This is a genomic window from Streptomyces sp. NBC_00576 (assembly GCF_036345175.1).
GTDB lineage: Bacteria > Actinomycetota > Actinomycetes > Streptomycetales > Streptomycetaceae > Streptomyces.
Genome location: NZ_CP107780.1, coordinates 5,634,684 through 5,691,696, shown reverse-complemented (window position 1 = coordinate 5,691,696; position 57,013 = coordinate 5,634,684). Strand labels below are relative to the sequence as shown.

Sequence of the window (57,013 nt, the reverse complement as noted above, 5' to 3'; positions counted from 1 at the left end):
TCGGCGATGCCGCAGAAACGCAACCCGGCCCTCGCCACCCTCATCGTGTCGGCCGCCCGCCAAGTCCCCGCGTACGCACTGGTGTTGGCCCAGTGCCTGCTGGCCGAGGACGAACGCCCCGCCGGGGCCTGGCACGCCGAGTGGCAGCCGTTGCGGGAGGCACTGCGGCTGACGGGCGGCGCGGCGCACACGGCGGTGGAGCTGGCGGAGGGCCTGATCGTCCACCCGGAACGCATGCTGGCCAACCTCGAACTGACCGGTGGAGCCATCGTCACCGAGCGCCTGGCGGTCGTACTCGCCCCGGTACTCGGCAAGGCACACGCGAAGAAACTGCTGTCGGCAGCCTCGGCCGAGGCTGCCGACACGGGGCGGACGATCGGCGAGGTGCTGTCCGGTCACCCCGAACTGTCGACCCGTTTCACCCCCGCCGAGCTGTCGGAACTACTCGACCCGGCCCGCTACACGGGCGCGGCCGACGCGCTGGTCGACCGGGCGCTGCGCGTCCACAAGACACGACAAGGCATGACAAGGCACGACAGGAAAGGAAAGGAAGGAAGGGCACGATGACTCAGGCAACGCCCCGCTCGGTCCTGGTGACCGGGGGAAACAGGGGGATCGGGCTGGCCATAGCCCGCCGCTTCGTGGCGGCCGGGGACCTGGTCACGGCGACCTACCGCAGTGAGGCACCACCCAGCGACGAGGGCTTTCTCTCCGTACGGTGTGATGTGACGGACAGTCAGCAGGTGGACCTGGCCTTCAAGGAGGCCGAGTCGGCCCACGGTCCGGTCACCGTCCTGGTCGCCAACGCGGGCACCACCCAGGACCGGCTGCTGGTACGGATGAGCGAGGCGGACTTCACCTCCGTCATCGACACCAACCTCACCGGGGCCTTCCGCGTCGCCCAGCGCGCGGTGCGCGGAATGCTCCGGGCACGCCACGGCCGTATCGTGCTGATCTCCTCCACATCGGCACTGCACGGCGCCGCCGGGCAGACCAACTACGCGGCGGCGAAGGCGGGTCTGGTCGGCTTCGCACGGTCACTGACCCACGAACTCGGCCCCCGGGACATCACCTGCAATGTGGTGGCTCCCGGCCTGACCGAGACGGACATGACCCTTGCGCTCACCGAGGACCAGCGCCAGGAGCTGCTGCGGCAGACCCCGGCCGGACGGCCGGCCCACCCCGACGAGATCGCCGACGCGGTGGCGTTCCTGGCCGGTGCCGGTTGTGTACGCGGCGCCGTGATCCCGGTCGACGGAGGCGCCGGACTGGGGCACTAAGGGCCGTCTCGACGGAATAAAACAAAATAAAAGTGCACAATTTTATCCTATGGGAAGTGAAAATTGTGAACCCGATCACCACGTTGCGCCCATCCGCCACCACCGTGGAGCAGTACTACAAGGAGGGCGTCTGGCGCGCCGACAGCATCCTGGACGACCTGGCGCGGTGGCGTGCCGAGACTCCCGACGCCCCCGCCCTTCTCGCGTCGGAGGCCGGCCGGGGCCTCCTACAGCTGAGCTACGCGCAGTACGCCGAGTATGTGGACCGCTTCGCCGGCGCGTTGCACGCGCTGGGGGTGCGCAGCGGTCAGGTCGTCGCGATGCAGTTGCCGAACCGCTGGCAGGTCGGACCGCTGGTACTGGCCTGTGCCCGGCTCGGGGCCGTCGCCGCGCCGATCATGTGCGCGTTCCGCCCCCGTGAGCTGGAGCGGATGCTCCGCCGGCTGGATGCCGTCGTCTGCGTGACCATCGATCGGTGGGACAACTTCGGGCACGCCGCGGCGCTGGCCGAGATGGCACCCCGGCTGCCCGCACTACGCCACCGTGTGGTGCTCGGCGAGCGGCCCACAGACGGGCACGGGCACGACGGGGACGACGGGGACGACGGGGAACTCGACTTCCGCGAGTACTTCGAGCACACAGAGCACGGCACCCTGCCGGATCTGTCCGTCGTGGACCCGGACCGGGTCTCCTTGGTGCTGTTCACCTCCGGTACCTCCGGCGAGCCGAAGGCCGTGCTGCACACCCTCAACACCTCGTACGCCTGGTACGCCCCCCTCGCAGCCGCCGACGGCATCGGCCCCGACAGCCGCGTCTACTCACCGAACGCGGCGACGCACATCGTCGGCCTCACCATGGGGCTCCTCATGCCGCTGCACCGCGGGGCCTGCGCGGTCATGACGGACCTCTGGGAGCCGGAGGCCGTCATCCCCTTCCTGGCCCAGGCCCACGTCAGCTGGATAGTCATCGTCCCGTTCTTCCTCTCCACCCTGATCGACGCGATGGAACGCACATCACTGCGACTGCCCACCGTGCGGGTCATCCGCGCAGGAGGCACCATCGTCCCGCAGCCGCTGTTCAGGCGGGTGACCGAGACCTTCGGAATCCCGCTGGATGTGGGCTGGGGGATGACTGAGGGCGCCAACATCTTCACCCGCTCCGGAGAACACGCGGACCTGGCCGGCCGCACCATCGGGCGCTGCGCCCCGGGCCAGGAGATCGACCTGCGGGCCGACCACCCGATCAGCGACGACAGGCCCGGGCGTCTCTTCGCCCGCGGCCCTTCACTGTGCCTGGCCACCTGGGGGCGGGACGACGGTCGATTGACCGTGCTCGCCGAGCACAACGACGGCTGGTACGACACCGGTGACCTCGCAGCACCGGACGGCCACGGCGGCATCCGGCTGCACGGCCGTGCCGAAGACCGGATCGGCGACATCATGATCCCGGTCAGTGACGTCGAGTCGGCACTGCTGGACCACCCCGACGTACGGGATGTCGCCCTGGTCGGCTACCCGGGCAGCCACGGCGGCGAGCTCGCCTGCGCGGTCGTCGTCCCGGGGGAGCGGACGCCCACCCTCGAGGGCCTGCGCGACTGGCTCGGCGGGCTCGGCATGAGCGAATGGTGCCAGCCGTCCCGCCTGGAAATCCTGCCCGAACTGTCGCGCAACGTGATCGGCAAGGTGCAGAAGAATTTGCTCCGGGAACGGCTTCAGCTCGGCTCAGCCGACTGAGAGGTTCGGGTCGCCCGGGAGAATTATCAGAATCATCCCCGGGCGACCCGACTCCTTGGTGAGCAGCTCCGACTCCCTGTCCACCGCGTGTACCAGACCTTGTACCAGACCCTAGGAAGCCAGGCGGGCCGTGGTGACGAAGAAGGTCGCCGTCGCGGTGAAGGCGTTCCGGCGAGAGAGATCGCTCAGGTCGTCCTTCCACCGCGCCGCCGCCTCCTCGCTGACGGCGCCTTTGGCGAGAGCCGCCGTCAGGGCCGGCTCCAGTACCACGTCGAACGCGGACGCGTGGTCGGTCAGGGCCGCCATGACGGGGACGACCTCGATGTCGGTGAAGCCCGCGTCGGCGAGGTGGTAGGCGCTGTGGGTGCCGGCGTGGGGATTCGGGACGGCCGAGCAGAACGCGTCCTTGACCGCGGCGGTCGTCTCCGAGAACCGCGAACTCACCGCCATCGACCCGAGATCGGGGTCCGCGAGAACGATCGTCCCGCCCGGCCTCAGCACCCTGCGGGCCTCGGACAGCGCCTCGGCGGGAGCACCGAAGTGGAGGAAGGTCCGCTCGGACCGGTACCACGACAGTTCACCGTCCTCGAACGGCAGCTCGAAGGCACTGCCCCTGACGACGCGACAGTGCGGGAATCTGGCCATGGCCGCGTCGACCATGGCCTGGCTGCTGTCGACCCCCACGGCGTCCTTTCCGAGCCGTACGAGATCCGCGACGGCGCGGCCGGCGCCGCACCCGATGTCCGCTCCCTTGCCCTCGGCGGCCTCCACGGCGCGGTAGGTGACCTCCCGCACGGCGCGGCCGCTCTCGCTCTCCTCCATCTTCCGCAGATAGGCGATGAAGTCGTCGGGGACGCCGGACGAGTCGACGTCGTGGAAGCGTGCGGCAAGGCTTTCGGCGGTGCGTGGTCCGGTGGTGTCCACGTGCAGCTGTCTCCCGTCAGGGGGCCTGATGCTTCAGTGCGGGTGGCGCATGTCGGTGAGCCAACTCAGCTTATCAGTACGGGAGTTGACGGAGCGTCTGGACCGGCTGACCCCATCCGGCTGACCGCTGTCATGGGCGGTGAAGACGAAGGCCGAGTGGTCACCGTCGAGGTCGATGGTCAGCGACGCGTCCATGGCCTTCGCCAGGCGGGCGAGCAACGGCAAGGTGGGCAAGGAGTCTCCGCCCTCGATGACCCAGCGCCGTACGGCGGTCATGGACGGCTTGGGCGAGAGCGAACGCGTAGCCGGCCTCCACGTACGCAGAACTCTCCGCAACCTGCTCCCCCAGGAGCTTCCGCGTCCGGCGGGTCTTCCACTCGGAGTGGTTCACTGCTCCTCCTCGCAAGCAGCGCTCAGCGCCTCGCAGAATATAGAAGTACACTTTATGAAAACGTACTTCTACATTCTGGGAAGCCAGTGGACAAGCCCCCCGAGATGTTCGACCGGGACTACGAGTGGTCGGCGCTGAGTCGGTTCATCGCCGACCCCCAGCCCGGCGCGACCCTTGGCGTGGTCTCCGGACGGCGCCGCCAAGGCAAGACCTTCCTTCTGGACGCCGCCTGCCGGGCCACCGGAGGGTTCTACTTCGGTGCCACCGAAGCCACCGACGCCGAGTCGCTGCGCCGGATCGGCACCGCGTTGACCGCCCACGTGCGCCCGGCCAGCCCTTTCCACTTCGCCGACTGGTCGGAGGCCGTCGACGCGCTGCTTGCGCTCGGCTCCGAGCGGCCCGTCCCCGTGGTGATCGACGAGTTTCCCTACCTCGCGAAGGCCAACCCCGAACTGCCGTCGATCATCCAGGAGGCGCTGCGGACCCTGCGTGACCAGCGCACCGCCTCCCGTACCCGGCTCCTCCTGTGCGGTTCGGCGCTGTCCTTCATGGGTCGGCTGCTGTCGGGCAACGCACCCCTGCGTGGGCGCGCCGGCCTGGAACTGATCGTCCGCCCCCTCGACCACCGCCTCGCCGCGGAATTCTGGGGCATCACCGATCCTCACCTGGCAATGAAGGTGAACGCGATCGTCGGCGGCACCCCGGCCTACCGGCGCGAGTTCGCGCGCGGCGACACCCCCGAGGGACCGGACGACTTCGACGACTGGGTGGTCCGTACCGTCCTCAACCCCGAAACCCCCCTCTTCCGCGAGGCCCGCTACCTGCTCTCCGAGGAACCCGACCTCCGCGACACCGCCCTGTACCTGTCCGTCCTGGCCGCCGTCGCCGACGGCAACGCCACCCGCGGTGGCATGGCCGGCTACCTGGAACGTAAGGCCGTCGACATCGCGCACCCCATCAACGTCCTGGAAGACGCCGGACTGCTGCACCGGGACGCCGACGCCTTCCGCGAGAACCGGCCCACCTACCGCATCGCGGAACCGCTGATCGCCTTCCACCACGCGATCATGCGCCCGGTCTGGGACCAGCTCGAACGCCCCGGCAGCGCGGCCCGCGTCTGGGCAGCCAGCCGCCGACGCTTCGTCAGCAACGTACTCGGCCCCCACTTCGAGCAGGTCTGCCGCGAGTGGGCTCTGCACCATGCCGACCCCGAACTGCTGGGCGGCCTGCCCGCCCGCGTCGGTCACGGCATAGTGAACGACCCGAAAACCCGCACCAGCCACGAGGTCGACGTGGCGGTCATCGGCATCGCCGACGGTCACGCCAAGCCACCGCTCCTGGCGATCGGCGAGGCAAAATGGAACGACACCATGGGCGTGGCCCACATCGACCGTCTCCGCCACATCCGCGACCTCATCACCCGGGCCAACCGCTACGACACGAGCGGCACCCGGCTCATCTGCTTCAGCGGAGCGGACTTCAACAACAAGGCCCAGGCGTCGTCGGAGGCGAATCCCGACGTCCAGCTGATCGACCTCGCGGCCCTCTACAGCTCCGCCTGACACAGGCTGCCCCTCGGCGACCGTGCTGGTGACTGGCCGGCCAGGGCGACGATGGAGGAGGTGATGGAGGAGGCCACGTTCATCTGCGGCACGCTTCCCAAGCCCTTCAGCCCTTTCAGCCACTCCGCCGATACGCGCCTGGTGCTGCCCCGTGGGTGCGCTTGAAGGCGTGGACGAAGGCGAACTCGGAGGTGTATCCGACCTGGGCGGCGATGGATCTCAACGGCGCGTCGGACATCCGCAGCAGGCGCGCTGCCGTGGCCATCCGCCACCAGGTCAGGTAGCCGAGGGGTGGTTGGCCGACCAGCATGGCGAAGCGCCTGGCGAACGGTGCCCGAGAAAGACCTGCTTCCGCAGCAAGTCCGGCCACTGTCCATGGTGCTGCTGGATCCCGATGGATGGCGTGAAGGGCGGCGGTGACCGGCGGGTCGTTGAGTGCCGCGGCCCAACCGGTGACGTTGCCCGGGCCGGGCTGTTCGTTGAACCACGCGCGCAGGATGTACAACAGCAGCGTGTCCAGGAGAGCGGGGACAGCCGCGTCCGTGCCCAGGCGCGGGTTCTCCACCTCGGCGGCCAACAGCTCCACAGCTGAGCGCAGCTCAGGGCGGTGACTCCCGTGGACCGGCAAGTGGATCAGGTCCGGCAAGGTCAGCAATAGCGGGTGAGTGCGGGACAGTTCGAGTTGGTACGCGCCGCAGAGCACCACGGTGACCGGACCGCCGTCTCCGCTCCGGTCGACGCTGTCCGACACGTACGACCGGGACAGCCGGGGATCGTCCGGGCCGCAGGCGGGTGCCGTCACCGTTTTCGGGCTGTCTGCCAGAGCGAGCCCCGTGCCATGAGGCAGGAACACCACGTCGCCCGCGCCCAGCCGGACGGGTTCCGCGCCCGGAGGCAGTAGCCAGCAGGAACCCTGCAGGATCACCTGGAAGCCCGCCGACCCTGGCACGGAGGCGAACTCCTGTCCCCAAGGGGCATGCCACCGCACGTGCGCCGACCGGGGTCGGCCAGTCCGCGTCACCGCGATCACGTCACTCAGTACATCCATGCGGTGAGAGTACGTTCGCGAGACGTACGCGCATGAACGGGTCACTGTGACGTATGGATCGTCTTCGCGTGCGGTCGTAGGTTCGCGGCATGAAGACGATGAAGGCCGCACGTGTCCACGAGTACGGCGACGCGTCCGAGATCCGCTACGACGACGTCCCGCGCCCTCGACCCGCCTTCGGCGAAGTCCTTGTTCGGGTGGCCGCGACTTCGTTCAATCCCACCGAGGCGGCGTTGCGTGCCGGACTGCTGCAGGCGTTCCTCCCGTTGGACCTGCCCTACACACTCGGGTGGGATGTCGCCGGCACAGTCGCCGAGATCGGCACGGGGGCACAGGGGTTCACCGTCGGCGACAGGGTCATCGGGCGACTGGACAGCGCGGGTGCCGCTGCCGAGTACGTACGGGCGCCTGTTGCCATGCTGGTCGCGGCGCCGGTCTCCGTCCCTCTCGTGAATGCCGCGGCCCTGCCGCTGGCCGGTCTGACCGCGTGGCAGGCGGTGTTCGACCACGGAAAGGTGGCCGCCGGTCAGCGGGTACTGATCAACGGTGCGGGCGGAGGCGTCGGCGGCTTCGTGACACAGATCGCCAAGTACGCCGGAGCCGAGGTGATCGCCACAGCCGGTGTTCGAAGCGCCGAAGCCGTACGGCGCCAAGGGGCGGACCAAGTGGTCGACTACACCTCGATGCCGGTGCACGCCGCGCTCGACGGCCCGGTGGACGTTCTGCTCAATCTGGTACCGCTGAACCCGCCGGACGCCGCAGCTCTGGCGCCTCTGGTGCGACCGGGCGGGCGGATCGTCTCGATCGCCACCCCGATCGAGCCACCTGCCGACGCAGGGGTGACGGCGATGCACATGGTCGCCCGCAACGATGTGGCGCATCTGGCGGCACTTGTGGAACTCGTCGACGCGGGCGCGGTCACCATCGACATCAGCGAATCACACCCACTGGCCGCCCTTCCGGACGTCCACCGCCTCAGCGAGGCCGGCTGGACCCGAGGCAAGGTCATCATCATTCCCCCAGGTCCAGGCGGCCACCTGTCGAACGCTCTTTCAACGACCTAGCATCGGCGCATGCGTTTATGGCGGAGTCATGACACGGTCGCGTCCCTCCCCCGCGACCCCCGGGCCGACGAGTACCCGATGCCATTCGTTCCGTACGGCTGGTACGCAGTACTCCGCAGCACCGAACTGCGGCCTGGCAAGGTCGTCAGCCTCCACTACTTCGGACGGGCGCTCATCGCCTTCCGAGGCACCGACGGGCAGGCGACCGTCCGGGACGCGCACTGCCCGCACTACGGCGCGCACCTGGGCGCCGGCGGCAAGGTCGTGGACGGCACCGTGGTGTGCCCGTTCCACGGCTGGCGGTTCGGCGCGGACGGCAAGTGCGTCGAGGCACCGTTCGCCACCCGCACCCCCAAGGTGTCCCTCGGCGGCTTCCCCGTCCGCGAACACAGCGGACTCGTCCTCGTCTACGCCGGGCCGGGCGAGCCTACGTGGGAGGTACCGGAAATCCCCGAGACGGAGTCCAAGGACTACGCCGCCCCGATCGACGACACCTGCCGGGCGCGCATCCACGTCCAGGAGATGCGCGAGAACATCGTCGACGAGTCCCACTTCCACTTCATCCACGGACAGAGCGAACCCCCCGTCCAGGACTGGAGCCAGGACGGCCCGTACGCCGAGGCCCGCGGCCGGATCGCCCGACGCGTTCTGCGCTGGGACATCAACAACACCTTCGACGCGTTCATGTACGGCCCGGGCATCATGGTGGTCCGCGTCCACGGCCCCGTCCTGTCGGTGACAGCGGTCGCCCTCACCACCCCGGTCGACGACCGCACGAGCGAACTCCGGATGCTGTACTACCTGCGCAAACCGGCCCGGCTCCCGCTCCGGTTCCTGACGCCCGCACTCAAGCTCGTCTTCCGCGCGGAGGCCCTGGGCGAGGTACGGGAGGAGGTCGAGATCTGGGACCACAAGATCCACCAGGCGCGCCCGGTGCTGCTTCCGCACGAGAAGGGGATCAGGGCGCTGCGGCGGTGGTACGGGCAGTTCTATCCGTCGGAGGTGACGATCCCGGGGGCGCGCCAGCCGACGCTGTCGGCCGAGACGGTGGCCGGGACCGGGACCGGGACCGTCGGGCGGACGGGTAGCGACGAGTCGGTCCGGACGGGGACGTAAGGGGGGCGGTGCTTGATCGCCCCGGCCCCAGCCATGTGCACCTCTGCCGGGACACCCGTTACTGAACCGCCGGGCCGCCTCCCCGTCGCTGGCCCCGGCCGTCCATCCACGCCGGCGCCGACAGCGCTGCCGCGTTCCTGCGACGGGGAGGCGGCACCGCCAAGTGTTCGAACAGTGAAGGGATTTCAGCGGTCGACCCGGCGGTCGCCGCCGAAAGCGCACACCGCTCAGGCCCGGTGTGCCCAGTGTAGAAATTCCGTGAAACCGGATGGAACTCAAGGCTTCAAGATTCTCTTACCGAACGGTATCGGGTGAGATGAGCTACAGGGGGACGGCCTGGCACCATCGACCATCACAGAGGCCTTGTTGATCCAGCATCGAAGAAGCGCCCGGAGCCTCGGACTCCTCCGGGCCCTTCCTCTCACCCGCGTTTTGGCTCCGACCGCCACGGCCAAGGCATCCCCGAACGCCCCGCTGCCCGACAGCGGCTTCGACCCGCACCACCCGATGTCCGCGCCGCTGCCGAAGCCGCGTCCCGACGCCGTCGTCATCGATGCTCGCGGCCATCGTGCCGGACACCCGTGGACGGCCGGGCGGTTACGACCTGGTCTCCGGTACGTCCTGTGAGCGATACCTGGGAGCCGTGGCGTACGGCGACGGGTCCACGACCGCAGGGCCGCACGATGCTGACGCCGACCCCGTAGCCCAGACGGGCACTGCCCCGCCCGGGACAACCGTTCCGGGCGTACGCCGCACCGCGGTCACTCCCGCACCCCCCGCCGCCGACCATCGGCGCCGGGGCGCCTTTTCATGCTCCTGAAAAAGGATTCACCTTTATCTCGCCGCTGAATTAGCGTAATGCGAGGCGATGTTGAAAGGTGCTAGCTTTATGGCGCAGCCGACGGTCTGTCATGTCGGCCAAGTTTTCTCCCCTTTGAGGTTCCCTGAACTTCCGTGGATCCAAAAATCCACAACCCCCCACCACCCCCCACAACTCCCCGAGGAGTTCCTTCCGTGTTCAAGCACAAGCGCAGGGCGTCCGGTAAGAAGAAGGCGACGATAATCGGTGTTGCGGCGACCGGAGTCGCGATCGCCGCGGTCGTCGCCGCAACGTCTTCGCAGGCCATCGTCGGTGGCCAGCCCACCGAGGTCAAGAAGAACTCGTTCCTGGTGGTGATCCAGTACGGAGACACGCTCTGCGCCGGTACGGCCGTATCATCAACGAAGATCGTCACCAGCACCGCGTGCCTCCGAAACGCAGAGCAATTGTCGGACATCCAGGTGGTCGCCGGCCGCGACAATGCACTTGACGAGAAGCAGGGCGTAAAGCGGACGCCCGACGGCGTGTGGATCCCCGCGAAGTACAGCGACGCCGGCTGGAGCGACAACAAGGGCCAGTTCACCAACGTGCCCACCAACGACATCGCCGTTCTCCACCTCTCCAAGCCCCTGCCCAGCGACTACAAGACGGTCGACTGGATCCCGTCCGGCTTCAAGTACAAGGCCGGTACCCAGGCCCGCATCATCGGCTGGGGCACCACGTCCGAAGAGCAGGAGGAAACAACGGGCGAGTTGAGGGAAGGGAACATCGAGATCCTGCCCAACTCCGGCTGCCAGAGCGTCTACAAGGACGACTACAAGTCCGGCAAGATGGTCTGTGCCGGAAAGCCGGACGGCGGCGTCGACGCGTGCAGTCACGACGGGGGCGGACCGCTGCTCATCTCGGACGGGAAGGAAGAGCGCCTGGCGGGCGTCGTCTCCTGGGGCGACGGATGCGCTCGGGCGGACGGCCCCGGCGTCTACACCAAGGTGTCCACCTTCGCGAAGAAGCTGGCGGAACTGCCCAACTAGCGGGCGAGGCACGGCCGATGCGCCCCCGGTCGTCGCCTAGTAGTGCTTCGTTAGGTTGTGGGCGGTGCCCCCCGTTCACCCAGACCGGACTACGCGGTTACGCGGTGATCCGCCGGGCGTACACCTCGATCTCGATCTTCATGCGGGGATCGGCGAGGCCGCACATGAGCATGATGGCGGCCGGCCGGACCTCTCCGAAGGCGCGACGCAGCACCGGCCAGCAGGGCTCGAAGTCGGCCCGGTCGGGCAGCAGATAGCGCACCCGCACCACGTCAGCGAAGGTGCACTCCGCTTCGGTCAAGGCGGCCTCGATGTTGCGCAGGCACTGCTCGGCCTGCTCCACCACGTTGTCCGAGATCGTCATGGTGGTGTAGTCGAACCCGGTCGTCCCGGACACATGAACCCAGTCACCGTCGACCACGGCGCGGGCGTAGCCGATCTGCTCCTCGAACGTCGAGCCGCTGAGGATGGAACGTCGCTCTGTCATGCGCCGAACGCTAAGTGACCAGCACCGATACGTCTAATACACTTTTGAGCATGGAGTGATATCTCTATGCGTATGAAGCGCCCTGAACTTCCCCTCCCGCAGCTGCACGCCTTCGTCGTGCTCGCCGAGGAACTCCACTTCGGCCGCGCCGCCACCCGCTTGGGCATCGCCCAGCCGCCGCTGAGCCAGCAGATCCGCCGCCTGGAAGACAAGGTCGGGTACGCGCTCTTCAGCCGCGAACCCGGGAATATCGGCCTCACCCCGGCCGGCCGGGAACTCCTGCCCGCTGCCCGGCATGCCCTCACGGACCTGGCAGAGGGCCTGACCGCAGCCAGAGAAGTCGGCAGCGGCAGAGCTGGCCGCGTGCGGATCGGCTTCGCCGCCTCCCTCGCCCTCACTGTCCTCCCCGGCCTGCTGCGTACCTTCCGGGAACGGTTTCCCGCCGTGGACCTGGACATCCAGGAGATGACCACCACACCGCAACTGGCCGCTCTGCGCGAAAGGACGATCGACATCGGCCTGTTGCGCGAACCGCCCGCCCATGACGCGGACCTCGGATTCAAGACCGTGTTGACCGAACCGTTCGTGGCCGTTCTGCCCTCCTCACACCCACTCACGGCACAACGGACCGTCAGAGTCGAGCAGTTGGCAGGATGCCCCTTCGTGCTCCTGCCCCGCGCCGTCGGCCCGCCGCTGTACGACCAGATCACCAACCTGTGCATCGCTGCGGGCTTCACCCCCCAAGTGACCCAGCACGCCGTGGAATGGCAGACCGTCTGCGCCCTGGTGGAAACCGGCCTGGGCGTATCACTGGCCCCGGAGAGCATCCGCCGCATCCGCCTCAAGGGCGTCGCCTTCCGCGGGATCGAGCCCGGTACCGCGCGCACACGAGTCGCCGTCGCGTGGCGCAAGAACGATGCAAACCCCCTGGTCCTACGCCTATTGGCAGCTCTCCATCAAGATCCGCCGGACAGGCCCTAATCACGTTCGGTCGAGATACGGCTTCTCAATCGGTCGACCCAGCGGCCAAGCCCCCGCCGTGATCGATGAGGACGCGGCCGAAGCAGTCGACGTCCCCCCTGCCGCCGGGTTCGACGCCACCCATCCCGACCCAAGCCGATCTCACTGGCGAGTCGTACCAGGTCGACTCCAGGAACGGGCCGACCTGGTGCTCCAGTCACGGGCAAGCGCCGCGGACGGACGGGCGGGACACCCGTGACAGTCATCGGACTCGGACGGATGGGCCAGGCACTCGCCGGCGCGTTACTGAAGGCCGGACACCCCACAACCGTGTGGAACCGTACGGCTTCCAAGGCGGACCAGTTGGTGGCCGAGGGCGCACTGCCGGCACCGGCGGTCGGCGACGCGCTCAAGTCAAGTCCCCTGACGATCGTCTGTGTCACCGACTACCAGGCCATGTACGAGCTGCTCGGCACGAGCGATGTCGAGCTGGGCGGCACGACGCTGGTCAATCTGACCTCGGGCACCTCGGCCCAGGCCCGGGAAGCCGCCCAATGGGCCGAGCAGCACGACGCCCACTACCTGGACGGCGCCATCATGGCCGTCCCATCGGCGATCGGGACCGCCGATGCGGTGATTCTGCACAGCGGGCCTCAGGCGGACTTCGAGGCGCACAAGTCAACGCTCGACGCGCTCGGCACCGTCACCCACCTCGGCGCGGACCATGGGCTGACCTCCCTGTACGACGTGGCCGGTCTGGCCATGATGTGGAGCGTCCTGAACGCCTGGCTCCAGGGCACCGCCCTGCTCAGGACGGCCGGTGTCGACGCAGCGACGTATGCGCCGTTCGCGCAGCAGATCGCTGCCGGTGTGGCCGAATGGCTGCCTGCGTGCGCCGAGCAGATCGACAGCGGCTCATTCCCCGCGGAGGTGTCGGCCCTGGAGACCGACGCGCGTGCGATGGCGCACTTGATCGAGGAGAGCGAGGCGGCGGGCGTCAACGCCGAACTGCCAAGGCTGCTCAAGGCGATGGCCGACCGCTCGATCGCCTCGGGACACGGTGGGGAGCAGTATCCGGTGCTGATCGAAGAATTTGGCAAACCGCGCGGTGACTGACCGTCCTGGAGCGGCCGTCGGTTCCACTCCACGGCGATCGGACGCGTTCCCACTGCGCGCTCCGTCGGCGCCTCGAGGTACGCATCACTCGGGGTTCAGGATGCCGGAGCTGCCTCAGCCGTGATGAGTTCGACCTGGATGGCCAGCGCTCCGAGCATCTCCTTCTCCAGTGAGTAAATGGCGCGGATGTTGGTGAGCTGCTGTTCGCGGGTGGCGGTCGGGTTGATGTCGGCCGGTCCCTCGCCGTCGAGCAGGGCTTCGAAACCCTCATACTCGGTGACCCGTTTGACCTCCACGTCGCAGGTCTCGTCGGTGCCCTTGATGCGGAAGCGGATGATGTCGCCTGCGGCGAGGTCGGCGAGGTGCGGGTATTTCACCCGTACCTCAATGGTCTTGGTGCCCGCAGCAACGAGATCGAAATACTGGCGGTAGAGGTTGAGTTCGCGGACGCGGGCGCGCGCGGTGGCATCGGTCATGGGGACGGGAAACCTCCTGGAGGCGGGTGCGGTCATCGTGCGACCGATCCCCATGGCCGAGTACGAGCGGAAGAGTGGCGGGGATCGGGACAGCAAGGTATCGGTCATGGCCCAGGCGCTGATCGAGGTACTCAGTGACGGTGCCAGGCCATAGCCGGGTGTCGAGCAACCAGTTGGACGCGACCACTCAAGCGGCGTCCTCATTCCGGACCCGCGCCGCGCCCTGCTCCGCCAGGACGTGGTGGTCAGCCCGCCCTGCCCGGCTCCGCCGGGTTGGCGGCGGCGGTGCTCGGACCGGCTGGATTCGGTGTGGGAACAAATTCGAGCGGCGGCGGAGCAGATCAAACTAGGCTCTCAGCATGTCTGGTCCGACATTGGTGATCGAGTTGGCGGAGCCGCTCTCCCCGTCTGCGCTGCGGGAGTTCCGCGCGTTGATGGTGGGGCTCTCCTCCCCCTTCGCCGAGAAGCGGCCCGGGTTCTTCGACGTCAACGTGCCCGCAGAGCGACTGGGTGTCGAGGACCGGCGAGAGGAGGACTGGCGAAAGCCGTTCCCGCTTCCGCTCCTCGGCAACACCTCCGCGGACGAGGAGCTCACGGCCCTGGTGGGATTCAATCCGCAGCGCGAGGACTGGCGCCGGCCCTTCCTGGTCTACTTGATGGGGCCGGGTGTGGGCGATGAGAGCACCTTCGAGGCTGAGCACGCGGACGAGCCCGAGGTGGAGGCCATCCTCGGCTTCAGGCCGACCCATGCTGTCAATGTCAGCGCCTGCTGCAATCGCGAGATCGACCACGTGGCCACGGCCCTGCTGACCGCCGCTGTCATGGACGTCATCGGGGGCGTGGCCAGCGCCGAACTGCTGGACGGACAGGCGTCGGTCGTCGCCGGCCTTCCGGGGGTGGTGGGGATCACGGACGACGACTGGACGGCGCTGGGAACAGCGGAGTTCCTGCGGGCCTGGGTTGGGGACCCCGCCTTCCGGCTGGTCAAGTAGCCCAGACAGATCCACGGCGGAGGTGGTGCTGTGACCGGAACGGTTCGCTATGTTGCCGGTGTTAAGCATGGAAGAGGGAAATCGTGAGCCGACCACTCCTGTTCCTCGACGTGGACGGGCCCCTCAACCCTTATGCGGCCAAGCCTGAGAAGCGTCCCGACGGCTACACCACGCTCAGAGTGCCCCGAGACAGCGGGACTCCGGAGGACCATCGAGGACTCTCGCTCCGTCGGGGACCTCTGCGGGTCTGGCTCAACCCGGAGCACGGGCGAGCCCTGCTCCGGCTCGGCTACGAGCTGTGCTGGGCGACCACATGGATGGGGGAGGCCAACCGGTGGATCGGCCCGGTGCTCGGCCTTCCTCAACTACCGTTCGTCGACTTCGGCGACGTCTTGTTCAAAGAGCGGCCCGACGGAGTTCACTGGAAGACTGCCCCTCTGGTGGAATACGCCAACGGCCGTTGCTTCGCCTGGGTGGACGACGAACAGGGGGACATGGACCAGGCGTACGTGACCGCCCACCATCGCGCACGTGGACTTCTGCACCACGTCAACCCACGGATCGGCCTGCGCGAGGACGACTTCCGGGCTCTTGCCGACTTCGAGCGATCTCTGGGTACTTCACAAGCCCCCGGCTGAACCTGTCCTCAGCGTCTGACTGTTCTGCCAGCCGCACCCGGTGCTGCTTCCGCACGAGAAGGGGACCAGGGCGCTGCGGCGGTGGTACGGGCAGATCTATCCATCGGACGTGACGATGCCGGCGCCGCCTCGACCGACGCTGTCGGCCGAGGCCCGGACCGGCGAGCGGACGGGGAGCGACGAGCCGGTCCGGATGGGAGCAGGCCGGGGATCAGCTCGCTCCCGTACCAGTCGACGTCGCAAGCGGCCTCTTCCAGACCGATGAAGAGATCGAATCCGTCGGGGTTCACATCGCCGTACGCGTGCCACCAGCCGCGCGCCTTGGTCTCCTTGGCGAGTCCCATGAGTGCGTCGCGCAGATCGTCGGGCGCTCCGTAGACCTTGCACATGGCCTCGACGTCCAGACTCCGCAAGGACGTCTGGCCGGTCTCGATCCGCCACATCTTCGCCTCGGACCACTCCAGTTTTCGCGGCGGCACGAACCGTGAGGCGTGCCGCCGCGCCCTACTCCTCGGCCCGGGGTACGTCCGCAACGAACGAGCCCTGCCCCAGCACCGTACGGAGCCTGCCCTCCGCCCGGAGTGCGGCCACGGCCTTCTGAATCGTTGACGCCGCGACGTCGAACTCCGCGGCGAGGTCCACCACGGCAGGGAAGCGCGCACCGGGAACGTAGGTACCCGCATCGATCCTGCGCCGCAGCTCATCGCCGATCTGGGTCCATACAGGCTTGCCCCGGTCGAGATCCATGCCTCGAACGTATGCGTCTTCGCGAAACCGAGCGACCGCGAATGCGCGAATACGCGTATTCTCTCTTTATGGCAGACCCCCGCGACGCGGCGAACGTCCGGGGGCGTGGCCCACCAACTGTTAGGAGTTGATGAACATGGCCGAGCGTAGCGCTGCTGCGCTGCACTGGCTTGTGGTGACCCTGGTTCTCTGGAGCCTCACCCGCCTGATCCCACCGACCGGCACCCGCCGGAAGACTGCGTCGACGACGCACACTGCCCTGACCAGGAAAAACTCACGAGAACTTGCCGATCGGACAGTACGGGCACCTGCTGTGCGCCGGTCGCCGTACAGCACCGACCAGGGCCCGCTGGACGGTTCCGCATCTCGACTCTCACGGCCCTACTTGCCCGCCGCGCTCGCGGACTCGCCGCCAGAGACGGACGCCGTCACGACAACCCGTACGGCCACGGTTCACGTACGTCCCAACTGCGCAGCGCGTGAACGGGCGGTGCGGTTGCGCCGCCGAGCGATCACAGTGCTGGCCGTGGACTTCGGCATCGACGCCGACACCCGGGACATCCACGCCGAACTGAACGCGGTGAGGGCTCGATGACCGGCGCTAGGGGCACGAGGGTCCAGGCTGCCGTAAAGCAGGCCGAGTTGCCCATGCTGCGCGCCTACCGGCTCTGGTTCGAGCACGCCCGCAAGTGCGACGACTGCAAGCGCGTGAACAAGGCACAGGACGGGTGCGCGAACGGGCAAGGGCTCTGGGACGGCTACCGCCGTGTGTACGACGGAGGCGCCGGATGACCACCAACCCGACCGTCACGTGCGGGACTGTCCGCGCCTCGCTGTTCTACGGGGCGCCGATCTTCAGCGAGAGCGGCGCCTGCATCCTGCCCAAGGGCCACGAGGGAGACCACATGGATGCCAAGGGCGCACGCTGGTACGTGATTCCGCTGGTCGGCGGCGCGGACCTCGACGGCCAGAGGGGCCGGCGATGACCCACGCACACGAACCGGCCTGGACGCCGGAACCCCCCTTCCGCTCCCCCCGCTGCGTCCTGAGCCGGCACCCCCAGTGCCAGGACTTCGAACCCCGCGACACCGGCGTACCCGGAGTCCACTACCTCGTATGCACCTGCACCTGCCACCACCCGCCCCCAGCGACGGGAGCGCAGGCGTGAACTTCCCCGACAGACGATGACCGTCCACGAAAGCGAGGAACCCCAGCCGACGCACGGCTGGGGTTCCTTGAGGCGGTGATCGCGATCACCGTGGATCAGGCGGGTCAGCGCTGCAGGGTGAGCAGACCCGGCCGGTACGGCAGTTTCAGGTAGTCGGTGCCCTCCGGTGTGTTGGTGGAGAAGCCCTGGTAGAGGAACTGCAGGTTGCAGGGATCGATGGTCATGGTCTGGTCGGGGTTGTTGCGGACCAGGTCACCGTGGCTGACGCCCTTGGCCCAGGTGGAACCGCTGTTGGCCTGGCCCGCGAAGGGGCTGCTCTCGCTGCCGGCCTGGACGGTCCACGGACCGTTCAGGCTGGAGGCCGTGAACGAGCGGAAGTAGCGCCCGCTCGCACCCATTGCCTCAACGATCATGAGGTACTGGTTCTGGCCCTGGACCTTGTAGACCTGCGGCGCCTCGAACAGAAGGTCCCTTGTGTCGCTCATGACCGTCGTGTACGAGGAGCCGAAGTTGCCCGGGAAGTTCCCGAGCGGCATGCTCGCCCGGTAGATCTTGCCGTTGTCAGCGGCGAAGAACAGGTACATGTTCTGGTCGTCGGCGATCATGGTCGGGTCGATCGGGGCATTCTTCTGGTTCGGCCCGGGGCCGTCGGGGAGGCTGCCGGTGAACAGCGGCTGCTTGGCGGACCAGCCGTTGGGGTTGGTGGGGTCGCTGGACGTGCGGTAGTAGAGCGGCCACTGACTCCACTGGGACACCAGCACCCAGACGTTCTTGGGCGCGAAGTAGAACACTTGGGGCGCCACCGCGGACTCGTTCATCTGGGTCTGGCCGGCCGTCGCCATGTCCGACCAGTTCGTGAAGGCACTGAACCCCATCGAGCCCCACGACGTTCCGTTGGAGGTGGTCCCGTAGACCAGGTGCTTGCCGTTGTACGTCACGGTGGTGAAGTCCTTCAGCGCGACCTGCCCGTTCGCCGGCTGCGCCAACGGACCCGACGACGACCACCGGTACGTCGACGGCAGGGCACACGTGCTGCCCGTCGACGCGGGCGTTGTCGAGGACGGGGTCGGGGTCGAGGACGGGGTCGGGGACGGGGTCGCCGTCCCGGTCACGCCGGTCCACTTCTGGTTGCTGCCGGACCAGCAGGAGTACAGCTGGATCTTGGTGCTGTTGGCGGTGCCCGCGCCGACGGCGTCGAGGCACAGTCCGGACTGGACGCCGGCGATCGTACCGTCGGTCTTGATGTTCCACTGCTGGCCGGCGCCGCCGTTGCAGTCCCAGATGACCACCGCGGTGCTGTTGCTGGTGCCCTTCGCGTCCAGGCACTTGTTGCCGTAGATCATCAGCTGCTTGCCGGCGGTGTACGTCCAGCGCTGGTTGGTCTGTCCGTTGCAGTCCCACAGCTGCGCCTGGGTGCCGTTGACGGTGGCGAAGTTGTTGATGTCGATGCAGCGACCGGAGGGGACGCCCTTGATCGCTCCGATACCGGTCCCGGTCCCGGTCCCGGCGGTCGTCCCGCCCGTGGTCGTGGCCGTGCCCTCGGTCGGGGTCGCGCTGGTCGCGGTACTGGGGGTGGCCTTGAGGGCGTTCATGACGGCGGAGTAGGCGGGCTTGGGGTTGCCGTTGCTGTCGAACAGCAGGGGGTTCTCGCTGCTGCGCCAGGAGTCCTTGTCACGGATGCCCCATACCGTGATGCCGGTGCACCGGGCCACGGACAGGCAGGCGTTGACCGTGTTGGCGTAGTTGGTGGCCGACGCCTGGGCGATGTCCAGCTCGGTGATCTGGACGTCAACGCCCAGAGCGGCGAAGTTGGCCAGGGTGGTCCGGAAGTTGGACGGCTGGCCGCCGGTGCCGAAGTGGCTCTGGAAGCCGACACAGTCGATGGGCACGCCGCGGGACTTGAAGTCCTTGACCATCGCGTAGACGCCCTGGGTCTTGGCGTCGGTCCAGTTCTCGATGTTGTAGTCGTTGTAGCAGAGCTTGGCCGAGGAGTCGGCGGCCCGGGCGGTGCGGAACGCCTCCTCGATGAAGCCGTTGCCCAGGATGTTCTGGAACACCGAGCTGCGGTGCTGGCCACTGCCGCCGTCGGCGAACGCCTCGTTGACCACGTCCCAGGCGTAGATCTTGCCCTTGAAGTGGGTCATCTCGGTGGTGATGTGGTTCTTCATCACGCTGCGCAGCGTGGCCGCGTCGGTGATGGAGCTGACCCAGGTCGGGAGCTGCGAGTGCCAGACCGTGGTGTGGCCGCGCATGCGCTGGCCGTGTGCCAGGGCATGGTTGACGATCTGGTCGGCGGGGCCGAAGTTGAAATTGCCGCGGGACGGCTCGATGGCGTCCCACTTCATCTCGTTCTCCGGGGTGATCATGTTGAATTCCCGGTCCGAGATCGCGGCGTACGTCGAGTCGCCGAGCCTTCCGGCGGCCACAGCGGTGCCGAAGTACCTGCCCGAGGGGGCCGCCTCGGTACCCAGGGTCGCGGCTCCGGCGGAGCTGGGAAGGAGCGTCACGACACCGGCCAGTACCGCCGCGGCCGACACTCCTATCGCCAGTGTCCGGGGACGCCGGCCGAGCCGGTGCAGGCCCTTCATGATTCTCCTCGGGTGCGTCCGTGGGTGTGTCGCGTCATGGGAGGGGCTTTCTTCAGGGGATACGTCAACGGAGGAAGTCGGGGAGCCTGCCGCGCCGGCACGTCATGGTGAGCGGCGGGAAGTGCACCCCACGAAGAGGAGGCCTCCGTACCCGCGGTCTCGTAACGGAAAAGTCGCGCCGTCCGGACGATTGCTCAGTGATGCATCTCGCAGGCAAAAAGCGTTATGCCGAGCCCCGCCGTCCGGCCGTCCCTGCTGAAAGGGTGCGCACCGCCGGGTTGGGAGCGGTTCTCAAGGAGCGGTTCTCAAGGAGCGGTTCTCAAGGAGCGGTTCTCAAGGAGCGGTTCTCAGGCCCAGGCCCCGCGCATGATGAAGGAAGCCTGGCCGGCGAAGGCCCGAGTGCCGTCGGAGCCGTCGAGCCGGATGCCGCCGTCGCGGTGGCGCAGGACCGAGCCGGGATAGTTGTGCGCGTGCAGGGTCACCGACCCGGCGACCGACCCGGGGCGCGGGCAGAAGGTGGCGTCTTCACGGAACAGTTCGCTGCCGTCGTTGCTGCTCAGCCGTAGCCGCAGGTCACGATGGCGCAGATAGCGGCCGTCGGCGGCGCGGAAGGTGACACACCGGGTGTCGGCCAGCCCCCGGACGACCGTGAAGGTGGCCCGCTGCCGGCTCTGCGCGCTGCTGGACGCGAAGACCCGGCCGAGCGCCGCGAAGTCGCCGGCGTACGTGAGGTACAGGGCGGGCTCGTCCACGGACTCCAGTGACCGCGCGCCCAGCGGAACAAGGTCCGCGACGGCGGACGGACTCACCGGGGCCGGTGCGGCCGGCGTGCTGTTTCGCGACGGGATCGGCGTGGTGTTTCGGTCGGCCGTGGGAGCGGCGGTGACGCCGGGCACCCGATGCGCCGGTTCGGGCCAGGCCGCGTAGGTGGCGGTCCCGGCGATGAGCACCGCACCGGTGGTGAGGCCGACCAGCGGATGAGCGCCCATCGCGGAGAGTTTCCCGATCAGCGAGCCGTGCAGACCGCCAGCCCCAGCCCCAGCCCCTGCTCCGGCCCCCGCTCCCGCCCCCGAAGCCGCCGCCGCTGTGCCGACGCCGACGCCGACACCGACGTGTGCCGTGGCCAGCCCGGCGGCGCTCATGGCCGTACCCGACACCAGACCCTTGGCGGCCAGCGCGGCGACGAGAGCGGCCGGGACGGCCAGCGGCGCGAGGCTGAGCAGCAACAGGTCGGCCGACACCCGTTGCGTCGTCGTCGCCGTGCAGACCGGGCAGCCCCGGGTGTGCCGCGCGATCCGCTTGCGCCACACCGACGTACGAAGACCGTCCCAGCCGACGACGGTCTCGGCCAACCCCGGACAGCGCGGGTCGGCCGCCAGCGCGGCGACGATCGTCCGGCTCAGTTCCAGCTGCTCACGCATGCGCTGCAGGCTCACTCCGGCGTGGGCGACCGTGAGCCCCGTCGCGGCGGCGATGTCGTCACGGCTCACCGATCCGGCGCATTCCTGCCACCACAGCGACAGCAGCACCTGGTGGTCCGGGTCGAGCCACCGGCCCGCTTCGACGACCTGACGGCGCTCGTCCGACACATGCAGACGCAGGATCGTCAGGTCCTCGGGTACGGCGCCGGCGTCCGGTACATGGTGTGCCTCGTCGATGACCGTGGTCCGGCCGACGAAGGCGCGTTGCCGCTGCCGGTGGTTACTGATCTGGCGGAGCGTGATCGACACCAGCCAGGACCGGAAGCTGTCCGGGGCACGCAGGGCAGGCAGGTCGCGCACCACGCGCAGCAGGGTCTCCTGGACGACGTCGTCGACGTCGGCATGTCCGCTCAGCGCTCGCCCGACGACGTTGTAGAGCAACGGCAGGTACGCGCCGATCAGCTCCTCGCGCGCTCGGTCGTCCCCGGCCTGCGCCGCGACGACCAGCTCCGCGTGGTCCGCATCCATGAGCCTCATTCCCACCTCCCCCTCCCCCAGGGGACCGATCCGCCGGGTACGGCGCCACACCATAACCTCGGCACCTGCACACGGCCAGATCCCGTGTGCTGGGTCACGTCGGTGGGGTCGGTGACGCCGAGGACGTGGGGCGGCAACCGAAGAGCCTCGCAGACGCGGCGGCGCGAGCCGATGTCATCGAGGGCGCGCTTCCCCAGCTCCAGGGCGGAAATGTAGGTCTTGTCGTAGCCGAGAAGGTCCCCGAGCGCGGTCTGGTTCCGGCGCGGCGGCCGACGGCCCGGCGCGCACGCCACGGGTGGGTGGCGTTGCTGCCGGGCCGTCAGTCACTCACGCGGTCTCACTTCCCGTGCAAAGCCCTGCGGCGACGTCCGCGAAGCACCAGCATGCCGCCGGCAGCGATGACCACCAGGCCACCGTAGGCGCTGTACGTGACAGCGCTGCTCGCCCCGGTGGAAGCCAGGGGGCCGGACGCGCCGTTAGGGGTCGGCTGGCCGACGGGTGCGGCGCTGATCTTCGCCTCCGCCTGCGCCCGGGTGCCGGTCGTGCCGAGGGCCGAGACAACCGGCGCGGGGGCGGCCGGCGTGGCGGCGGTCTGCGTGGGGAGGGGTGACGGCTTGTCAGCGGCAGCAGTCCCCGACGCGGGCTTCAGCTGAAGAGTCGTGATCGAGTACGGCGGCAGCGTCTGTGCGACCGCCGTGCCCCGCTTCGCCGTCGTCAGGGCGGTGTCTCCCTTGCCGTACGAAACGGTCGTGACCGCCCCTGCGGCCGGGGTGAATCCGGCGTACGAGAGCGACACCTCCGCCGCGTTCTCCGGGCTCTTGTTGGTCAGCATGACGTTCAGACCGCCGTTGCCGCTCCGCACCGCGTGCACAGTGACCGACGAGTTGCCCGAGGACGACTTGACGATGGTGTCGCCAGGCTGCGCCAGTGCGGTCAGCGAGCGGATGCCCCAGTAGGTGGGGAAGGTTGTGTCGCGCGCCGGTTGGCACTTTCCCCCGGCGCAGGTGCCGGCGGAGAGAATGCCCCCGTCCTGGTAGTCGGTCTGGCCGTGGACGGTGGTGGGTGCTTGGTCCGTGCCGTTGTGCAGGTTCCACCAGTCCACGTGGGTGGCACCCTGCTCGAACCAGGTCATGTAGGTGTCCGGCGCGAACAGGGCCGCGGCCTGGCTGGTCAAGGCGGGCGAGCCGACGCCGTCGGTCTCGGTGACCGCGATCTCCACCGAAGCGGCGCGCGAGCCCGTGTACTTGGCGACCAGCGAGCGCAGCTCGGACGTGGTAGCGGCGATCTTGGAGGGGGTGTTCAGCAGGTCGTCCGTGGTTTTGCCGCCCGGATACCAGTGGACGATGACGAAGTCGATCGAGCTTCCCGCGATGGAGAGCACCGTGTTGTTCCAGTCGGCGGTGTCACCGGGAGCCTTCTCCTTGTCCGGCCAGCCGCCGGGGGTGGTGAGCACCGCTCCGATCTTCACCGTCGGGTCCACGGCCTTCATCGCCTTCGAGTAGGCGACCAGGTTCTTCCCGTACTCCCTCGGGCTCTTGTCGGCGTGATCGTCTCTTTCCCAGCCCTTGCCGTTGCCGTAGTGCCCGTTGCCGTAGACCTCGTTGCCGATCTCCCAGTACTTAACGCCGTAACCCTTGTCGACGTTGGAGTACTTGACCCAGTCGGCGGCCTCCTGGACGGTGCCGGAACCGTAGTTCGCGGTCAGGATGGGCTGGGCGCCGACCTTCTTCGCGATGGTCATGAAGCTGTCGAAGTTGGTGTTGGAGGGGATCCAGCCCTTGCCGTCGCCGGAGGTGTGGGTCTTCCAGTGGTATTCGTCCGCGCCGGAGCCGCCGGGATAGCGCAGCTGCCGAACTCCCGCGGCCTTCATCAGCGAGGTCACATTGGCGTCCCCCATGTGCTCGTCGCCGAAGCCCAAGTTGAGGCCGACACCGCTGCTGGGCACCGTGCCCAGGGAGGTACCGGCGTCCACCTTGATGCCGACGGTCTCCGCGGCGTCCGCGCTGGGCGCCAGGGCGCCGACACCGGCCGAGGCGGCGAGCACCGCCACCGCCCCCGCGACAAAGCGCCGGCGCATCCGGCTACGGCGGGGCGTGCGCTCCCGAGGCATCTGCTGTTCGGCGGATCTCGGGTTGTCTGGTGACACGTGGGGCTCCGATCGGGGGGTGCTGACACAGAGGGCGTAGCGCCGCTGACCACGGCTCGCCCTCGTCGGTACACCCCTGAGTGGCCAGTCAGAGCGAAAAGGTTGCCGTCTCAATCACTTTTTTCGCTGCCACCATCCACAAACGGCGGTGATCAGTCCTCTGACCTGGTGGGTTGGGGCAGTTCCGGCGTGCTCGTCGCCTCAGTGAGTGCGAGGCGACCACCCTTGAGTTCGGGCACGTAGTTGCAGATGGTGTTGCGGGAGACTCCGAGAAGCTTGGCGATCGAGGTGACGGTGTTCTCCGGACAGGCGAGCAGGTCGCGGGCGTGACGTACCTGTTCGTCGGTCATGGCCGACGGGCGGCCGAGTCGGGCGCCGCGGGCGCGGGCAGCGTCCAGGCCCTCGTTGGTGCCCTGCACGATGAGTACGCGGATGAACTCAGCGAGGCCGGCGAACACGTGGAAGACCAGGCGTCCACCGGGTGTGGTCGTGTCGAGCAGGCAGGCTGAGCACCGCACTCGTCGGGGTTCACATCGCCGTACGCGTGCCACCAGCCGCGCGCCTTGGTCTCCTTGGCGAGTCCCATGAGGGCGTTGCGCAGATCGTCGGGCGCTCCGTAGACCTTGCACATGGCCTCGGCGTCCAGACTCCGCAAGGAGGTCTGGACGGTCTCGATCCGCCACGTCTTCGCCTCGGACCACTCCAGTTTTCGCGGCGGCACGAACCGTGAGGCGTGCCGCCGCGCCCTACTCCTCGGCCCGGGGTACGTCCGCAACGAACGAGCCCTGCCCCAGCACCGTGCGGAGCCTGCCCTACGTCGGATGCCCTGAACGTCAGGGAGGTGGCGACTCGTGATGTCCCACCGAGTCCGCAGGAAACGCCTGGAGTCATGGGTGTGGACACTGGCCCTCATGGCCATGTCCGAGGCGGCGGTCCTGCTCATCCTCGACGTCCTAACTTGATCTTTAACCAGTGCGGCGTGGTCGTGGGGTAGTTGACTTCTTCGTCCGCTGTTTCGCAGGTTGTGTCCTGTGGGGTGTGTGCACGTCGTGGCGGGGAGTGGGCCGGGTGTTCTTTTGGCCCGGCGGCCGTCCGGGGCCCGGACGAGAAGGTTTCGGTGCTTGGGCTGGGCAGACCGCTTGTGGGCGGATGTGCCGGAAGTCGCGGCGGACTCGGGCGGGGGTGAGCCTGTCCGGGGAACTGGGTTTCTCCCAAGGGCGACGCCGGTCGGCTGCGAGTGGGCGGGCGAGCCGAAGTTGGGTGTAGGCAGCGAGGATCAGCCAGGTCCATCGGTCGGCTGCCTCGGGGGTGCGGATCTTCGGGGAGGTCCAGCCCAGGGTCTGCTTGAACAAGCGGAAGGTGTGCTCGATGTCGAAGCGTCGCAGGTATGCCTGCCAGAGACGGTCGGCGTCCGCCGGGGTGGCATCGGTGTCTGACCACCACAACCAGACCGGCTTCGGTGTTGCTCCGCTGGGCAGGTGGTCGATGTCCAGGCGGATCACCGTCCCCTCGACGATCGGGAGGGTGCCGTCGGTGGCTGCCCAGGAGGAGCGGTGGGTCAGCTTGGGGTGCAGCCGGTTCCAGGACCGGGCCCTGGCGGTTCCGTAGAGGCGTGTGTCGGTGACCGTTTCGGTGTCCGGAGTGCCCCAGGTGTCGGACTGCCCGAAGACGAACTCGCCGCCGTGCCGGGGCGGGCGGCCCTGGGTGTGCGGCAGTCGGGGCGGGACAGCTCTGCGCAGGACGCGGTCGGATCGCATCCTGGCCAGCACCTGGACCGGCAGGTCTTTGAGGAGAAAGCCGAGGCGGGGTGCGTCGTATCCGGCGTCCGCGACGATGAGGATGTCGGGGTCACCCGCCTGCCACTGCCCCGCTGCGATCAGTCGCTGAAGCAGATCGCGCAGTTGCCGGGCGGTGACGGTGGCGGTGTCGTCCCCAGGCGTCAGACGCAGTGCGTCCAGGGGTGCGGTCCATGAGCTGCGGCCGGGTTCGAGTGCGCAGATGATCGAGTAGGGCCAGCCGGGGACGGGGATGTGCTGATCCTTGCCTCTGCCGTACGTGTGGCACAGGATCCGCTGCGGTGAGGTGTGGGCGTCGGGCCGCAGCCAGCAGGTGACGTCGATGGCTAGGACCAGCCGCCCGTCGGCAGCCCGCGGCAGCGGTACTTCGGCCAGTGCCCGCCGCAGTCGGCCGGCATCGATGCTTCCACGGGCCACCGCGGCATAGAGCCCTCCATGGCCTCGGCGGTGCTCACCCACCAGTGACAGCTCGGCCAGCGACCTCACCGGCCCGTCGCCGCACAGAACAGCATCGGCCAGCTCGAACAACGCGTCCGAACGAGCGGTCAGGCAGGCGTAGAACTCGCCCCGGAAGCATGACAGTTGCGCCAACGGCTCTCGCCGGGCGTCGTGCTGCAGCAGACTCATCCTCACGGCCTTCGTGCTGAATGTGTGTGTTCCTTGGTCGGAGCACATGTTCAGCCGAAGGCCGCCTCCGTGTATGGCAGTTACCGAACCGGGTGATCAAGTTCGACGAACCATTCGACGTCGGACGTTAAAGATCAAGCTAAGGCCTGTTGTGAAAGTGCCGACGGGCCGGACCAAGTGATGCCCAGGTCCGGCCCGTGCTCTCGCCCCTACAGGTCGAGCTGGTACTGGAGTGTCGTGTGTGTGGGCACGTAGCCGAGGCTGTCGCTGATGTGTCTCATGTGCGTGTTGCTGTCGGCGGTGTCGGTCAGGAGGCCGCCGAGGTCTGGATAGCGCCCGTGGGCTTGTCGGATCGACTCGGCCTTCATCCATCGGCCGAGGCCGTGTCCGCGGTGTTCGGGCAGCACGCCGGTGCCGTAGTGCTGGCCATCTCCCGTGCCGTTGCCGGGGACGACGAGTTCTGTGAACCCGGCGATCGAGTCGTTGGAGGTGTCGATGGCAACGACCGTGTGCAGCTGGTCGCCGCGATCTTCAACGGCCTTCGCCGCGGCCCGGACCCGGTCCACGTCCCAGACCACAATGCCGTAGTCGGTGTCGTCCATGGGCATGTCGTCCATGGCCCGGCGTGAGGCGGCAAACGTCTGGGCGAGGTCGTCAGGGACGGTTCCCTGCCATGACGCCAGCCGGTAGCCGGGATGCGGACGCCCGATGACCTCGGCGAGGGCGGTGGCGTCCACGCCGGTCAGTGGCAGGCGGGCGAACCTCAGGGTGAGCACCTTGCGGAAGCCGCGGGCCGGCAGGAAGTGATCGCCGGGCGATCCGGCCTCGGCCTGCGCGACAACGCAGCGCCGGGCGTTGTCCCGGGCGGCGTCCACGGCAGCGTCGAGAAGCCGGGCGCCGACGCGCTTGCGCCGCTCCACGGGGTGGACTTGGAGGGTCAGTTCGGCCAGGTGCTCTTGTCCGCCATCGAACAGACGCAGAAAGGCCGTCCCGACGGGGATGGAATCGGCGTCGGACGCCAGCCATGCAAGGCGTCGGCTGTGCGCCCCGTGAGCGGGGTCGGTCAGTGGGGTGATGCGGAGCGACAAGGTGTCTCCGTCGTGAGGAGGTGGCAAAGGGCAGTACGCGGGCTCAACTGCTGGGCGCTCCTGCGCATGTGCTCCACACCTCCTCGTCGACAGTGCCGGTCCGGAACGACATGGACGGCTGGGCGAACCTAGCTGGCCCATCGGTTCCTCGGCAAAGGGTTAACTGAAGGCCGGTGCGACCAGGCCGGCCACAGCCACTCCCTCGCCGTCAAAGAGAAGGCAGAAGTCTGGGTTGATTTCGGCCATACTCCAGCCGTAGATCGTGATCTCGATGGTGAGTGGCGCCTCTCCGCCTACCCGAGTTCACCGAGACGGAGGGCGTCCCTTATCTCGCTGAGCTTCGCGGTTGTCGCCGGGGTCCGTTCCTTCGCCTGTTCGCCGAGACGGAGGGCGTCCTCAATCTCGCTGAGCTTCGCGGAGGACAGGACGCCCGCCCGCTCGATCAGGTCGTCCTGGGACACGGTGGTCAGCCACGTGCAGGGGGTAAAGCCCGGGCGCGGGAACGCGAACCGCAGCACGCCTTCAAAGGGCAGTCCTTCCATGGCACCTACTTGCACTTCGACGCCCAGACCGCTGATGTCGACGCCCGCAGGAGTGACGACCTGCATCGCCCGGATCCTGGACGCGTCGTCTGCCGCCAGCAGTACGACCAGCCGCCGCTCGTCGAACTCCACCCACCAGACTTCGCCACGTTGCACATGTCCTCCTGACTCAGGACGGCAGGCGGAACTGCGCGACCCTGACGCGTTGTGGAGACGGGTGCGGCCACCGTTGATCATCGTGAGTTGTGTGGACTGACGAAGAGACGATGGCCGCAGGTCACAGCATAGAACCCACCCGTTGGCGGGACGCGTTCGAGGGCCTGATGGGCCGGATCGCGGGGCGCTTCGCCCGGGTCGAACCCCGGCGCAGGGCGGCGCGGTTGGTGCTCGGTCTGTTGGCCGATCTGCCGCGCAAGAACTGCTGGACCATCGCCGAGTGGGCCGGCGAGACCACTCCGGACGGCATGCAGCACTTGTTGGGCAGGGCCAAGTGGGATGCCGATCAGGTCCGCGACGACGTGTGCGGCTACGTGGTGGAGCACCTGCACGACGACCGGGCAGTGCTGGTCGTCGACGAGATCGGCGATGTGAAGAAGGGCACTGGCACGGTCGGCGTCCAGCGCCAATACACCGGTACTGCCGGCCGGATCGAGAACTCCCAAGTCGCCGTCTACCTGGTTTACGCAGGTCAGCGCGGCCACGCCGCAGTGGACCGGGAACTCTACGTTCCGCGCTCCTGGACCTCCGACCCCGACCGCTGCCGCGCCGCGGGCCTTGCCGAGGACACCACCTTCGCCACCAAGCCGGAGCTGGCCACTCGTATGGTCGCCCGGTTCCTGGACGCCGGCAACCAGGCCGCATGGGTTGCCGGCGACGAGGTCTACGGCGGCAACCCGAAGCTGCGAACCGCACTGGAGGAACGCGGCACCGGCTACGTCCTCGCGGTGGCCTGCTCGCACGAAGTCACCACCGGTGCGGGGAAGTTCCGTGCGGACATCTTGGCCAAGAAGGTGCCCAAGCGGGCCTGGCAGGCAGCACTCAACCTGATCAAGGTTATTCGGCGCCGGTCTCGCCCTTGTTCAGCATCTGCGCCACCAGCAAGGCACCCCCGGCCGCCGCCCCCACCGCTCCCGCGGCCAGGAAACCGCGGGAGGAGCGCCAGGACAGCACCGACCACCGGGACTGCGCGGAGAACAACGATCCTGTGCTGAGCCACGAGCCGGTGGAGATCAGCGACAGGGCGGACCCGATCGAGCCGACCGACAGAGCGCTTCCGATCGAGCCGATCGACAAGGCCGAGCCGACGGATCCCACGGACAGGACCGATCCCACTGAGCCGATCGACAACACGGAGTCCTGTGACCACAGCGACAGCACCGAACCAGAGGAGGCACAACCGGTCGACCGCTCGGGCGTATTTGTCATGAGGCCATCCTGCCCGATGGTCGATGGTCACCCTGTCTGGCCTGTCCGGCCCGCCGTCCTCAGGTTCTGACCGTCAGGTACAGCCACCCACCCCAAGTACTCACGTTCGTCGTGTCCTTGGCGCTCCGCACATACTCCGCCCGCACCCGGAACTTCTGGTTGACCGCGTTGGTGAGGCTCAGTGAAGTCACCGCCATGCTGTTCGCCTCCAGCGAGAAGCAAGGTGACGTGGTGAGCGTGTGCCAAGCGCCGCTGTAGTACTCCTGGGCCTGGAACACCGAGCACTGGCCGGACTTGTTCGGGGTCACCGTGGCGGACACCTGGGGCTTGGCCGTGTGGTGGTAGACGCGGTACGTCGTGCCGCTGTACGTCGTCGTGCCGTAGTAGCCGCCGAGCCTCGTCGCGATACCCACCTGGTCGTGCACCGTCCGCGTCGCCGAGACCGGCGCGTACCGGTAGTCGCCCCCGAAAGATGCCGTGAACGTCGTGTTGTGGGTCAGCTTGTACGTCGTCTTCAGGTTGCCGCTGCTGTCCACGGCCGCCGACTTCACCAGCGTCTTCTTGCCGCCGGCCGGAGTCGCCCAGATCGACACCGTACGGCTGTTGTACGTCGCGCCCAGGTGAGCCGTGACCGTGGCCGTCGCCCCGTAGGTGTAAGTGGACGCGTTCGTCGCCACCGAGACCGTCGTCGCGACCCTCGACACCTGCACGATCGCCGAAGCCGTCGCCGCCTGGTGCGAGGCGTCCCCCGGATAGCTGACCGTGTACGTGTTCGCGCCGCCGATCGTCGGCGTGTCCTTGATCGTCAGCTTGCCGTCGGTACCCACAACGGCCGTCCAGCGAACCGGAGTTGACGTGTGGGCCGCGTCAGTGCGCGTCACCGTCACCGTCTCGCCGCTCGCGTACGGGGCGTCGGTCAGCGTGCCGGTGAAACTCAGCGCGGCGCCCCGCGTTGCCGTAGCCGGCGCCTTCAGGGTCAGGGCCGGGGTGTACGGCGAGACCTGGATGGTCGCGTCCGAGGATGTCGCCTCGTGGGTCGCGTCGCCCGCGTAGGAGAGGTGGTAGGTGAACCTGCCCGCAGCCGCCGGGGCGTCCGTGACCTTGAACTCCTGGGTGGCCGGGTCCACTTGGACCGCCGGGAGTTGCGCCGTTGTCTGCGTGTCCTCGTTCGTTCGCGAGACCTGGACTGTGGTGCCCTGGGGGAGGCCGCCCAGGTTCAGGGAGCTTGTCAGCGAGCCCGTGAGCGCGACCGCGCCCGGCTGCGCCGAAGTCACCTCGGGGAACGGGATCGTTGTCGACAGCTTTGCCACGTACACCGTCAGCGAGGCCGTTGCCGGGCGGTGCGTCGCGTCGCCGGGGTACGTCACCTCGTACGAGTACGCGCCCTCGTCCGGGCGGGTGTCCGTGACCGCGAAGGTGCCGTCCTTGTTCAACGTGGCCGTGGCGTCCGGGACTTCGTCGCCGTCCCTGGTCACCTTGAGGCTCGCGCCAGTTGGCAGCCAGCCCTTCGTGCTCAGGGTTCCCGTGAACCGGAACTGCTGCGTCGGGACCGCGTAGCGCGGGGCGTCCAGGGCCAGTTCGGTGTCGGTGAGTTTGGCGGTGGTCAGGACGTTCAGGGTGTACGCGCCCGTCGAGTCCTTCGTGACCGCGTACAGCGTCGTGCCGTCCGCTGCCCACTTCAGGCCGTCCGGGGACAGGGTGCCGGTCGGGAAGGTGATCTGGTTCTCGGCGAGGCCCGAACCGGCGTACATGTACAGGCCCGGGGCCGAGCCCGATGTCGAGCCCACGGCGATCGTGCCGTCCGTGTCGGCGGCGACGGAGTTCGGGGCCGAGTTCACGCCGCCCGTGTAGTACCCGGGGCGGGCTGCGGGGAGGAGGTCCGTGGTGCCGTATGCCTGGAGGGCCGGCTGCTGGGGGGCGGCCAGCAGGAGTTGGGTGCCGTCGGCCGATACCTGCAGGCCCGTTGCCGTACCGCCGTGGACGAACGTGTTGGCCTTCGTCGTCGCCGTCCCCGAGGAGACGTCGTAGGTGGCCACGTGACTGAGGCTCTGCTGCGGTTCCTCGGCGGCCAGGACGCCGCCGCCCGCGGCGAGGAGCGGGGCGACCGACCAACTGCCCATCGTGGACTGAGGAGTTGCCGCCGGGTCCGCTGCCGTCGGGTCCACCGAACCGATGGCGCCCTTACCGTCTGACGCCGGGTCCGTGTAGCCGTACCAGACCTTGCCGCCCGCCACCGCGACCGAGACCGGGGCGCTGCCCGTGCCCGTCGGGATGCGGGTGGATTCAGCCAGCGTCGTCGTGTCGATCGCGGCCAGCGCGTCGCCGTCCTTCAGGGCCGCGTACAGCGTCCCGCCGTCCGGCGACAGGGCCAGGCCCGTGGCGCCCTGTTCGTCGGTGATGGTGGTGACCGGGGTGCCGGACAGGTCGGTCACCACGATGCCGGTCGAGCCGGTGCCCTGACTGAAGAAGATGTGCTGATGAGCGGTGTCGACCAGCATGTGCGCGTACTGGGACAGCGGCAGCGCGGCCGTACTGTCCGCCCAGGCGACGGAGCCCGTGAGACCGGTGAGGCCAATGGTGACGGTCGTCAGTCCCGCGACGACCGATATCGCCGTCGTGAGGGAGAGCGAGACCTGCTGGGGACGGCGGCGCATGGAGCTCCTGGAGCAAGAAAGGTGAACGAGCAGATCGGACAATAGCTCCCCCTGCCGACCTGCCTGACGTCGGTGTCTTCCTGAATCCGGTAAGAAGCCGACGCGGCCGAGAATCGATACTGGAGGGCTCCCCTCGCGGGCGGCGCTGCCGAAGTTGTGCACCACGGTCGGTATCCGCAGCAGGGCCCCGACGAATGGTGCGGTGGCGTGCACGAATACGTCCGGCCGCCAGGCCTCGGCCAGCCGGAGCAGATCGCCGAGGGCGGACCGGCTGTGCTCGGCGTAACCGGCCATTCCTTGCTGCGCTTCTGGGCAACGCGTCGGCGTTGTTCCAGAGCTTTGACACATCGAAACGGCCCGCCGGATGAACCGACGAGCCGTCACGAAAGGTCTACGCCAAGGCGTCAGGGACCACTCTCAACAATCGCCCACCCACCATGGGGGGTTATCGCAGAAGGAGGGAGGGTCAGTTACGACTATGTCGCCCGGTGCTGGGTCCGCGTGGGCCTGCGTCGGCACGAGAACTGCTCCCAGCGCGGCGGCCAGGACGGCGGCCATCACTGTCGTCCTCCGGAACCGGTCAATGACGGTACTCATATGCATCTCCTTGAGTGCTCGATGTTCGGTGTGACACCTTCAGAACAAGGGCGTCAGGGGTACGGATCAACCGCCACATTGGACTTCCCACGGATGGTTCTGGCAGTAGGTGGGAGAACCAGGCGGGTTAACCGACGCCGCGTGGGCCTGCGTCTGCGACACGAAGACTGCTCCCAGTGCGGCAGCCAGGACGGCAGCCATCACTGTCGTCCTCCGGAACCGGTCAATGACGGTACTCATATGCATCTCCTTGAGTGCTCAATGCCGACGGTGGTCGGGACGGTGTCGCCCCGGGAGACCGGGGCGTGGAGCAGGTCGCCAAGCAGAAGGCTGCCGGTGGCTGCCGGGGCCGGGAGCGACGTCGGCGCTGCGGCCGAGGCGGCGGCGCCGGCCGGGGTGTTGCTGAGACACAGAGTGCCCCTTCCCCCTGCGCATGCGTGAGACAGGCATGCGCATGAAGTGGAGTGGTCAGTTCCCCGAGATAACAGCCATCTTGCTGCCAATAAGGCTACTTGGGAAGAGTCAAATGCTTGATAGTCGAGCAACTGCACAACTTCTCCACGGAGCTTTCGGACCACGGCCATCTGGGACGGCGAAGAACTGCCCCTGACCGGCCGAAGCAGGTGCAGGCCTGCCCTGTGGCGAACAGAAAAACGGGGGCTGTTCCACCGCGGGTGCGGCGGAACAGCCCCCAGTTCCTTTCCTTACCAGGCTGACCAGCCTGCCTACCTGACCGTCCGGTAGGCCCGGTGGATCGTCTGCTTCAGCGTGTTGCCGGCCGCGTCGGTGAGTGTCACGCGGAGCGAGACGGTGCCCACCCTGTCCGGGTGGCGCAGGTCGAGACGCTTGCCGCCGACCGCCTTCGCCGGGTGCCAGGTCCGGCCGTCGTCGTAGGAGACGGAGAAGGCCAGCTTGCGGGCGGTGCGTGCGGTGGCCGCGCCCTCGACCGTGAACGGCACCGAGAATCGCGTACCCGCCTTGGCCGTGCTCGCCGCGCTCAGCCGGGGCGTGAAGCGGACCACCGACAGCGGCAGCCGCTGCCCGACGCCGGTGACGTGCGCGGAGGTGAAGGTCCACTCGGCGGCGACCCGGGTGCTCACCGAGGACAGCGTGGTGGGTCGGGAGACGTCCGTGGTGAGACGGAACGCGCGCTTGGCGGCGGGGAGTTCGTACGAGACGCCGTTCAAGGGCTCGTCAATGGCGAAGACTCGTGTGCCGCCGTCCGCGTACAGGGTGCTCCTGGCCTTGCTGTAGCGGGAGTCGCCGATGTGGCCGGCGCCGTCGGAGAACAGGGGGAGGTAGGCCAGGAAGGTGTCGCCCATACGGACCGCGCCGGGGCGGTCCTCGCCGTCCGTCAGCGGGCCGGTGAGGTGCGGGCCGAAGACGCCGGTGTTGAACCGCTCGGTGTACTCCTTGCCCGCGCTGTACGAACGGGGCTTCGCGATCCACTGGCCGGCGTCCCACACCGGTTCGCCCTCGGCGTCCTTGCCGCCGTCCTGCGAGACGGAGTACCGCCACCGCACGCCCGGCAGGACGTACTCGGTGAAGGCGCCCGGCAGCGAGCGCGTGTCGGGGTAGAAGTCGAACGACGAGCCGCCCGGAGTCATCGGCGCGGCGACGAGCGACGCCGTCTTGCCCCTGGCGGGCGCACCGGCGGCAAGCGTGACCTTGGCGAACTGCCCGCGCTTCGGGTTCGCGGTGAAGCCCGACAGATCGCCGGTACGGTTCCAGACCGGCCGGTAGTGCGTACTGCCGTGCGTCCAGGTCCCGTTGTACTGCGCGAACGCCTCGCCCGCCGGAAGCCGGGCGCCGAACTGACCGACGCGCAGCCTGCCGAAGTCGCCCATGAGGTACGTGGAGATGCTGTGGTTCCCGCCGATGTCGAACCCGTAGTTGAGGGTGGCGTCGGTGTGCTTCGCGTGGCTGTCCGGCACGGTGATCCGGATCGGCTTGGCCTTGCGGGCGTCCATGACGAGGGTGGTGTCACGGGTGAGCGAGAACTTCGGGTTGAGGAGGAGGGCCAGCTCCCCGGAGCGGTCTTCGGGGGTCGCGCCCGTGTCGATACGGCCTTCGAGGCTGTAACGGCCCCTGGGCAGCCGTACGGTGAACTCACCGTCCGTGTCGTCGGAGAAGTCCCGCCAGATCTCGTTGTCCAGGCCCTGCACCCCGGTCTCCGAGCGGGCGGCAGGCTTGCCCTTCAGGTCGAGGTGCTTGACCGTCAGGTCGTACGACTCGACCTCGCGGTGTACGCCGATGCCGGTCCGTACGGTCGTACCCGCCCCGTCCGTCGCGGTGACCGCGCCGCCGAAGGAACCGTCGGCCGTGCCCGCGCCGCTGTCGGCGGTGACCTGGGCGGTCGCGGTGGCGCCCGCCGGGACGGTGAGCTGCTTCGGCGAGACCTCGAACATGCCCTCGGCGGCGGGCTTTCCGTCCTCGCCGTACGCCTCGGTGGTCAGGTCGAGGGTGAGGGGGCGGTCGCCGTCGTTGCGGTAGGTGATCGTTTTGGTGGTCGGCCGGTCGTCGGTGTGCGGCCACTGCTGGGCGGGGAAGCCGACGGTGGCCGGGGTCGTGGTGAGCTGCTGGTCGAGGGCGCGGACGATGTCCGTACGGCCCGTCCCCTGCGCGAACGCCGAGACACCGGCGGTCGGCTTGGCGGATGCGGTGAGCGCGGCCTTGATGCGCTCGCCGGTCCAGTCGGGGTGGCGCTGGGCGAGGATCGCGGCGGCGCCCGCGACATGCGGGGTCGCCATCGACGTACCGCTCATCGAGACGTAACCGTCGGCGGCCGGGGCGCCCTCCGTGCCCTCGGCGGCCTTCGCGGCGACGATGTCGACGCCGGGGGCGGTGAGGTCGGGCTTGAGGGAACCGTCCGCCGTCGGGCCGCGGCTGGAGAAGTCGGCCATCGCGTCGGCGCGGTCCACCGCGCCGACGGTGAGCGCGGCGGCTGCGCTGCCCGGCGAACCGATGGTGCCGGCGTCGGGGCCGTCGTTGCCGGCCGCGATCACGAAGAGGGCGCCGGAGGAGGCGGACAGCTCGTCCACCGCCTGTTCGAGGGGGTCGTCACCGGGGCTGTCGGGGCCGCCCAGGCTGAGGTTGATCACCTTGGCGCCCTGCGCGACGGCCCACTGCGCGCCGGCGATGACCCCGGACTCCTCGCCGTCGCCGCTGTCGTCGAGCACCTTGCCGCTGATCAGCCGGGCGCCCGGCGCGACCCCCTTGTACTTCCCCCCGGAGTGCGCGCCCGAGCCCGCGACCGTCGAGGCCACATGCGTGCCGTGGCCCACCCGGTCGACGGTGTCCGCCGCCTCGGAGAAGTTCTTCGCCGCGTCGACACGGCCGCGCAGATCCGGATGCGTGTCGTCGACCCCGGTGTCCAGCACGGCGACCTTGACGCCCTTGCCGTCATACCCGGCCGCCCAGGCCTCGGGGGCGCCGATCTGGGCGGTGCTCCGGTCGAGGGCCGCCTCGACCTTCCCGTCCAGCCAGATCTTCTCGACCCGGTCGGCGGCGGCCGATCTCGCCCGCGCCGTCCCCCCGCTCCCGGTGAGCGTCTGCCACAGCTCGGCGCCCTCGGACTTACGGGCCTTCAGCGCGTCCCCGTTGACGCTGGGCAGGTCCCGGCTCACCCGGGCACCGGCGGCGGACAGCGCCCTCGGCGCGAGGCTGCGGCCCTTGGCGTACGTCACGATCAGCGGGAGGTCGGGGCGGGCCGCGTCGTCGTACCCCCACTTCACGAGCTGCGTCACGTCGAACAGGCGCCGGTCGGCGGTGCCGTTCGCGAGGAGTCGCTCGGCGTCACGCGGGACGACGTAGGTGCGGTCGCCGTTCCGGGCTATGCGGAAGGTCGTGCCTTCCCGGCCCTTCGCGGGCCGCACGCCGGTGACCTGGCCGGTGGCGTCCAGGGTGACCCGGTCACCGGTGAGGAGGGTGACGGTCCTGGTCTTGCCGGGGGCGCCGGCCGTCGCTGCCGTACCGCTGACGGTCTGTGCGGCCTGGGTTCCCGGTGCGCTGAGCAGGGTGGCGGCAAGGGCGGCGGCGGTGAACAGGGCGAGAGCCGAAGCCTCACTCGCCCGCTTCTTTCGGTGATTCAAGACATGCCTTTCTCTCCGGCTTTCGGGCACGGCGAAGCAGCCCGGCGGACGGGACAGAGAAACAAGGAGGGAAAGAGGCGCCCCTTTGGAAAGGGGAAGGGGGAAAGGGGCGCGGGGCGTGCGGCCTCAGACGAGTCGCTTACGGCCCCAGAAGAAGAGGAACGCCACGACCCCGGCCGTCAGGGCGAAGAGAATCGAAGCCCCGAGCCACTGCATACCGTTCATCTGCGACATCGGGAGGTAGTCCACGGACCAGCCCACGACGCCCTCCTTCTTCAGGCACAGCTCAAGCGCCTGGTCCGTGTTCGTGTTCCTACAGGTGCTCCAGCCGAGCAGATCCCCGCCGGCGGTGAGGTACGACTCGTCGAGCTGAAGCGCCGCCTTGGGCAGGTCCGGGAACGCGTTCTCGGCAGTGACGCCCTTGTTCGACGTGACCGTGACGACCTCGCCGAGCGACAGCCGGAAGTAGCCCCAGACGAGCTGGACGGCGACGGCGAATCCGAAGGTGACCACCATGGCCATCAGCGTGCGGCGCAGCACCACGCCGATCGCCACACCGCCGACGACGGTGAAGAGGGTGAGAGCGACGGGCACGGGTCCCGTGATGTCGAAGGCGGAGCCGGAGCTCCAGTCCAGGACCGTGTTCTGGTCCTTGACCGGGTTCCACCACCAGCCGAACACCGCCGACAGCGCCCCCGTGCTCACCACGACCACCAGTCCGGCCAGCCCCAGCTTCGTGGCGAGCCAGCGGGTCCGGCTCATGGACTGGGCGGCGACCAGCTTGGCCGTGCCGTTCTCCAGGTCGCCCGCGAGCAGCGGGGCACCGAGGAAGACACCGAGCAGGATGGGTATCCCGCTGAGACCGGTGGAGACGTAGGAGAACGCGTTGACGTACTGCTGGAAGTGCTCACCCACCTCGTCGAAGCTCTTGCCGGGATAGCCGTAGCCGTCGAGGAAGTCCATCATCTGGCCGCGTTGGTAGACCATCCAGGCCAAGGAGAGCGCGGCAGCGGCGAGGATCGCCCAGAACCCGGCCCGGTGCTGGCGCCAGACCAGCCAGGTCATACCGCTGAGGCGGGGGCGCCGGGTGGCCTCCGTGGTGGTCGCGTTCATGGTCCCGTTCTTGCCGTCGGTCGGGGTGCCGGTCGTGCTGCCGGCCGGGTTCGAGGCGCTGGTGAAGGTGCTCATGCCGCCACCGTCCCGGTGCCGAACGACAGGCCCTGCCCCTGAACCTGGGCGGTGGGAGTGATCAGCGGCGGTGCGTCGGGTGAGCGGAGATAGGAGAGCAGGAGTTCCTCCATGTTCGGGACGTTCGTCTCCCACGGGCCGGTGACCGGGCCCTCGGGGCGGATGAGCGCCGTGAACTGCCGCCCGCTGGTCCGGGACTCGACGAGGGTGTGGTGCCCGAGGCCGGCGGGCAGACCGCCCTCGCCCTCCCTGGCCCCGGTGACCAGGGTGTGCACGGACATCAGCTCGTCCACGTCACCGGCGAGGCGCACTCCGCCCCCGGAGACGACGACCAGGTAGTCGCACACGTTCTCCAGCTCGGCGAGAACGTGGGTGGACATCAGCACGGTGGTGCCGCGCTCGGCGGCCTCGGCGAGGAGGGTGCCCATGATCTCGTGGCGCACGACCGGGTCGAGGTCCGACATCGGCTCGTCCAGCAGCAGCAGGTCGGGGCGCTTGCCGAAGGCGAGGGCAACGGCGACGCGGGTGCGCTGGCCGCCGGAGAGGGTACTGATCTTCGCGTCGAAGGGGACGTTGCCCGCGCGGACGATCTCCTCGGCGGCGCGCTGGTCCCAGCCCGGGTTCAGTTCGCGCCCCAGCCGCAGGGTCTCCGCCACGGTGAAGCGGCGGAACAGGGGCTTCTCCTGGGCGAGGAACGCGGTGCGCCGGCCGGACTCCGCCGAACCCGGTGCTTCGCCGAAGAGGCTGATCGAGCCCTGAGTCGGCTCCAGGACATGGGCCGCGATGCTCAGCAGCGTGGTCTTGCCCGCCCCGTTGGGTCCGACCAGCCCGCAGATCCTGCCTGCCGGAAGCCGGAAGGAGCAGTCCCGCAGCGCCCAGCCCCGCCGGTAGCGCATCCCCAGTCCATACGCCTCAAGCGCCGGCTCCCCCGCGTACATACCGTCACTCACCTGTGCTCCTAGTTGTCGTGGCCCCCGTGGACCCCGTTGTCGTGAACCCCGTTGCCGTGGACCCGGTGGTCGTGGCCCCCGTCGCCGCCGTGGTCCCGGCGGCGTACTGCTTCTCCATCGCCGACGCGACCAGCGCGGTCACGTCGTCCTGCTCCAGACCGGCCCCGGCCGCCTTCGACATCCACGCCACCAGCTCCCCGTACAGCGGCGAGTCGGTGCCCGTCTCGGGGCGGCCCAGCGTGCGGCGTACGAAGGTGCCCTGGCCCGGCCGCGGTTCGACCAGACCCTCGCGCTCCAGCTCGCGGTACGCCTTGAGGGTGGTGTTCGGGTTGACCGTGCTGACCTCGGCGACTTCCTTGGCGGTCGGCAACCGGTCCCCCGGCACCAGTACGCCCAGCCGCAGGGCCTGCTTGGTCTGCTGCACGATCTGCTGGAAGGCGGGGACCCCGCTCCGCCTGTCGATGCGGTACTCCACGATCACCACCACCATTCCACTACTTGATTAGTGGAATGATGATGGAGGGGTGCGAGGGCAGTTGTCAACGAGGGGCCGGGTGCGACGAGTTGGCGCTGCCGGTGTCCATAATTGCCTTGCCGCTGGTGTCCCAGGCAGGGCAGGGTCTGGATCATGCTTGAACTGCGCACTTTGGAGTCAGACGACTGGTCGATCTGGCGGGAGCTGCGACTGGCGGCACTTGCCGAGGCGCCTTACGCGTTCGGATCGACGTTGGCAGAGTGGAAGGGAGCCGGCGATCGCGAGGAACGCTGGCGTGCCCGCCTGGAGATTCCTGGTGCGCGCGATGTCGTAGCGGTCCTCGACGGTCATCCGGTTGGGATGGCCAGCGGAGTCCCGGCCGAGGAAGACGCCAGTGTTGAGCTGATCTCGATGTGGGTCAGCCCCGTGGCACGTGGCCAGGGAGTGGGAGACCTCTTGATCGGGGCGGTGGAGATGTGGGCTGTGGAACGGCACGCCAAGACGTTGCGTCTGTCGGTGATGCCGGACAACGGCAAGGCGATCGCCCTCTACGAACGCCACGGTTTCGCAGACATTGATGAGCTGGGCGATCTCCTGCCCGATGGCGTGCGTAGAGAACGGGTCATGGCGAAGAGCCCGGTCGGGTGAGTGCTCCAGGACGTGCTCGATGCGGTCGAGTTTGGCGTCGTATTAGGGGTCAGCGGACTCCTTCCACGTCTTGGTGCGCTGGAAGGTGACGCCGCGTCGGGCGAGCAGGCAGCGCAGGGCCTCGCGGCCGATGCCGATCTCCCGATCCGGGACGGTGTGCAGATAGCCGGCGAGTTTGCGGATCGACCAGCGGGTGAAGGGCTGACCCAGACGGGTCGGTCGCGTCTTGGCCGTCGCGACGACGAAGTCCTCGTCGTCAGGAATGAGCAGGCGGGGACGGCCTCCCGCCCACCGAGGGTCCAGCGCGGCCAGGCCGATCTCGTTGAAGCGGTGGATCACATCGCGCACCGTGTCCTCGTCCACTTGCACGAGTTGGGCGATGACCGGGACCCGGTTCCCGCCGGCCGAGGCCAGCAGCATCATCACCCGCCGGTAACGCACCGAACTCGTACTGCCCCGGCGCACGATCCGCTGTAACTTCTGGCCCTCTTGATCACTCAGCCTGCGGACTCCGACTGGTTCCGCCACCACGCCTCCACACATTGGATGGGATGTCAGACCCCCATCCAACCGGCCCCAGCCCCGTCCCGGACGCAAACCGGTGAACCTAATTCGTTCTCAGCGGCCCACACAACTTGAGCGGGCGGCGGGGCAGCGGGGGTGAAACCAACCACCGCTGCCCCCTCACCCCGCCACCCCCGCAGCCACCCCGCATCACCACACCTCCATCACCTTTTTCGAACCGGAAACCCGATTTTTCGCCAAGTACTCCGCATCCGACCGGTTCCTTGCGTTGTTACGGACGGTCGTTCGAGTGCTGGGGCTGACCTGAGGGTCCTGTGGGGTGAACCCGGTCCGGGTGGGCGGGAGCGGGAGGTTGCCGGCAGGGGCGCCGGGGGCAGAGATCAGGGGGCGCGGGCGGTTTACGTGCCCATACATGAAATTACCGGGTGGTACACCCGAAGTGGCGTAATTCACTCAGCCCAAAGCTTCGCTCTGTCACCATCAACGCCATCACAAAACCTGGTTCCGGAACGCGGCGGGGGGCGTGGAATGGGGCTGCTGGGCAACGAGCTGGCGTTCGCGCAGTCGCTGACCGCGCAGGAACGCGAGGGCGTCATGGCCCTCGGCAACCCGAAGCACTTCGCGGCCGACGCCCATCTCCTCACCGAGGGCGACCGGTCCAGCCATGTCCTGATAGTCGTCAAGGGGTGGGTGACCGTCTCCGTCGCGACGGACCGGGGAGCCACCCGGCTGATACTCGGGCTGCGCGGTCCCGGTGAACTCCTCGGTGAGATGGCCGCGTTGGACCCGCATCCGCGCAGCGCAACCGTGCGGGCACTGGGGCCGACGCAGGCCCAGGTCATATCGGGGGACGCGTTCCGCAGGTTCCTCGCCGAGCATCCCCGGGTGAGCGGGCTGGTGATACGCCAGCTCACCTTCCGCCTCCGCAGCGCCGACCAGGAGCGGTCCGCGCTCGCTTCCCTCACCGTGCTGCAGCGCCTGGCCGGCCGGCTCACCGAGCTGTCGGGGTCGGGCGGCGCACCCCGTGGCCCGTACGCCCGTACCGCTCCGTCCAGTTCATCGGTCGTCCAGCTCGCCCAGGACGAACTGGCGGCCAGCATAGGAGCCACCCGGGAAGCCGTCGCCAAGAGCCTGCGGCTGCTGCGTAATCAGCGGATCGTGCGGACCGGCAACCGCGTCGTGGAGATCCTCGACCCCGAACTGCTCGCCCTCCTCGCCGACGGCCATGACGGTCATGACGGTCGTACGGACGCGGAGGGGCAACCCGCGTAAAACCTGCCGCCCGTCGTGTGTAAACGGCCACAGACGGCCCCCGTCCCGGGCCCGACCCTGAGGGGACGACCGAACGACAGGCGAACGACGACCGAACGACGATCGAACGCACCAAAGGGGGCAACGGGGTGGACCGCGACGCCATGGATCTCACCGAAGCGCACTACGAGTTGGTGATCAGCGTCGACGCCCGGCGTTCCGGGGAGTACGACGACATCGACAAGCCGCGGATGCGTGCCCGGATATACCGGGTCGTGGAGACGGCGTTCACGCACGCCAAGGTGGCGCGGGACGCCGTCCACATGGAGGACCGCGGCGACGGCGTACTGCTGTCGGTGTCCGCGCGGGTGCCGGTGACCCGGCTGCTCGGGCTGTGGATGGTCGAGCTGCACGAGAGCCTGCGCGACGAGAACCGTTCACTGCGGGTGCCGTTGGGGCTGCGGATCGGGATGCACGTCGGGCCGGTACGCCGCGACGCGCACGGGATCAGCGGGCGCGCCGTCGACCTTGCCTGCCGGCTCGCCGACTCCTCCGCCGCCCGGGAAATGCTCGACGCCGAGACGGTGCGAGCGCCGAGCGGGTACGAAAGTTCCTGACCGGTCAGGTGCCGTAGAACCGGGAGCAGTGCCCGCTCCCACGGTTGGATCGCCGCCCGAGCGGATACTCGTGCGGAATGCTACGCATCCTGAAACGGCATGGACACCCTGCCGAGCCCGGCGGGCACAACGGGCATGGCGGGCACGATGAGCACGGCAGGCACGCAGCGGCCGACGGGACCGCCGGGGCCGCCGGAGCCGCGCGGGCGCCCGAAGCCGAGCCGGACGAGCGGGTGGAGCGGCGGGAGCCGGACTCTCCGACCGACCTGCCCAGGTCCTCCTGGTGGGCGGTGCTGAAAGGCACTGTCAAGGAGTTCAAGGAGGACGAGCTGGTCGACCGGGCCGCCGCGCTGACCTACTACGCGATCCTGGCGTTGTTCCCGGCACTGCTGGTGCTGGTCTCCCTGCTCGGGATCATGGGGAAGTCGACGTCGCAGCGGCTGCTGGACAACATCCAGGAACTGGCCCCGGGCGCGGTGCGGGATGTCCTGCGCAACGCGGTGCAGCAGATGCAGGGCACCGCCGGGATCGGCTCGGTCATGGCGATCGTGGGCCTGGTGCTCGCGGTGTGGTCGGCCTCCGGCTATGTCGCCGCGTTCATCAGGAGCGCCAATGCGGTGTACGACATCCCGGAGGGCCGCCCGGTGTGGAAGGTGCTGCCCGTCCGCGTCGGCGTGACGGTGGTCCTCATGGTCCTGGCCGTGGCCAGCTCGGTGATCGTCGTGTTCACCGGCGGCCTGGCCCGGCAGGTGGGTGGCGTACTGGGGATCGGCGACACGGCGCTGACGGTGTGGTCGATCGCGAAATGGCCGGTGCTGGTGGTCCTGGTCACGATCATGATCGCGCTCCTGTACTGGGCGACGCCGAACGCCAAGGTCCGGGGCTTCCGGTGGATCACTCCGGGCAGTTTCCTGGCGCTGGTGATCTGGATGGTCGCCTCGGCCGGGTTCGCGGTGTACCTGGCCAACTTCGCCTCGTACAACAGGACGTACGGCACCTTCGCCGGCGTGATCATCTTCCTGGTGTGGCTGTGGATCACGAATCTGGCGATCCTGCTGGGACTGGAGTGCGACGCGGAGCTGGCCCGCCAACGCGCCGTCGCGGGCGGCCACCCGGCCGAAGAGGAGCCGTACGTACAGCCGCGGGACACCCGGAAGTGGGACGCGGAGGACCGCCGCCGGCTCGAATCCTGAGCCGGTGGAGCAGTGCGAGCTCCGGCGGGGTCCGGCGGGGTGACGCGGGCATGCGGGGGTACTCGCACAGCCGACCGATCCGACCGATCCGACCGACGGGCAACGATCGCCTACGAAGGACAGGTGAGCACCCATGACAGCGACAGCAGAGGGCTCCCACCGCACGGGCAGCGCAACGCAGGAACCGGTGGGTGATCTGGTCCAGCGTGCCTCGCAGCAGTTGTCACAGCTGGTCCGCGACGAGATGCGGCTGGCTCAGGCGGAGATGACCGAGAAGGGCAAGCGGTTCGGCAAGGGCGGCGGCCTGTTCGGGGGCGCCGGCCTGGGAGGTGTGCTCACCCTGCAGGCACTGGTGGCCACCGTGATCGCCGCGCTGTCGCTCGCCATGGACGTGTGGGCGGCGGCGCTGATCGTCACCGGCGTCCTGGCCGCCGTCACCGCGCTGATGGCGGCACTCGGCAAGAAGCAGTTCAGCAAGGGATCACCGCCGAGGCCCGAACGGACGATGGACAGCGTGAAGGCCGACGTAGCCGCGATCAAGGAGAGTGCACACCGATGACCGAGAACAGGGCCGAGAACAAGGCGCAGCCGGGCAACGACACGACACCGTCCTCCGAGGAACTGCGCAGGCGGGTCGAGGCGACCAGGCAGGGACTCGGCGAGACCGTCGAGGCGCTCGCGGCGAAGGCCGACGTCAAGGCACGGGCCCAGGAGAAGACGACGGCCGTCAAGCATCAGGTCGCGGAGAAGACCGCACATGTCGGGGCTCAGCTTCGGGACAAGGCCACGCACGCGGCCCACGCGGTACAGGACAGGACCCCCGAGCCGGTGCGGGCCAAGGCCGCGGCGGCCGGTGGGCAAGTCCGCGGCAAGGCTGTCCACGTCGCCGAACTGGCCCGGGACAAGGCCCCGGAACCGGTACGCGAGAAGGCCGGCCAGGGCATGCGGGTGGCGCGCGCCAATCGCGCCCCGCTGCTCGCCGTCGGCGCGATCATCGCGCTGCTGATGGTCCGCCGGTCGAGGAGGCACCGGTGAAAGCCTCGAAGATCGCTTACAAGCCGGTCGGCATGGCCATGGGCGCCCTCGGCGGCATCCTGGCCGGCGCGTTGTTCAAACGGGCCTGGAAACGGCTCGCGCACGAGGACGAGGCCCCGGACGCCACGGACGAGTTCCGCAGCTGGCGCGAGGTGCTCGCGGCAGCCGTCGTTCAGGGCGCGATCTTCGCCGGAGTCAAAGCCGCCGTCGATCGCGGGGGCGCCACCGTCATCCGGCGCGTGACGGGCAGCTGGCCGGGCTGAACCGCCGGTGAACGTCCTGGGCCGCGCGGCGTAGCGCCGCGCGGCCCAGACGTTTCACGGCAAAGATCAGGCGGTGGTGATGTTCTCCGCCTGGGGGCCCTTCTGGCCCTGGACGACGTCGAACGTCACGGCCTGGCCCTCCTGGAGCTCACGAAAGCCCGAGGAGTTGATTGCGGAGTAGTGCGCGAAGACGTCCGGACCGCCGCCGTCCTGGGCGATGAAGCCGAAGCCCTTCTCCGCGTTGAACCACTTCACAGTTCCAGTTGCCACAGTCATGCCTTCCAGTCGATGAACGCCTGCCCCTTCATGGGGCAGACGGAGGTGATCGCCCTGGTCCCTGCGGCACAGCACAGCAAAGCGCCCACACCAAAGGCGTGGGCAAGGGGAAATCCGAACCACGACAGCTCACACAGACGCTACCCGTCCGCACCCGCTATCACCACAGAAAACTCCGCTCAGTATTCCAGCCATGCTCGTGGGTGATGGCCCGCCGGGGCGGGCACGCTCACTTCAGGACGCAGCCGACGGTTTGGACGACCCCTCGGTGCGGCGGTATTCGGCGTTGATGCGCTGAGCTTCCTCGAGCTGGTCCTCGAGGATGATGATCCGGCATGCGGCCTCGACCGGCGTACCCCGGTCGACGAGCTCACGCGCGCGGGCGGCGATGCGCAGTTGGTAGCGGGAGTAACGGCGGTGTCCGCCCTCGGAGCGCAGCGGTGTGATCAGCCGTGCTTCGCCGAGGGCCCGGAGGAAGCCGGGAGTGGTACCCAGCATTTCGGCGGCCCGGCCCATCGTGTACGCGGGGTAGTCGTCGTCGTCGAGACGGCCTAGCGACTCGTCTGCTGTCATCTCACCTCTCTGTGGAACGCGTCGAGGGGCCTTGGTGCCGAACGGCACCAAGGCCCCGAAGGAACAGCAAACACCATCTGCCGGCCCTACTGCTGCACCGGCCTTCTTTTTCCGCACAGCCGCCCGATACGTCGGCCGGGGTGCGGGGATCGCGGATTTATGACCGGAGACCACCTGCCTATCGATGTCCTGCGGTACCCGGGCTCAGATTTCCGCCCGGGCGATCCTGATGGCGCTCCACTCCTCCGTTCTTCCCTCTGGATCAATCACTTGCCTAACGGGAACTGCAAACTGCGGGACTGCAAACTGCTGGTACTGCTCTGTACTGCACGGGTACTGCCACCGCGTCAACCGCGGTCCTGCTCACGGCGGCCCCTCATCACTGCGGGCCACCCGGTCCGGTCGTCAGTCCCGTCGCCGTCATGCAACAACCAGGCTTCGACACTCCACCACCGCACCGTCCTGCGTGTACTGCTGCCCGCCAGTTCGTGTCTGCCGGGCCTCGCTCGATCTCGGCTACGAGAGAAACAGTAACGACCGGGATCCCCAATGTCTACTCCAGCAAGCATAGATTTTGGTGTGCTCGACGATGAGGTATCTGCGTCGGCCGGCCTGCGGATGTCTGGGACCGTCCGCAGCGCGCATACGGGCCGGTGCATAGAATCCGGTCCCATGTCGAAGCCTGACGAGCTGATCGTTGACGTCGCCGCTCTTGTGGAGTCCGGGCGGAGCAACCAGATGTCCCTGACCGTGGTCACCGGTGGGGCCGTCATCACCGGAAGACTGGCCCCCGAAGCCGTGTGGAGGCAGAGAGTTTCGGAGGTGCTGACGGACTCCGCCCATCTGGGCGAGTTCTCCGCCGTCTTCGAAGCGCCCGCCAAGAAGGACGGGCCGCCCACGCATCTGCACTTCCATGTCGCCCGGATCCTGCAGGGCACGGTGGGGATCCCGGAGACGGGCGGTATGTACCGCATCGCGATCGAGGACGTCAGTGCCTGGACCGTGGGCGACTTCCGCTACTCCGACCACTGACCCACCACACCAGTCATTCACCGCGCCCTCGACCCACCTGCCCACCGACCCACCGACCCACCCCGCGCCGATCCCGGCACGGCACGACACGACACGCAGTGAGGGCCCGACCGGCGTGTGCCGGTCGGGCCCTCACTGATGTTCGGCTCACGCCGTTGCGGTCGGTCAGACGGCCACGGGGGTGCCCAGCAGCTCGGAAGCCAGCTGGTACGGGCTCTCGACAGGCTCCGGGACGGCCTTGGGAACAGTGCTGCAGGTGAAGCCGAGCTTGGCCATGGCCCGCGTGACCTCACCCGCGCTGAAATCGCGGGGGTCCTGTCGGGTGACGACCTGGCCGACCTGCTTGACGGGGTAGTGGCGTCGTCCGATGATCACGGACTCACCGGTGATCGGCTCGGGCTTGATGCCCTTCATCGACTCCAGCACGCCACTCTTGGTCAGGTCGAACGGGAAGCGTGCGATGACACAGCGCATGATGCCTCACAGGGAGAAGTCGAGACGGGAGAAGTGGGACGGAAGCAGGTCAGGACGGGGCCGACCACGGTGAAGCGGTTCAGCGGGAGAGGGCGAGGACGCCCGGCGCGCTGCCGTGTTCGGTGAAGAGCCCGCTGCCGTCGGTGATGTCACTCAAGCGAATCTGATCCGTGTAGCCACGGCTGTCCCGAACGGCGGCGAGCCGGGCCCGGGTGACGAGGCCGACGTACTGGCCGTCCTCGTCGCAGAGGACCAGATGCCCCGTGCGGGCGGCGGCCGTGACCGACAGTGCCACCTCGACGGTCATGTCGTGCCAGACCTGCGGTCCGGCCGCGTCCATGGCGTCAGCCGCCGTGCTGTGCACGGGGTTGGCGCCTGCCGGGCGGTTCTGCATCTGGACCAGCGTCAAGAGTGCCTCCTACGGAGAGCGGAGATGGGTCGGCTTCCTGATCACGAAGGTGCTCAGCAGCTCCGCGGGACATGCGGTTGGTTCACCGCGGGCCGGTGGGGGCTGGTCGCTCCCCCGCTCTCGGCGGAGCCGCAGATCGATACCGCCCCGCGCCCCTTTCGGGGCGCGAGGGGCATCCGGCTTCACCAGGGCAGCTTGCCGCTCAGGCCGCCGCACTCGCGGTGGACGGCCGTGCGGGCGTGCGGTGGGCCGCCGACGCGGGGCGGCGTCGGCCGCGTGAGGTGGCGCCGCCTCGCTTCGAGGTGCCGCCGCGCTGCTTGGGGCGTTCGACCACCGGTGCGGTGATGACGACCGGGACGCCCGAGGGGGCCTGGGCACCGGTGATGGCGTGCAGTGCCTCTTCGCCGGCGCGAACGCGGGTGGTCTGCGGGACGATGCCGGCCGCTGCCATGAGACGGGTCATCTCGCGGCGCTGGTTCGGGGTGACCAGGGTGACGACACGGCCTGACTCGCCGGCGCGGGCGGTCCTGCCGCCGCGGTGGAGGTAGTCCTTGTGGTCGGTCGGCGGGTCGACGTTGACGACGAGGTCGAGGTTGTCGACGTGGATGCCGCGAGCCGCCACATTGGTCGCCACCAGCACGTTGACGTGCCCGGACTTGAACTGCGTCAGCGTGCGGGTGCGCTGCGGCTGCGACTTCCCACCGTGCAGCGCGGCAGCCCGTACCCCGCTGTTCAGGAGGTGCTCGGTGAGCCGGTCGACGGCGTGCTTGGTGTCGAGGAACATGATCACGCGGCCGTCGCGCGCGGCGATCTCGGTGGTGGCCGAGTGCTTGTCGGCGCCGTGGACGTGCAGCACGTGGTGCTCCATCGTCGTGACCGCGCCGGCCGAGGGATCGACGGAGTGCACGACCGGGTCGCTGAGGTAGCGACGCACGAGCAGGTCGACGTTGCGGTCGAGGGTGGCGGAGAACAGCATGCGCTGGCCACCGGGGCGGACCTGGTCGAGCAGGGCGGTGACCTGCGGCATGAAGCCCATGTCGGCCATCTGGTCGGCCTCGTCGAGGACGGTGATGGAGACCTGGTCCAGCCGGCAGTCGCCGCGGTCGATGAGGTCCTTGAGGCGTCCGGGGGTGGCGACGACGACCTCGGCACCGCCGCGCAGCGCGCTGGCCTGCCTGCCGATCGGCATCCCGCCCACCACAGTGGCCAGCCGCAGCTTCACGGCGCGGGCGTACGGGGTGAGCGCGTCGGTGACCTGCTGCGCCAGCTCACGCGTCGGTACGAGGACCAGGCCCAGCGGCTGCCTGGCCTCGGCGCGCTGCCCGACCGTACGGGCCAGCAGCGCCAGCCCGAAGGCGAGGGTCTTGCCGGAGCCGGTGCGCCCGCGGCCCAGTACGTCGCGGCCGGCGAGGGAGTTCGGCAGGGTCGCGGCCTGGATCGGGAAGGGGACGGTCACGCCCTGCGTGCTGAGCGAGGCCAGCAACTCCTTGGGCATGTCGAGATCGGCGAAGCCCTCGACAGCGGGAAGCGCGGGGGTGATCGTCTCGGGCAGGGCGAACTCCCCCTGGACCGCGGCGGATCGACGGCTGGAACCGCCGGAACCCCCGTAGCCGCCGGAGCCGGAACGGCTCGGCGCGCCGGACCGGCCGGCGCTCGACGAGCCGAATCGGCCGCCGCTCCTGCCGGAGGCGGCACCGCCGTTACGGGTGCGGGCGGAGCGGTCGTTCGTACGTGTGCGGTTCATGCGGAACCTTCCTCGATGCGGCTCACATCTAGGAATTTCCGCAGCACCGAGCGGCGCGGAGAATTGCAAGAATGGGCCGATGAAATGCGAAAGCGAATCTGGCCGGCAGTGAATTCGTGCGGGCTCAGGTGGGGAAATTGGTGACTCGTTACGGATGCGATATCCGGGGCATCTACCACGCCCACGGATTGCTCGAAGTACTCGAAGCCCTCGGAGTCGTGTTCTCGCAGGTGACACCACTGCGAAAAATGCATGCAGCTGGGGCCCGTACCCCGAGGGATGCGGGCCCCAGCTGCACAGTACGCGTCAGCGTCAGGCAAGAACGATGTTCTCGGCCGTCGGGCCCTTCTGGCCCTGCGCGATGTCGAAGGTCACCTTCTGGCCCTCAAGCAGCTCGCGGAAGCCCTGGGCGGCGATGTTCGAGTAGTGGGCGAACACGTCCGGGCCGCCACCGTCCTGCTCGATGAAGCCGAAGCCCTTTTCCGCGTTGAACCACTTCACGGTGCCAGCAGCCATGTCATATCTCCTTTGGGGGGCAGTGCATACGGAGTCCACACAGCGCAGACTCCGCGTCGCCGCGATGATCACCCCGCCGGAAAAGACCGGAAATTTAATTTCGGGAACCACACCTGCAACTTAAATCAACAGTAGCACACCACAACCACGCCGCACGCGCCGACTAATCCCCCGCTATTTATTACCGCAAATAACCTGTCCGCACGTTCCGTCAATATCTCAGCTTGCGGCCACAGATATTGGGGCGTACTCAGGCAAGCAGTGGATCCCCGAACGAGGCATCGACCGGGAGACACGGCCGACCCTCGGGGTGGGCGGCGGCCGCCAACCCCCGGCAGGCGCTTCGGCGTGTCGCTACAGGCTGTCCAGGAGCTTCGTGCGCCGGTCCCGGTGCGCCTCGTCCTTGATCGCGCCGACTGCACGCAGCGGACTGGCCGGCACCGGGCCGGCTGACGACCACTCAGCCCCCGAAACGACAGAAGCCCCAGTCCAGATGTCCTCTGAACTGGGGCTTGTCCGTAGACCCTGTGGGACTCGAACCCACAACCAATGGATTAAAAGTCCACTGCTCTGCCAATTGAGCTAAGGGTCCCCGCGATGTTGCATCCCCGAGCATAGCCGGACCCGGCCAGGACTCCGATCGGGTATCGGAGACACGGCCGGGTCACTCCGCAACCAGGGTGGCAACCCACGGAGCGAAATAGGCGTCCTCGCTACGGATCGACCGGTTCGGGCGCCCCCTTCCGAGCCGCCTCCCGTGCCCGGGTCCGCGCGTGTTCCGGGTTCAGGAACCAGTACCGCGCCGAAGCGACCCACCACAGCGCCGCGAACCCCAGGACCACGAGGACGGCGATCGGGGCGTAGTTGAAGTTCTCCCAGGTGACCGGCGCGAGCTGGGGCAGCATGAACAGCACCGTGATCACAGCCACCCAGATCACCGACACCACCCCGATGGCCCGTGACCACCGGCCCAGATGCCATGGCCCGCGCTGGAACTCGTCGCCCTTGCGCAGCCGCAGCAGTGTCGGGATGACGTACGCGATGTAGAGGCCGATCACGGCGATCGACGTCACGGCCGCGTACGCCGTCACGTTGATCAGGTAGGGCAGGCCCAGGACCAGTGCCCCGAAGGCCGCCAGCCAGACCGCCGCGACGGGGGTACGGGTGCGTGGGCTGACCGTGTGCCAGAGGTTGGAGTAGGGGAGGGCGCCGTCGCGTGAGAAGGCGTAGATCATGCGGGAGTTGGCCGTGACGGACGCCATGCCGCAGAACAGCTGGGCCCCGATCACCACCAGCAGGAACAGCTTGCCCGCGGTCGCGCCGAGCGCGTCGAGGAGGATCTGGGCGGGCGGTACGCCGGTCGGGGACGCGAGCGTGTCGTTGTACGACTGGATGGCGAAGGTGAAGCCGAGGAGGAGGACGAAGCCCGCTATCCAGGACGTCCAGATCGAGCGGACGATGCCTTTCGGGCCGGCCGTGGACGCGTCGTGGGTCTCCTCGGTCATGTGTGCGGAGGCGTCGTAGCCGGTGAAGGTGTATTGGGCCATCAGCAGGCCGAGGGCGACCACGTAGACGCCGCTGCCCCACCCGGTGTTGTTCACGAACTCGGTGAACACGAAGGAGACCGACTGGTGTTCGTCCGGTACGAAGGTCAGTGCCCCGACGATGACGGCCACACCCACCACGTGCCACCACACGCTGACGCTGTTCAGCAGACCCACGATGCGTACGCCGAAGGTGTTGAGGAGCCCGTGCAGGACGAGGATGCCGGCGAAGAGCAGGATCGTGCGGCCCGGGGTGACCTCGAAGTCGAACTGGAGGTTCAGGTAGGCGCCCAGGAAGGAGGCCGCCCCGAAGTCGATGCCGGCGGTCACCGCGACCTGCCCGAGCACGTTGAACCACCCGGTGAACCAGGCCCAGGCGGCGGCTGTACGAGGGGGAGCGAGCCGGTGCGCCCAGAAGTACAGGCCGGCTGAGGTCGGGTAGGCCGAACAGATCTCGGCCATCGACAGCCCGACGAAGAGGGTCATGAGCCCTACGGCGACCCAGCCCCACATGATCACGGCCGGGCCGCCCGTGTTCATGCCGAACAGGTACAGGGTCAGGCAACCCGACAGGACCGAGATGATCGTGAAGGACACCGCGTAGTTGGAGAACGCCGACATACGGCGGGCGAGGACCTGGGTGTATCCGAGCTGGGCAAGCCGTTCCTCGTCCGTCAGCCCAGTCGTCATGGCGTCATCTGTCATGCCCCCAGCAATGCCCTCGCTGGGGGTATGACATGCGTCACAGGCGGACTCATTTGGCCGAAAACATATCTGTCCCGGCCACGTTGTCAGACGTCCGTCGCGCCGATCTGCAACTGAGCCACCTGCGTCGCGCTGAGCACGCCCGCGTAAACATGCACCTCGTCGACCGCTCCGTCCAGGTAACCGCCCCAGCCGTCCACGCCGTCCACGCTCTGCGAGCGGCCGATCTGCAAGTCACCCGTCGCCGTCCAGCCGGGCCGGTACGACTCCCTCGCCGACAACTGCCCGTCGGCGTAGAGCAGGATCTCGTCGGTCTCGTCGTCGTACACGAGCGCCAGGTGATGGACATCGTCAGGCGAGGCCCACGCGCCGCCCGCGGTGAGCGTGACCGGCGCCCCGTTCGCATCCGTCAGTCCCACCTCCCACTGCTGCGAGGCCCCCGAATAGCGCACCTCGGCAAGGGAGTTGTCCGCACCCGGCACCGACAGCACCGTCATCGGCCGGTCCTGCGCCGCCGAGTCGATCCGCACGTGCGCGGCGACCGAGAAGCTGTCCCCGGTGGCGATGGACTGGCCGTCCGTCGCGGCGAAGTCCCCGTCGCCGTCCAGCAGCAGGTGCCCGGAACCGAAGATGGGGGACTGTCCCGGCAGGCAGTCGGGGTCGAGCCAGTCGCAGGGGGCGTCGTCGCGGTAGATCGCCGCGTCCCCGCCGAGCGTCAGTGGCCGCCCGCCGTCCCGTTCCGGGCTGCTGCCGCCGGTCGCCTCGTCGAGCGCCCAGTACCCCTCGCTCACGGTGGCCCGCTTCGCCGCCCCGGCGGCCTCGGCGGCGACGACGATCCGGTCCCACACCCGTACGCCGGCCAGCGCCCCGCGCCAGTTCCCGCTCGTGCTCGCGTTGTCTGCCGCGAGCGTGCGCCCGATCTGGAGGTCTCCGGACGCCGAGGTGCCGGTGACGTTCTCGGCCGTGCCGGCCTCCCGCCCGTTCACATACAGCCGGGCCGTACCGGCGACCGGGTCGTACACCCCGGTGAGATACGCCCAGTCACCGGTCTCCGGTACTCCACCCCGTACGACCGAGCCGCCCACCGAGAACGACCAGGCACCGTCCTCCGTCCCGAGCCCGAATCCGGCCGCGCCGCCCTGGCCGGCCGCCGTCATGTTCCCGCCGGTGGCATCCGGTCGCACCCAGGCGCTCACGGAGAAGGCCCCGCCGGTGTCGACGGCAGGTGCGCCGCTCGTCAGATACGCGGAGTCCGACCCGTCGAGGACGACGGCCCCCGTCAGCGAGGTCCGCGAGGGACCTGCCGCGCCGAACGCGACCCCGCCTCCCGCCGTCGCGATCCTGCCGCCCGCTTCCGCCGAGGCCTCGTTCGCCCCGGCCGCGTCCGCGAGCGTCCAGGCGGCGACGGGCGTACGGCCCCCGCTCACCCGGAACTGGTAGGTGGCGGGCGCGCTCGTGTTACCCGCCCGGTCGACAGCCTGGACGTCCAGCCAATTGCGGCCCGCCGACTGTGGCAGCCAGCGCAGGACCACCGGCCCGCCGGGCTCGTCCGGTACGGCCGTCAGCTGCGGCCCGCCAAGGAAGTTGTAGCGGTACGACACCGTGTCGTCCGACGTGGAGTCGACGGTGAACGCGCCGTACACGCCCACCCCGTCGTGCCACAGCTCGGTGTCGTCCGGGTACTCGGGCGACGACACCGAGGGCTTCGCGGGCGCCTCGGTGTCGTACACGAACTCGCACGACCCGCTGCCGCCGTCGGAGCTCCACGGCCCCCACAGCGTGCCGTCGCTCGCCCGCACCCGCCAGCTCACCCCGGTGAACGTCGGCACGTCGGTCAGCACGGTCCAGCTGAACGACGAACCGCTGGACGAGGCGGTCGTGTCGACCGTACGCACCTGTCGTGCGCCCGAGCCGTCCGTCCAGGACACCTCGAACTCGGCGCTCACCCGGCCCCCATCGGGGTCACGGAGAACCGCCCTGAGCGTAGGCCGCGTACCGACGTACGGCCGGTCCGCACCGCCGACGCACGCCTTGCTCCCGGTGGTCAGTTCGGACAGCGTGGGCCGGGACGGTGGTGGTTCTCCGCGGCGGAAGCCCCCCATGGCGCTGCGACAACGGCCGACGCCGCGAGCACAACGGCGACCCCGCAGCGTGCGAAGGCATGACGATCCAACGGATTCAACGAATTCCCTCCCCGTGGATCCGGCTCATCGCCGGATCATCGATTCCGCGCCGGAGCGTAACAGCCGCTACTGACACGCGAGTTGGGATTTTTTCGGCGTGAGGAACGTGCCGAATGCGGCAACGCCGAAGGGCCCGTACGACCGAAGCTTGGGTTCTAGTGGTTGTCGCAACACCCCAGTTCAGGGGATGCGATGGACTTCAAGGTCCGGGACCGGTCCGTTGTCCAGGGGCGCCGTCCCTTGTCCGAGGAACGGCGCCTCTACCTTCAGCTCATGCAGCAGGGGTACAGCAACACCGAGGCATGCCGGATCGTCGGCATCAACGAGAAGACCGGGCGGCGCTGGCGTAACGGCCGGGCGCCGTCCGGCAGGAACGTCGGGGCGTCACCGGTCACCGTGGTGGCGCCTCCTCCCGGTCCCTCGCGGTATCTGCGCGAGAGCGACCGCATTTACATCGCCGACCGGCTGCGGGAGAAGGCCACGGTCCGTGCGATAGCCGTCGAGCTGGGCCGCAGCCCGTCCACGGTCAGCCGGGAGATCCGCCGCAACCGCCACCCGGTCAGCGGCCACTACCGGCCGCACGCCGCGCAGGCCCGTGCCGATGCCCGCCGACCCCGACCCAAACCCGGGAAGATCGGCCAGAACCCCCAGCTGCGGGACTTCATCCAGGACCACCTGGCCATACGGTGGAGCCCTGAGCAGATCTGCCAGGCTCTGAGGGCCCAGTTCCCGCAGCGGCCGGAGATGCACGTGGTCCACGAAACGGTCTACCAGGCCCTCTACGTCCAGGGCCGGGGTGAGCTGCGCCGCGAACTGGCCCGCGCCCTGCGCACCGGCCGCGCCCACCGCAAACCCCGCCGCCAGGCCCAGCGGCGCCAACCCCGATACGCCACCCCCATGGTCATGATCAGCGAACGCCCCGCCGAAGCGGAGGACCGGGCCGTGCCCGGTCACTGGGAGGGCGACCTGATCATCGGCAAGGACGGGAAGTCGGCCATCGGCACCCTGGTCGAGCGCGCCACCCGCTACGTCATGCTGCTGCACCTGCCGGCAGACCATGGCGCCGAAAGCGTCCGGGACGCACTGGTCACAACCGTCCAGACTCTGCCCACCCACCTCCGACGGTCCCTGACCTGGGACCAGGGATCAGAGATGGCCGCCCACGGCTCCTTCACCGTCACCACGGACGTCCCGGTCTACTTCTGCGACCCGGCCAGCCCCTGGCAGCGCGGATCGAACGAGAACACCAACGGTCTGCTCCGGCAGTACTTCCCCAAAAGCACCGACCTGGCGGCCCACACCCGCGAACACCTCGACGCCGTCGCCACCGAGCTGAACGGCCGCCCACGCAAAACGCTCGGCTGGGAAACCCCAGCCGAGCGCCTGCATAAACTACTCACGGCCTGATCAACACGACCACGTGTTGCAACGACCCCTAGAAACCGCCAAGTCGTACGGGCCCTTCAGCGATCAGTGATCAGCCGTTGCGCTTCCAGCGCGGCTTCTCGTCGCGGCGGCCGAAGGACGAACCCGAGCCGGAACCCGACCCCGTGCCCGTGCCCGTGCCGGTGCCGGTGCCGCGGTGGTCGTCACGGCGGCTGTACGGGCGGTCGTGGCTGCCCGAGCGGAAGCCGCCGCCGGTGGGGCGGTCGCCCTGGCGGTCGCGGTTGAAGGGACGGTCGCTGCCACGGTGGCCGGTGGCCGGGCGGTCGTCGCGGCGGAAGCCACCGCCGGTGGGGCGGTCGCCGCCACCGTCACGACGGTCATCGCGACGGAAGCCACCACCCGAGGGACGCTCGTCACGACGCTCGAAGGAACGACCACCACGGTCGTTGTCACGGTTGAAGCCACCCGACGGACGGTCGTCGCGGCGGAAACCACCACGGTCACCGCCACCGTCACGACGGTCATCGCGACGGAAGCCACCACCCGAGGGACGCTCATCGCGACGCTCGAAGGAACGACCACCACGGTCGTTGTCACGGTTGAAGCCACCCGACGGACGGTCGTCGCGGCGGAAACCACCACGGTCACCGCCACCGTCACGACGGTCATCGCGACGGAAGCCACCACCCGAGGGACGCTCATCGCGACGCTCGAAGGAACGACCACCACGGTCACCGTCGCGGTTGAAGCCACCAGAGGGGCGCTCGCGGCGCTCGTAGTTGCCCCGCTCGTCACGGCGCGGACGCTCCTCGCGCACCGGCGCCTCCGCGGCGGCCTGCGCCTCGGCGGCCTCCGCGACGACGACGGCTGCGGCGGCCTCGGCCACCGCGGCCACGGCTGCCTCCGGGTCCTCGCCCCGCTCGCGAGCCGCACGCGCGGTCAGCCTGTCGGCCTCCTCGCG

52 protein-coding genes, 1 tRNA gene and 4 pseudogenes (2 of these 57 only partly in view) are annotated in these 57,013 nt (G+C 68.7%); 25 read left to right on the top strand and 32 right to left on the bottom strand.

Annotated features, from left to right (window positions below):
* The 3 genes in view from OG734_RS24600 to OG734_RS24590 are tightly spaced (at most 56 nt apart) and all read left to right on the top strand, a layout consistent with a single transcriptional unit that may run on beyond the window.
* Positions 1–567 carry the end of a class-II fumarase/aspartase family protein gene (locus OG734_RS24600; RefSeq protein ID WP_330289652.1) on the top strand. The gene continues 912 nt to the left of window position 1, outside the view, so only the last 567 of its 1,479 coding nucleotides appear in the window; the start codon falls outside the window, past its left edge; its stop codon occupies positions 565–567.
* Positions 564–1,280 (top strand): 3-oxoacyl-ACP reductase FabG, encoded by a 717-nt coding sequence (fabG, locus tag OG734_RS24595; protein WP_330289651.1) that lies wholly within the window; start codon positions 564–566, stop codon positions 1,278–1,280. The genes OG734_RS24600 and fabG overlap by 4 nt, the downstream gene beginning before the upstream one ends.
* Positions 1,281–1,336: 56 nt before the next feature.
* On the top strand, positions 1,337–3,013 hold the full coding sequence (locus OG734_RS24590) for an AMP-binding protein (RefSeq protein WP_330289650.1): 1,677 nt from the start codon (positions 1,337–1,339) through the stop codon (positions 3,011–3,013).
* 111 nt (positions 3,014–3,124) lie between these two features.
* Here OG734_RS24590 and OG734_RS24585 read toward each other — a convergent pair whose 3' ends face one another.
* Together OG734_RS24585 and OG734_RS24580 are read right to left on the bottom strand one after the other, a co-directional pair.
* Entirely contained in the window at positions 3,125–3,937 is an 813-nt protein-coding gene (locus OG734_RS24585; RefSeq protein WP_330289649.1) for a methyltransferase domain-containing protein, read from the bottom strand.
* Between the two features lie 33 nt (positions 3,938–3,970).
* A complete protein-coding gene (locus OG734_RS24580) occupies positions 3,971–4,213 on the bottom strand; it encodes a hypothetical protein (protein ID WP_443064903.1) in 243 nt (80 codons plus the stop codon).
* 201 nt (positions 4,214–4,414) lie between these two features.
* Between OG734_RS24580 and OG734_RS24575 the strand changes: the two genes are divergently transcribed.
* Positions 4,415–5,890 carry an AAA family ATPase gene (locus OG734_RS24575; RefSeq protein ID WP_330289648.1) on the top strand — a complete coding sequence of 492 codons (1,476 nt, stop codon included), beginning with the start codon at positions 4,415–4,417 and terminating at the stop codon, positions 5,888–5,890.
* A 115-nt stretch (positions 5,891–6,005) separates the two neighbouring features.
* Here the strand turns inward: OG734_RS24575 and OG734_RS24570 are convergent, their stop codons facing one another.
* Entirely contained in the window at positions 6,006–6,938 is a 933-nt protein-coding gene (locus OG734_RS24570) for an AraC family transcriptional regulator (RefSeq protein ID WP_330289647.1), read from the bottom strand.
* Positions 6,939–7,027: 89 nt separating this feature from the next.
* Here OG734_RS24570 and OG734_RS24565 point away from each other — a divergent pair, with 89 nt between their 5' ends.
* The 3 genes from OG734_RS24565 (at position 7,028) to OG734_RS24555 (ending at position 10,969) form a co-directional block, all read left to right on the top strand.
* Positions 7,028–8,002, top strand: a complete 975-nt coding sequence (locus tag OG734_RS24565) for an NADP-dependent oxidoreductase (protein ID WP_330289646.1) — start codon at positions 7,028–7,030, stop codon at positions 8,000–8,002.
* A gap of 78 nt (positions 8,003–8,080) precedes the next feature.
* Positions 8,081–9,118 (top strand): Rieske 2Fe-2S domain-containing protein, encoded by a 1,038-nt coding sequence (locus tag OG734_RS24560; RefSeq protein ID WP_330289645.1) that lies wholly within the window; start codon positions 8,081–8,083, stop codon positions 9,116–9,118.
* A 1,014-nt stretch (positions 9,119–10,132) separates the two neighbouring features.
* Entirely contained in the window at positions 10,133–10,969 is an 837-nt protein-coding gene (locus OG734_RS24555) for a S1 family peptidase (RefSeq protein WP_330289644.1), read from the top strand.
* 97 nt (positions 10,970–11,066) lie between these two features.
* Here OG734_RS24555 and OG734_RS24550 read toward each other — a convergent pair whose 3' ends face one another.
* A complete protein-coding gene (locus tag OG734_RS24550; protein ID WP_330289643.1) occupies positions 11,067–11,456 on the bottom strand; it encodes a RidA family protein in 390 nt (129 codons plus the stop codon).
* A 72-nt stretch (positions 11,457–11,528) separates the two neighbouring features.
* Here OG734_RS24550 and OG734_RS24545 point away from each other — a divergent pair, with 72 nt between their 5' ends.
* Both OG734_RS24545 and OG734_RS24540 read left to right on the top strand, forming a co-directional pair.
* Positions 11,529–12,437 (top strand): LysR family transcriptional regulator, encoded by a 909-nt coding sequence (locus OG734_RS24545; protein ID WP_330289642.1) that lies wholly within the window; start codon positions 11,529–11,531, stop codon positions 12,435–12,437.
* A 234-nt stretch (positions 12,438–12,671) separates the two neighbouring features.
* A complete protein-coding gene (locus tag OG734_RS24540; RefSeq protein ID WP_330289641.1) occupies positions 12,672–13,532 on the top strand; it encodes an NAD(P)-dependent oxidoreductase in 861 nt (286 codons plus the stop codon).
* Positions 13,533–13,627: 95 nt separating this feature from the next.
* On the opposite strand, the gene OG734_RS24535 is transcribed toward OG734_RS24540, so the two are convergent.
* A complete protein-coding gene (locus OG734_RS24535) occupies positions 13,628–14,008 on the bottom strand; it encodes an ASCH domain-containing protein (RefSeq protein WP_330289640.1) in 381 nt (126 codons plus the stop codon).
* Here OG734_RS24535 and OG734_RS24530 point away from each other — a divergent pair.
* The 3 genes from OG734_RS24530 (at position 14,007) to OG734_RS24520 (ending at position 15,638) form a co-directional block, all read left to right on the top strand.
* On the top strand, positions 14,007–14,162 hold the full coding sequence (locus tag OG734_RS24530) for a hypothetical protein (RefSeq protein WP_330289639.1): 156 nt from the start codon (positions 14,007–14,009) through the stop codon (positions 14,160–14,162). The genes OG734_RS24535 and OG734_RS24530 overlap by 2 nt on opposite strands.
* Positions 14,163–14,367: 205 nt before the next feature.
* Complete coding sequence (locus OG734_RS24525) at positions 14,368–15,000, top strand: DUF6368 family protein (protein ID WP_330289638.1); 633 nt, start codon at positions 14,368–14,370, stop codon at positions 14,998–15,000.
* A gap of 83 nt (positions 15,001–15,083) precedes the next feature.
* Positions 15,084–15,638: a hypothetical protein gene (locus tag OG734_RS24520; RefSeq protein WP_330289637.1), complete on the top strand. Its 555-nt coding sequence runs from the start codon at positions 15,084–15,086 to the stop codon at positions 15,636–15,638.
* Positions 15,639–15,835: 197 nt separating this feature from the next.
* Here OG734_RS24520 and OG734_RS24515 read toward each other — a convergent pair.
* Together OG734_RS24515 and OG734_RS24510 are read right to left on the bottom strand one after the other, a co-directional pair.
* Positions 15,836–16,133 (bottom strand): annotated as a pseudogene (locus OG734_RS24515) (helix-turn-helix domain-containing protein); the annotation flags it as partial.
* A gap of 9 nt (positions 16,134–16,142) precedes the next feature.
* Positions 16,143–16,385: a GntR family transcriptional regulator gene (locus OG734_RS24510; protein WP_330289636.1), complete on the bottom strand. Its 243-nt coding sequence runs from the start codon at positions 16,383–16,385 to the stop codon at positions 16,143–16,145.
* 313 nt (positions 16,386–16,698) lie between these two features.
* On the opposite strand from OG734_RS24510, the gene OG734_RS24505 reads away from it, so the two are divergent.
* Genes OG734_RS24505 through OG734_RS24495 form a run of 3 tightly spaced genes read left to right on the top strand, consistent with a single transcriptional unit; the run spans position 16,699 to position 17,371 of the window.
* Entirely contained in the window at positions 16,699–16,980 is a 282-nt protein-coding gene (locus tag OG734_RS24505; RefSeq protein WP_330289635.1) for a hypothetical protein, read from the top strand.
* Positions 16,977–17,177 carry a hypothetical protein gene (locus tag OG734_RS24500; RefSeq protein ID WP_330289634.1) on the top strand — a complete coding sequence of 67 codons (201 nt, stop codon included), beginning with the start codon at positions 16,977–16,979 and terminating at the stop codon, positions 17,175–17,177. Before OG734_RS24505 ends, OG734_RS24500 begins: the two co-directional genes overlap by 4 nt.
* Complete coding sequence (locus OG734_RS24495) at positions 17,174–17,371, top strand: hypothetical protein (protein ID WP_330289633.1); 198 nt, start codon at positions 17,174–17,176, stop codon at positions 17,369–17,371. The genes OG734_RS24500 and OG734_RS24495 overlap by 4 nt, the downstream gene beginning before the upstream one ends.
* A gap of 286 nt (positions 17,372–17,657) precedes the next feature.
* Here OG734_RS24495 and OG734_RS24490 read toward each other — a convergent pair whose 3' ends face one another.
* The 8 genes and pseudogenes from OG734_RS24490 to OG734_RS24455 form a co-directional block, all read right to left on the bottom strand.
* Positions 17,658–20,141, bottom strand: a complete 2,484-nt coding sequence (locus OG734_RS24490) for a non-reducing end alpha-L-arabinofuranosidase family hydrolase (protein ID WP_330289632.1) — start codon at positions 20,139–20,141, stop codon at positions 17,658–17,660.
* Positions 20,142–20,488: 347 nt separating this feature from the next.
* Positions 20,489–22,099 (bottom strand): sigma-70 family RNA polymerase sigma factor, encoded by a 1,611-nt coding sequence (locus OG734_RS24485; protein ID WP_330289631.1) that lies wholly within the window; start codon positions 22,097–22,099, stop codon positions 20,489–20,491.
* A 337-nt stretch (positions 22,100–22,436) separates the two neighbouring features.
* On the bottom strand, positions 22,437–24,176 hold the full coding sequence (locus tag OG734_RS24480; RefSeq protein ID WP_330289630.1) for a cellulose-binding protein: 1,740 nt from the start codon (positions 24,174–24,176) through the stop codon (positions 22,437–22,439).
* A 221-nt stretch (positions 24,177–24,397) separates the two neighbouring features.
* Complete coding sequence (locus OG734_RS24475; protein WP_330289629.1) at positions 24,398–24,763, bottom strand: recombinase family protein; 366 nt, start codon at positions 24,761–24,763, stop codon at positions 24,398–24,400.
* 4 nt (positions 24,764–24,767) lie between these two features.
* A pseudogene (locus tag OG734_RS24470) lies at positions 24,768–24,982 on the bottom strand (helix-turn-helix domain-containing protein); the annotation flags it as partial.
* 228 nt (positions 24,983–25,210) lie between these two features.
* Entirely contained in the window at positions 25,211–26,668 is a 1,458-nt protein-coding gene (locus OG734_RS24465) for an NF041680 family putative transposase (RefSeq protein WP_330286107.1), read from the bottom strand.
* A gap of 209 nt (positions 26,669–26,877) precedes the next feature.
* Entirely contained in the window at positions 26,878–27,756 is an 879-nt protein-coding gene (locus OG734_RS24460; protein WP_330289628.1) for a GNAT family N-acetyltransferase, read from the bottom strand.
* A 293-nt stretch (positions 27,757–28,049) separates the two neighbouring features.
* A complete protein-coding gene (locus OG734_RS24455; protein ID WP_266841859.1) occupies positions 28,050–28,454 on the bottom strand; it encodes a type II toxin-antitoxin system PemK/MazF family toxin in 405 nt (134 codons plus the stop codon).
* A gap of 110 nt (positions 28,455–28,564) precedes the next feature.
* On the opposite strand from OG734_RS24455, the pseudogene OG734_RS24450 reads away from it, so the two are divergent.
* Positions 28,565–29,329, top strand: a pseudogene (locus OG734_RS24450) (IS701 family transposase); the annotation flags it as partial.
* Positions 29,330–29,351: 22 nt separating this feature from the next.
* On the opposite strand, the gene OG734_RS24445 reads toward OG734_RS24450, so the two are convergent.
* The 6 genes from OG734_RS24445 to OG734_RS24420 all read right to left on the bottom strand — a co-directional run bounded on the left by OG734_RS24445 (position 29,352) and on the right by OG734_RS24420 (position 39,693).
* Positions 29,352–29,723 (bottom strand): hypothetical protein, encoded by a 372-nt coding sequence (locus OG734_RS24445; RefSeq protein WP_330289627.1) that lies wholly within the window; start codon positions 29,721–29,723, stop codon positions 29,352–29,354.
* A 59-nt stretch (positions 29,724–29,782) separates the two neighbouring features.
* Positions 29,783–32,377: a hypothetical protein gene (locus OG734_RS24440; RefSeq protein WP_330289626.1), complete on the bottom strand. Its 2,595-nt coding sequence runs from the start codon at positions 32,375–32,377 to the stop codon at positions 29,783–29,785.
* Positions 32,378–33,699: 1,322 nt separating this feature from the next.
* Positions 33,700–37,065 carry a S8 family peptidase gene (locus tag OG734_RS24435; protein ID WP_330289625.1) on the bottom strand — a complete coding sequence of 1,122 codons (3,366 nt, stop codon included), beginning with the start codon at positions 37,063–37,065 and terminating at the stop codon, positions 33,700–33,702.
* Positions 37,066–37,191: 126 nt separating this feature from the next.
* Positions 37,192–38,253, bottom strand: a complete 1,062-nt coding sequence (locus OG734_RS24430) for an ABC transporter (RefSeq protein ID WP_330289624.1) — start codon at positions 38,251–38,253, stop codon at positions 37,192–37,194.
* A complete protein-coding gene (locus OG734_RS24425; protein WP_330293772.1) occupies positions 38,250–39,191 on the bottom strand; it encodes an ABC transporter ATP-binding protein in 942 nt (313 codons plus the stop codon). The genes OG734_RS24430 and OG734_RS24425 overlap by 4 nt, the downstream gene beginning before the upstream one ends.
* Positions 39,192–39,195: 4 nt before the next feature.
* A complete protein-coding gene (locus OG734_RS24420; protein WP_330289623.1) occupies positions 39,196–39,693 on the bottom strand; it encodes a GntR family transcriptional regulator in 498 nt (165 codons plus the stop codon).
* Between the two features lie 138 nt (positions 39,694–39,831).
* Between OG734_RS24420 and OG734_RS24415 the strand changes: the two genes are divergently transcribed.
* A complete protein-coding gene (locus OG734_RS24415; RefSeq protein ID WP_330289622.1) occupies positions 39,832–40,326 on the top strand; it encodes a GNAT family N-acetyltransferase in 495 nt (164 codons plus the stop codon).
* Here OG734_RS24415 and OG734_RS24410 read toward each other — a convergent pair.
* Positions 40,294–40,854 (bottom strand): annotated as a pseudogene (locus tag OG734_RS24410) (helix-turn-helix domain-containing protein); the annotation flags it as partial. The gene OG734_RS24415 and the pseudogene OG734_RS24410 sit on opposite strands and share 33 nt — an antisense overlap.
* Positions 40,855–41,379: 525 nt before the next feature.
* Between OG734_RS24410 and OG734_RS24405 the strand changes: the two are divergent.
* From OG734_RS24405 to OG734_RS24380, 6 genes are all read left to right on the top strand, one after another.
* Entirely contained in the window at positions 41,380–42,123 is a 744-nt protein-coding gene (locus OG734_RS24405; protein WP_330289621.1) for a Crp/Fnr family transcriptional regulator, read from the top strand.
* Between the two features lie 128 nt (positions 42,124–42,251).
* Complete coding sequence (locus OG734_RS24400) at positions 42,252–42,719, top strand: hypothetical protein (protein WP_330289620.1); 468 nt, start codon at positions 42,252–42,254, stop codon at positions 42,717–42,719.
* Between the two features lie 77 nt (positions 42,720–42,796).
* Complete coding sequence (locus OG734_RS24395; RefSeq protein WP_330289619.1) at positions 42,797–43,912, top strand: YihY/virulence factor BrkB family protein; 1,116 nt, start codon at positions 42,797–42,799, stop codon at positions 43,910–43,912.
* 133 nt (positions 43,913–44,045) lie between these two features.
* Positions 44,046–44,471: a phage holin family protein gene (locus tag OG734_RS24390; RefSeq protein WP_330289618.1), complete on the top strand. Its 426-nt coding sequence runs from the start codon at positions 44,046–44,048 to the stop codon at positions 44,469–44,471.
* Entirely contained in the window at positions 44,468–44,947 is a 480-nt protein-coding gene (locus tag OG734_RS24385) for a DUF3618 domain-containing protein (protein ID WP_330289617.1), read from the top strand. Before OG734_RS24390 ends, OG734_RS24385 begins: the two co-directional genes overlap by 4 nt.
* Complete coding sequence (locus tag OG734_RS24380; protein WP_330289616.1) at positions 44,944–45,210, top strand: DUF4235 domain-containing protein; 267 nt, start codon at positions 44,944–44,946, stop codon at positions 45,208–45,210. Before OG734_RS24385 ends, OG734_RS24380 begins: the two co-directional genes overlap by 4 nt.
* Positions 45,211–45,276: 66 nt before the next feature.
* Here OG734_RS24380 and OG734_RS24375 read toward each other — a convergent pair whose 3' ends face one another.
* Together OG734_RS24375 and OG734_RS24370 are read right to left on the bottom strand one after the other, a co-directional pair.
* Positions 45,277–45,480 (bottom strand): cold-shock protein, encoded by a 204-nt coding sequence (locus tag OG734_RS24375; RefSeq protein WP_164320436.1) that lies wholly within the window; start codon positions 45,478–45,480, stop codon positions 45,277–45,279.
* Between the two features lie 240 nt (positions 45,481–45,720).
* Complete coding sequence (locus tag OG734_RS24370) at positions 45,721–46,059, bottom strand: MerR family transcriptional regulator (RefSeq protein WP_330289615.1); 339 nt, start codon at positions 46,057–46,059, stop codon at positions 45,721–45,723.
* Positions 46,060–46,731: 672 nt separating this feature from the next.
* Between OG734_RS24370 and OG734_RS24365 the strand changes: the two genes are divergently transcribed.
* Positions 46,732–47,091: a hypothetical protein gene (locus OG734_RS24365; protein ID WP_330289614.1), complete on the top strand. Its 360-nt coding sequence runs from the start codon at positions 46,732–46,734 to the stop codon at positions 47,089–47,091.
* Positions 47,092–47,256: 165 nt separating this feature from the next.
* On the opposite strand, the gene OG734_RS24360 is transcribed toward OG734_RS24365, so the two are convergent.
* The 7 genes from OG734_RS24360 to OG734_RS24330 form a co-directional block, all read right to left on the bottom strand.
* Positions 47,257–47,565 (bottom strand): SCO5918 family protein, encoded by a 309-nt coding sequence (locus OG734_RS24360; RefSeq protein WP_330289613.1) that lies wholly within the window; start codon positions 47,563–47,565, stop codon positions 47,257–47,259.
* Between the two features lie 79 nt (positions 47,566–47,644).
* Complete coding sequence (locus tag OG734_RS24355) at positions 47,645–47,974, bottom strand: CBS domain-containing protein (RefSeq protein ID WP_330289612.1); 330 nt, start codon at positions 47,972–47,974, stop codon at positions 47,645–47,647.
* A 202-nt stretch (positions 47,975–48,176) separates the two neighbouring features.
* Positions 48,177–49,718 carry a DEAD/DEAH box helicase gene (locus tag OG734_RS24350; protein WP_330289611.1) on the bottom strand — a complete coding sequence of 514 codons (1,542 nt, stop codon included), beginning with the start codon at positions 49,716–49,718 and terminating at the stop codon, positions 48,177–48,179.
* A gap of 312 nt (positions 49,719–50,030) precedes the next feature.
* Positions 50,031–50,234 (bottom strand): cold-shock protein, encoded by a 204-nt coding sequence (locus tag OG734_RS24345; protein WP_055531870.1) that lies wholly within the window; start codon positions 50,232–50,234, stop codon positions 50,031–50,033.
* A 519-nt stretch (positions 50,235–50,753) separates the two neighbouring features.
* Positions 50,754–50,826, bottom strand: a tRNA-Lys gene (locus tag OG734_RS24340).
* Between the two features lie 121 nt (positions 50,827–50,947).
* A complete protein-coding gene (locus tag OG734_RS24335; protein WP_330289610.1) occupies positions 50,948–52,483 on the bottom strand; it encodes an amino acid permease in 1,536 nt (511 codons plus the stop codon).
* Positions 52,484–52,569: 86 nt separating this feature from the next.
* Complete coding sequence (locus OG734_RS24330; protein WP_330289609.1) at positions 52,570–54,429, bottom strand: LamG domain-containing protein; 1,860 nt, start codon at positions 54,427–54,429, stop codon at positions 52,570–52,572.
* Between the two features lie 429 nt (positions 54,430–54,858).
* Here OG734_RS24330 and OG734_RS24325 point away from each other — a divergent pair, with 429 nt between their 5' ends.
* A complete protein-coding gene (locus OG734_RS24325) occupies positions 54,859–56,073 on the top strand; it encodes an IS30 family transposase (protein ID WP_330287939.1) in 1,215 nt (404 codons plus the stop codon).
* Positions 56,074–56,143: 70 nt separating this feature from the next.
* Here the strand turns inward: OG734_RS24325 and OG734_RS24320 are convergent, their stop codons facing one another.
* Positions 56,144–57,013 carry the final stretch of a DEAD/DEAH box helicase gene (locus tag OG734_RS24320; RefSeq protein WP_330289608.1) on the bottom strand. It continues 1,404 nt past the right edge of the window, so only the last 870 of its 2,274 coding nucleotides appear in the window; its start codon lies beyond the right edge, outside the window; it ends in the stop codon at positions 56,144–56,146.

Bases quoted from the DNA above. Each gene is read 5' to 3' on its own strand.
- OG734_RS24335 (WP_330289610.1), bottom strand. From the start codon at position 52,483: ATGACAGATGACGCCATGACGACTGGGCTGACGGACGAGGAACGGCTT.
- OG734_RS24480 (WP_330289630.1), bottom strand. From the start codon at position 24,176: ATGCGCCGGCGCTTTGTCGCGGGGGCGGTGGCGGTGCTCGCCGCCTCG.
- OG734_RS24525 (WP_330289638.1), top strand. From the start codon at position 14,368: ATGTCTGGTCCGACATTGGTGATCGAGTTGGCGGAGCCGCTCTCCCCG.
- OG734_RS24485 (WP_330289631.1), bottom strand. From the start codon at position 22,099: ATGAGGCTCATGGATGCGGACCACGCGGAGCTGGTCGTCGCGGCGCAG.
- OG734_RS24530 (WP_330289639.1), top strand. From the start codon at position 14,007: ATGGGGACGGGAAACCTCCTGGAGGCGGGTGCGGTCATCGTGCGACCG.
- OG734_RS24365 (WP_330289614.1), top strand. From the start codon at position 46,732: ATGTCGAAGCCTGACGAGCTGATCGTTGACGTCGCCGCTCTTGTGGAG.
- OG734_RS24395 (WP_330289619.1), top strand. From the start codon at position 42,797: ATGCTACGCATCCTGAAACGGCATGGACACCCTGCCGAGCCCGGCGGG.
- OG734_RS24545 (WP_330289642.1), top strand. From the start codon at position 11,529: ATGAAGCGCCCTGAACTTCCCCTCCCGCAGCTGCACGCCTTCGTCGTG.
- OG734_RS24325 (WP_330287939.1), top strand. From the start codon at position 54,859: ATGGACTTCAAGGTCCGGGACCGGTCCGTTGTCCAGGGGCGCCGTCCC.
- OG734_RS24510 (WP_330289636.1), bottom strand. From the start codon at position 16,385: ATGGATCTCGACCGGGGCAAGCCTGTATGGACCCAGATCGGCGATGAG.
- OG734_RS24360 (WP_330289613.1), bottom strand. From the start codon at position 47,565: ATGCGCTGTGTCATCGCACGCTTCCCGTTCGACCTGACCAAGAGTGGC.
- OG734_RS24465 (WP_330286107.1), bottom strand. From the start codon at position 26,668: ATGAGTCTGCTGCAGCACGACGCCCGGCGAGAGCCGTTGGCGCAACTG.
- OG734_RS24570 (WP_330289647.1), bottom strand. From the start codon at position 6,938: ATGGATGTACTGAGTGACGTGATCGCGGTGACGCGGACTGGCCGACCC.
- OG734_RS24385 (WP_330289617.1), top strand. From the start codon at position 44,468: ATGACCGAGAACAGGGCCGAGAACAAGGCGCAGCCGGGCAACGACACG.
- OG734_RS24565 (WP_330289646.1), top strand. From the start codon at position 7,028: ATGAAGACGATGAAGGCCGCACGTGTCCACGAGTACGGCGACGCGTCC.
- OG734_RS24405 (WP_330289621.1), top strand. From the start codon at position 41,380: ATGGGGCTGCTGGGCAACGAGCTGGCGTTCGCGCAGTCGCTGACCGCG.
- OG734_RS24445 (WP_330289627.1), bottom strand. From the start codon at position 29,723: ATGACAAATACGCCCGAGCGGTCGACCGGTTGTGCCTCCTCTGGTTCG.
- OG734_RS24580 (WP_443064903.1), bottom strand. From the start codon at position 4,213: ATGACCGCCGTACGGCGCTGGGTCATCGAGGGCGGAGACTCCTTGCCC.
- OG734_RS24495 (WP_330289633.1), top strand. From the start codon at position 17,174: ATGACCACCAACCCGACCGTCACGTGCGGGACTGTCCGCGCCTCGCTG.
- OG734_RS24535 (WP_330289640.1), bottom strand. From the start codon at position 14,008: ATGACCGATGCCACCGCGCGCGCCCGCGTCCGCGAACTCAACCTCTAC.
- OG734_RS24560 (WP_330289645.1), top strand. From the start codon at position 8,081: ATGCCATTCGTTCCGTACGGCTGGTACGCAGTACTCCGCAGCACCGAA.
- OG734_RS24370 (WP_330289615.1), bottom strand. From the start codon at position 46,059: ATGACAGCAGACGAGTCGCTAGGCCGTCTCGACGACGACGACTACCCC.
- OG734_RS24430 (WP_330289624.1), bottom strand. From the start codon at position 38,253: ATGAGCACCTTCACCAGCGCCTCGAACCCGGCCGGCAGCACGACCGGC.
- OG734_RS24345 (WP_055531870.1), bottom strand. From the start codon at position 50,234: ATGGCTGCTGGCACCGTGAAGTGGTTCAACGCGGAAAAGGGCTTCGGC.
- OG734_RS24440 (WP_330289626.1), bottom strand. From the start codon at position 32,377: ATGCGCCGCCGTCCCCAGCAGGTCTCGCTCTCCCTCACGACGGCGATA.
- OG734_RS24500 (WP_330289634.1), top strand. From the start codon at position 16,977: ATGACCGGCGCTAGGGGCACGAGGGTCCAGGCTGCCGTAAAGCAGGCC.
- OG734_RS24420 (WP_330289623.1), bottom strand. From the start codon at position 39,693: ATGGTGGTGGTGATCGTGGAGTACCGCATCGACAGGCGGAGCGGGGTC.
- OG734_RS24390 (WP_330289618.1), top strand. From the start codon at position 44,046: ATGACAGCGACAGCAGAGGGCTCCCACCGCACGGGCAGCGCAACGCAG.
- OG734_RS24415 (WP_330289622.1), top strand. From the start codon at position 39,832: ATGCTTGAACTGCGCACTTTGGAGTCAGACGACTGGTCGATCTGGCGG.
- OG734_RS24550 (WP_330289643.1), bottom strand. From the start codon at position 11,456: ATGACAGAGCGACGTTCCATCCTCAGCGGCTCGACGTTCGAGGAGCAG.
- OG734_RS24425 (WP_330293772.1), bottom strand. From the start codon at position 39,191: ATGTACGCGGGGGAGCCGGCGCTTGAGGCGTATGGACTGGGGATGCGC.
- OG734_RS24350 (WP_330289611.1), bottom strand. From the start codon at position 49,718: ATGAACCGCACACGTACGAACGACCGCTCCGCCCGCACCCGTAACGGC.
- fabG (WP_330289651.1), top strand. From the start codon at position 564: ATGACTCAGGCAACGCCCCGCTCGGTCCTGGTGACCGGGGGAAACAGG.
- OG734_RS24490 (WP_330289632.1), bottom strand. From the start codon at position 20,141: ATGAAGGGCCTGCACCGGCTCGGCCGGCGTCCCCGGACACTGGCGATA.